The sequence below is a fragment of the uncultured Bradyrhizobium sp. genome (assembly GCF_936943645.1).
In the GTDB taxonomy this organism is placed as follows: Bacteria; Pseudomonadota; Alphaproteobacteria; order Rhizobiales; family Xanthobacteraceae; genus Bradyrhizobium.
In genome coordinates this window covers 112429-159397 of sequence record NZ_CAKZJO010000082.1, presented here as the reverse complement: position 1 = coordinate 159397, position 46969 = coordinate 112429, and the positions used below count along the sequence as shown (strand labels likewise).

The 46969-nt window shown below is 63.9% G+C and carries 51 protein-coding genes (1 of these 51 cut by a window edge); 22 read left to right on the top strand and 29 right to left on the bottom strand.

Annotated elements, in window-relative coordinates; all coding sequences use genetic code 11:
- The first annotated feature begins 795 nt into the window (after positions 1-795).
- Genes Q0743_RS23290 through uraD form a run of 3 tightly spaced genes read left to right on the top strand, consistent with a single transcriptional unit; the run spans position 796 to position 3038 of the window.
- Positions 796-1209, top strand: a complete 414-nt coding sequence (locus Q0743_RS23290; RefSeq protein WP_298243817.1) for a DUF3830 family protein — start codon at positions 796-798, stop codon at positions 1207-1209.
- Positions 1210-2145: an allantoinase PuuE gene (puuE, locus tag Q0743_RS23285; RefSeq protein ID WP_298243816.1), complete on the top strand. Its 936-nt coding sequence runs from the start codon at positions 1210-1212 to the stop codon at positions 2143-2145. It abuts the gene before it with no gap.
- 5 nt (positions 2146-2150) lie between these two features.
- Positions 2151-3038 (top strand): 2-oxo-4-hydroxy-4-carboxy-5-ureidoimidazoline decarboxylase, encoded by an 888-nt coding sequence (uraD, locus tag Q0743_RS23280; RefSeq protein WP_298243815.1) that lies wholly within the window; start codon positions 2151-2153, stop codon positions 3036-3038.
- Here uraD and Q0743_RS23275 read toward each other — a convergent pair.
- Both Q0743_RS23275 and Q0743_RS23270 read right to left on the bottom strand, forming a co-directional pair.
- Positions 3035-5761 (bottom strand): molybdopterin cofactor-binding domain-containing protein, encoded by a 2727-nt coding sequence (locus Q0743_RS23275; RefSeq protein WP_298243814.1) that lies wholly within the window; start codon positions 5759-5761, stop codon positions 3035-3037. The two genes, uraD and Q0743_RS23275, sit on opposite strands and share 4 nt — an antisense overlap.
- Positions 5758-6582, bottom strand: a complete 825-nt coding sequence (locus Q0743_RS23270) for an FAD binding domain-containing protein (RefSeq protein WP_298243813.1) — start codon at positions 6580-6582, stop codon at positions 5758-5760. Before Q0743_RS23270 ends, Q0743_RS23275 begins: the two co-directional genes overlap by 4 nt.
- Positions 6583-6729: 147 nt before the next feature.
- Between Q0743_RS23270 and Q0743_RS23265 the strand changes: the two genes are divergently transcribed.
- The gene (locus Q0743_RS23265; RefSeq protein WP_298243812.1) at positions 6730-8079 is read left to right on the top strand and encodes an 8-oxoguanine deaminase; all 1350 of its coding nucleotides are present in this window, start codon (positions 6730-6732) and stop codon (positions 8077-8079) included.
- Between the two features lie 106 nt (positions 8080-8185).
- On the opposite strand, the gene Q0743_RS23260 is transcribed toward Q0743_RS23265, so the two are convergent.
- The 4 genes from Q0743_RS23260 to Q0743_RS23245 form a co-directional block, all read right to left on the bottom strand.
- Entirely contained in the window at positions 8186-9262 is a 1077-nt protein-coding gene (locus Q0743_RS23260; RefSeq protein ID WP_298243811.1) for a BMP family ABC transporter substrate-binding protein, read from the bottom strand.
- A 75-nt stretch (positions 9263-9337) separates the two neighbouring features.
- Complete coding sequence (locus tag Q0743_RS23255) at positions 9338-10255, bottom strand: ABC transporter permease (protein ID WP_298243810.1); 918 nt, start codon at positions 10253-10255, stop codon at positions 9338-9340.
- The gene (locus tag Q0743_RS23250) at positions 10242-11333 is read right to left on the bottom strand and encodes an ABC transporter permease (protein WP_298243809.1); all 1092 of its coding nucleotides are present in this window, start codon (positions 11331-11333) and stop codon (positions 10242-10244) included. Before Q0743_RS23250 ends, Q0743_RS23255 begins: the two co-directional genes overlap by 14 nt.
- Positions 11317-12888, bottom strand: a complete 1572-nt coding sequence (locus Q0743_RS23245) for an ABC transporter ATP-binding protein (RefSeq protein ID WP_298243808.1) — start codon at positions 12886-12888, stop codon at positions 11317-11319. Before Q0743_RS23245 ends, Q0743_RS23250 begins: the two co-directional genes overlap by 17 nt.
- 378 nt (positions 12889-13266) lie before the next feature.
- Here Q0743_RS23245 and Q0743_RS23240 point away from each other — a divergent pair, with 378 nt between their 5' ends.
- On the top strand, positions 13267-14640 hold the full coding sequence (locus Q0743_RS23240) for a hypothetical protein (protein WP_298243807.1): 1374 nt from the start codon (positions 13267-13269) through the stop codon (positions 14638-14640).
- A 44-nt stretch (positions 14641-14684) separates the two neighbouring features.
- Here Q0743_RS23240 and Q0743_RS23235 read toward each other — a convergent pair whose 3' ends face one another.
- Complete coding sequence (locus Q0743_RS23235; RefSeq protein WP_298243806.1) at positions 14685-14906, bottom strand: hypothetical protein; 222 nt, start codon at positions 14904-14906, stop codon at positions 14685-14687.
- Between the two features lie 348 nt (positions 14907-15254).
- Here Q0743_RS23235 and Q0743_RS23230 point away from each other — a divergent pair, with 348 nt between their 5' ends.
- Complete coding sequence (locus Q0743_RS23230) at positions 15255-15437, top strand: hypothetical protein (RefSeq protein ID WP_298243805.1); 183 nt, start codon at positions 15255-15257, stop codon at positions 15435-15437.
- A gap of 18 nt (positions 15438-15455) precedes the next feature.
- On the opposite strand, the gene Q0743_RS23225 is transcribed toward Q0743_RS23230, so the two are convergent.
- The 3 genes from Q0743_RS23225 to Q0743_RS23215 all read right to left on the bottom strand — a co-directional run bounded on the left by Q0743_RS23225 (position 15456) and on the right by Q0743_RS23215 (position 18149).
- On the bottom strand, positions 15456-16847 hold the full coding sequence (locus Q0743_RS23225) for a VWA domain-containing protein (protein ID WP_298243804.1): 1392 nt from the start codon (positions 16845-16847) through the stop codon (positions 15456-15458).
- Positions 16848-16852: 5 nt separating this feature from the next.
- On the bottom strand, positions 16853-17800 hold the full coding sequence (locus Q0743_RS23220; protein ID WP_298243803.1) for a MoxR family ATPase: 948 nt from the start codon (positions 17798-17800) through the stop codon (positions 16853-16855).
- Positions 17801-17948: 148 nt separating this feature from the next.
- Positions 17949-18149, bottom strand: coding sequence for a hypothetical protein (locus tag Q0743_RS23215; RefSeq protein WP_100175419.1), 201 nt, complete (start codon positions 18147-18149; stop codon positions 17949-17951).
- Between the two features lie 225 nt (positions 18150-18374).
- Between Q0743_RS23215 and Q0743_RS23210 the strand changes: the two genes are divergently transcribed.
- A complete protein-coding gene (locus tag Q0743_RS23210; protein WP_298243802.1) occupies positions 18375-19349 on the top strand; it encodes a quinone oxidoreductase in 975 nt (324 codons plus the stop codon).
- A gap of 39 nt (positions 19350-19388) precedes the next feature.
- Here the strand turns inward: Q0743_RS23210 and Q0743_RS23205 are convergent, their stop codons facing one another.
- Entirely contained in the window at positions 19389-19664 is a 276-nt protein-coding gene (locus tag Q0743_RS23205; RefSeq protein ID WP_298243801.1) for a hypothetical protein, read from the bottom strand.
- Between the two features lie 98 nt (positions 19665-19762).
- Positions 19763-20371, bottom strand: coding sequence for a S24 family peptidase (locus tag Q0743_RS23200; RefSeq protein ID WP_018644790.1), 609 nt, complete (start codon positions 20369-20371; stop codon positions 19763-19765).
- A 166-nt stretch (positions 20372-20537) separates the two neighbouring features.
- Here Q0743_RS23200 and Q0743_RS23195 point away from each other — a divergent pair, with 166 nt between their 5' ends.
- Both Q0743_RS23195 and Q0743_RS23190 read left to right on the top strand, forming a co-directional pair.
- On the top strand, positions 20538-21068 hold the full coding sequence (locus Q0743_RS23195) for a GcrA family cell cycle regulator (RefSeq protein WP_298243800.1): 531 nt from the start codon (positions 20538-20540) through the stop codon (positions 21066-21068).
- Positions 21069-21114: 46 nt separating this feature from the next.
- Complete coding sequence (locus Q0743_RS23190) at positions 21115-21690, top strand: hypothetical protein (RefSeq protein WP_298243825.1); 576 nt, start codon at positions 21115-21117, stop codon at positions 21688-21690.
- A 46-nt stretch (positions 21691-21736) separates the two neighbouring features.
- Here the strand turns inward: Q0743_RS23190 and Q0743_RS23185 are convergent, their stop codons facing one another.
- Positions 21737-22093, bottom strand: a complete 357-nt coding sequence (locus Q0743_RS23185) for a hypothetical protein (RefSeq protein WP_198964163.1) — start codon at positions 22091-22093, stop codon at positions 21737-21739.
- 642 nt (positions 22094-22735) lie between these two features.
- Between Q0743_RS23185 and Q0743_RS23180 the strand changes: the two genes are divergently transcribed.
- Both Q0743_RS23180 and Q0743_RS23175 read left to right on the top strand, forming a co-directional pair.
- Positions 22736-22921: a hypothetical protein gene (locus Q0743_RS23180; RefSeq protein ID WP_298243799.1), complete on the top strand. Its 186-nt coding sequence runs from the start codon at positions 22736-22738 to the stop codon at positions 22919-22921.
- Between the two features lie 138 nt (positions 22922-23059).
- Positions 23060-23401, top strand: a complete 342-nt coding sequence (locus tag Q0743_RS23175) for a phasin (protein WP_097661927.1) — start codon at positions 23060-23062, stop codon at positions 23399-23401.
- 313 nt (positions 23402-23714) lie between these two features.
- Here the strand turns inward: Q0743_RS23175 and Q0743_RS23170 are convergent, their stop codons facing one another.
- The 4 genes from Q0743_RS23170 to Q0743_RS23155 all read right to left on the bottom strand — a co-directional run bounded on the left by Q0743_RS23170 (position 23715) and on the right by Q0743_RS23155 (position 27163).
- The gene (locus tag Q0743_RS23170; protein ID WP_298243798.1) at positions 23715-24032 is read right to left on the bottom strand and encodes a cytochrome c; all 318 of its coding nucleotides are present in this window, start codon (positions 24030-24032) and stop codon (positions 23715-23717) included.
- Positions 24033-24067: 35 nt separating this feature from the next.
- Positions 24068-24304 (bottom strand): hypothetical protein, encoded by a 237-nt coding sequence (locus tag Q0743_RS23165; RefSeq protein WP_298243797.1) that lies wholly within the window; start codon positions 24302-24304, stop codon positions 24068-24070.
- A gap of 76 nt (positions 24305-24380) precedes the next feature.
- Positions 24381-25211, bottom strand: coding sequence for an alpha/beta fold hydrolase (locus Q0743_RS23160; protein WP_298243796.1), 831 nt, complete (start codon positions 25209-25211; stop codon positions 24381-24383).
- A 155-nt stretch (positions 25212-25366) separates the two neighbouring features.
- Entirely contained in the window at positions 25367-27163 is a 1797-nt protein-coding gene (locus Q0743_RS23155) for a POTRA domain-containing protein (RefSeq protein ID WP_298243795.1), read from the bottom strand.
- Positions 27164-27294: 131 nt separating this feature from the next.
- Between Q0743_RS23155 and Q0743_RS23150 the strand changes: the two genes are divergently transcribed.
- Positions 27295-28533 carry a FecR family protein gene (locus Q0743_RS23150; protein ID WP_298243794.1) on the top strand — a complete coding sequence of 413 codons (1239 nt, stop codon included), beginning with the start codon at positions 27295-27297 and terminating at the stop codon, positions 28531-28533.
- Positions 28534-28594: 61 nt separating this feature from the next.
- Positions 28595-31339, top strand: a complete 2745-nt coding sequence (locus Q0743_RS23145) for an EAL domain-containing protein (protein WP_298243793.1) — start codon at positions 28595-28597, stop codon at positions 31337-31339.
- 17 nt (positions 31340-31356) lie between these two features.
- Here Q0743_RS23145 and Q0743_RS23140 read toward each other — a convergent pair whose 3' ends face one another.
- Complete coding sequence (locus Q0743_RS23140; RefSeq protein ID WP_298243792.1) at positions 31357-31617, bottom strand: hypothetical protein; 261 nt, start codon at positions 31615-31617, stop codon at positions 31357-31359.
- A gap of 258 nt (positions 31618-31875) precedes the next feature.
- Here Q0743_RS23140 and rocF point away from each other — a divergent pair, with 258 nt between their 5' ends.
- Complete coding sequence (gene rocF, locus Q0743_RS23135) at positions 31876-32853, top strand: arginase (protein ID WP_298243824.1); 978 nt, start codon at positions 31876-31878, stop codon at positions 32851-32853.
- A 178-nt stretch (positions 32854-33031) separates the two neighbouring features.
- Entirely contained in the window at positions 33032-33316 is a 285-nt protein-coding gene (locus Q0743_RS23130; RefSeq protein ID WP_298243791.1) for a hypothetical protein, read from the top strand.
- Positions 33317-33333: 17 nt separating this feature from the next.
- On the opposite strand, the gene Q0743_RS23125 is transcribed toward Q0743_RS23130, so the two are convergent.
- The 7 genes from Q0743_RS23125 to Q0743_RS23095 all read right to left on the bottom strand — a co-directional run bounded on the left by Q0743_RS23125 (position 33334) and on the right by Q0743_RS23095 (position 39087).
- Positions 33334-34548: a mandelate racemase/muconate lactonizing enzyme family protein gene (locus Q0743_RS23125; RefSeq protein WP_298243790.1), complete on the bottom strand. Its 1215-nt coding sequence runs from the start codon at positions 34546-34548 to the stop codon at positions 33334-33336.
- 507 nt (positions 34549-35055) lie between these two features.
- Positions 35056-36342 (bottom strand): NRAMP family divalent metal transporter, encoded by a 1287-nt coding sequence (locus tag Q0743_RS23120; protein ID WP_298243789.1) that lies wholly within the window; start codon positions 36340-36342, stop codon positions 35056-35058.
- A 239-nt stretch (positions 36343-36581) separates the two neighbouring features.
- Complete coding sequence (locus tag Q0743_RS23115; RefSeq protein ID WP_298243788.1) at positions 36582-36767, bottom strand: hypothetical protein; 186 nt, start codon at positions 36765-36767, stop codon at positions 36582-36584.
- Positions 36768-37001: 234 nt separating this feature from the next.
- The gene (locus Q0743_RS23110) at positions 37002-37628 is read right to left on the bottom strand and encodes a hypothetical protein (protein ID WP_298243787.1); all 627 of its coding nucleotides are present in this window, start codon (positions 37626-37628) and stop codon (positions 37002-37004) included.
- Positions 37629-37651: 23 nt separating this feature from the next.
- Entirely contained in the window at positions 37652-37972 is a 321-nt protein-coding gene (locus tag Q0743_RS23105; protein WP_298243786.1) for a hypothetical protein, read from the bottom strand.
- A gap of 366 nt (positions 37973-38338) precedes the next feature.
- The gene (locus Q0743_RS23100) at positions 38339-38665 is read right to left on the bottom strand and encodes a nuclear transport factor 2 family protein (protein WP_298243785.1); all 327 of its coding nucleotides are present in this window, start codon (positions 38663-38665) and stop codon (positions 38339-38341) included.
- A 227-nt stretch (positions 38666-38892) separates the two neighbouring features.
- Entirely contained in the window at positions 38893-39087 is a 195-nt protein-coding gene (locus Q0743_RS23095; RefSeq protein ID WP_298243784.1) for a hypothetical protein, read from the bottom strand.
- Positions 39088-39217: 130 nt separating this feature from the next.
- Between Q0743_RS23095 and Q0743_RS23090 the strand changes: the two genes are divergently transcribed.
- Positions 39218-39445 carry a hypothetical protein gene (locus tag Q0743_RS23090; RefSeq protein WP_298243823.1) on the top strand — a complete coding sequence of 76 codons (228 nt, stop codon included), beginning with the start codon at positions 39218-39220 and terminating at the stop codon, positions 39443-39445.
- Between the two features lie 233 nt (positions 39446-39678).
- On the opposite strand, the gene Q0743_RS23085 is transcribed toward Q0743_RS23090, so the two are convergent.
- Positions 39679-40449, bottom strand: coding sequence for an EAL domain-containing protein (locus Q0743_RS23085; RefSeq protein WP_298243783.1), 771 nt, complete (start codon positions 40447-40449; stop codon positions 39679-39681).
- Positions 40450-40778: 329 nt separating this feature from the next.
- Here Q0743_RS23085 and Q0743_RS23080 point away from each other — a divergent pair, with 329 nt between their 5' ends.
- Together Q0743_RS23080 and Q0743_RS23075 are read left to right on the top strand one after the other, a co-directional pair.
- Entirely contained in the window at positions 40779-41027 is a 249-nt protein-coding gene (locus Q0743_RS23080; RefSeq protein WP_298243782.1) for a hypothetical protein, read from the top strand.
- Between the two features lie 137 nt (positions 41028-41164).
- The gene (locus Q0743_RS23075; protein ID WP_298243781.1) at positions 41165-41431 is read left to right on the top strand and encodes a hypothetical protein; all 267 of its coding nucleotides are present in this window, start codon (positions 41165-41167) and stop codon (positions 41429-41431) included.
- Here Q0743_RS23075 and Q0743_RS23070 read toward each other — a convergent pair.
- Together Q0743_RS23070 and Q0743_RS23065 are read right to left on the bottom strand one after the other, a co-directional pair.
- Positions 41425-41652 (bottom strand): hypothetical protein, encoded by a 228-nt coding sequence (locus tag Q0743_RS23070; protein ID WP_298243780.1) that lies wholly within the window; start codon positions 41650-41652, stop codon positions 41425-41427. The genes Q0743_RS23075 and Q0743_RS23070 overlap by 7 nt on opposite strands.
- Positions 41649-41849, bottom strand: coding sequence for a hypothetical protein (locus Q0743_RS23065; RefSeq protein WP_298243779.1), 201 nt, complete (start codon positions 41847-41849; stop codon positions 41649-41651). Before Q0743_RS23065 ends, Q0743_RS23070 begins: the two co-directional genes overlap by 4 nt.
- Positions 41850-42588: 739 nt before the next feature.
- On the opposite strand from Q0743_RS23065, the gene Q0743_RS23060 reads away from it, so the two are divergent.
- The 4 genes from Q0743_RS23060 (at position 42589) to Q0743_RS23045 (ending at position 46202) form a co-directional block, all read left to right on the top strand.
- Positions 42589-43314 carry a DUF4261 domain-containing protein gene (locus Q0743_RS23060; RefSeq protein ID WP_298243778.1) on the top strand — a complete coding sequence of 242 codons (726 nt, stop codon included), beginning with the start codon at positions 42589-42591 and terminating at the stop codon, positions 43312-43314.
- A 240-nt stretch (positions 43315-43554) separates the two neighbouring features.
- The gene (locus Q0743_RS23055; RefSeq protein WP_367184935.1) at positions 43555-44223 is read left to right on the top strand and encodes a DUF1629 domain-containing protein; all 669 of its coding nucleotides are present in this window, start codon (positions 43555-43557) and stop codon (positions 44221-44223) included.
- 265 nt (positions 44224-44488) lie between these two features.
- Entirely contained in the window at positions 44489-44998 is a 510-nt protein-coding gene (locus Q0743_RS23050) for an AHH domain-containing protein (RefSeq protein ID WP_298243777.1), read from the top strand.
- Positions 44955-46202: a hypothetical protein gene (locus Q0743_RS23045; protein WP_298243776.1), complete on the top strand. Its 1248-nt coding sequence runs from the start codon at positions 44955-44957 to the stop codon at positions 46200-46202. The genes Q0743_RS23050 and Q0743_RS23045 overlap by 44 nt, the downstream gene beginning before the upstream one ends.
- Positions 46203-46319: 117 nt before the next feature.
- On the opposite strand, the gene Q0743_RS23040 is transcribed toward Q0743_RS23045, so the two are convergent.
- On the bottom strand, positions 46320-46969 hold the end of the coding sequence (locus tag Q0743_RS23040; protein ID WP_298243775.1) for an FAD-dependent monooxygenase. 883 nt of this gene lie beyond the right edge of the window; only the last 650 of its 1533 coding nucleotides appear in the window; the start codon falls outside the window, past its right edge; the stop codon is at positions 46320-46322.

Below are 46969 nucleotides of genomic sequence, written 5' to 3'. Positions count from 1 at the left end.
GCACCAGCCTTGAGCCCGTCTGATCGCAGGTCTACTTCCCTCCCAGTTGCTCTTGTCTTGAGAGGGTGGCATGACCAAGCAAAGCTCGGGCGAATTGAGCCGCGAGGCTGAGAAGCCATGTCTGCAGTTACACACGCGCTGTCATCGCCCGGCCAGTGCGCAATTGCGCTCCAGGACCGGGCGATCCAGTATTCCAGAGGCCGTCGTGATCGAACCGATAAGCCGCGGCGTGCTGGATGCCTCGCCTTCGCAGGGAATGACAGTCTGCGAGCTGAGCTGCGGGCCACAATCTCGATCTCGTAGGGTGGGCAAAGCGCAGCGTGCCCACGCCTTTGTTGCTTTATCGATGGAGATCGTGGGCACGGCGCGAGTGCGCCTTTGCCAACCCTACTGCACCGCCGCTCGGATGTGCAGAGGAGCATCGCAATGATCATGTGGAGAGAGCGAGCGCCTCGCTCGCCTCTCGTGCCCCGGACGCGGCGCAACGTCACTTCGACGGTGCGCTGCAGAGCCGGGGCCCATGTCGCCGCGCGCCTGCCGCTTCTGGGTTCCGGCTCTGCACCGCAACGCCGGCGCGTTGCGGCTTGTCCGGGACACAGCTGGTCAAACATTCGGCAATCATGCCCGCTGGCCCGATGGACTTGCTTCCTTCAATCCGCTTCAATGGATCACTCGGGCTTCACGCGGAGCTTGACCAGCCGCGGCGGATGCCTCGGCGCCCCCTTGCGCGAAACGGTCGGGAGTGCTCTTTGCTTGAGAGCTTTCCGGGGCGAAGCTCCGATCCAGAGAAATGAGATGAGCAAGCTCGTTATCCGCGCCGGCGAATTCACCTTCGATGCCCGCTTCGAGGAGCAGCTGGCGCCGAAGACCGTCGCCGCCTTCCGCAAGGCGCTGCCGTTCGAGAGCCACATCATCCACGTGCGCTGGAGTGGCGAGGGTGTGTGGATGCCGCTCGGCGACCTCGACTTCGGTGTCGGCTACGAGAACCACACCAGCTATCCCGCGCCCGGCCAGATCATCCTTTATCCCGGCGGCATCAGCGAGACCGAGATCCTGCTGGCCTATGGCAGCGTGCATTTCGCCAGCAAGATGGGCCAGCTCGCCGGCAACCATTTCATCACGCTGACCTCCGGTCTCGAGAATCTCGCCCCCCTCGGCAAGAGCGTGTTGTGGAAGGGCGCCCTGCCGATCCGTTTCGAGGAAGTCTGAGTGACCGAACCACGCTATCCGCGCGATCTCCGCGGCTACGGCCGCAACCCGCCGCATCCGCAGTGGCCCGGCAACGCGCGCGTCGCGGTGCAATTCGTCGTCAATTTCGAGGAAGGCGGCGAGAACAACATCCTGCATGGCGACCGCGCCTCGGAAGCGTTCCTGTCCGACGTGCTCGGCGCGCAGCCCTGGCCCGGCCAGCGCCACGCCAATATCGAATCCATGTTCGAATATGGCTCGCGCGCCGGCTTCTGGCGGCTGTGGCGGATGTTCGCCGCGCGCAACTGGCCGACCACCGTGTTCGGCGTCGCCACCGCCCTGAAGCGCAACCCTGAAATCGTCGCGGCGATGAAGGAAGCGGGCTGGGACATCGCCAGCCACAGCCTGAAATGGATCGAGCACAAGGACATGACGGAAGCGCAGGAGCGCGCCGAGATTGCGCAAGCGATCCGCGTCCATACCGAGGCGACCGGCTCGCGCCCGCTCGGCTGGTACACCGGCCGCTCCTCGATCAACACCAACCGTCTGCTGATGGAGGAGGGCGGCTTCCTCTATCTCTGCGACTCCTATGCCGACGATCTCCCCTACTGGATAAAGAGCGCGGGCGGCAAGCAGCTCGTCATTCCCTATACGCTCGACGCCAACGACATGCGTTTCATCAACCCGCAAGGTTTTGCCGAAGGCGAGCAGTTCTTTACCTACCTCAAGGACGCCTTCGACGTGCTCTATGCCGAAGGCGAGACCGCACCGAAGATGATGTCGGTGGGACTGCACTGCCGCCTCGCCGGGCGGCCCGGCCGCGCCGCGGGCCTGATCCGCTTCCTCGACTATATCGGCAAGCATGAGCGTGTCTGGGTGCCGACCCGATTGCAGATCGCGCAGCACTGGCACGACAAGCACGCGCATCTGGCCTCCGACGCGTTCGAGATCGGGTGAGGGCGATGCCGAAGATCTCGCTCGCCGAGCTCAACGCCGCAAGCAAGGCGGATTTCGTCGCCGTGCTCGCCAATGTCGTGGAATATTCGCCGTGGATCGCCGAGCAGCTCGCCGACAAGCGGCCGTTCGGTGGCATCAACCAGCTGCACGCCGCGTTGATGGCCGCGATCCAGAGCGCCGAGCCCGATGTTCAGCTGGCGCTGATCCGGGCGCATCCCGATCTCGCCAGCAAGACCCAGCGCGCGACGGGGCTGACGGCGGACTCGACCGACGAGCAGAACAGCGCCGGCCTCGACCGGCTGTCGGAGGCCGAATACGCGGCGTTCGAGCGCGTCAACAACGCTTATCGCGACAAGTTCGGCTTCCCCTACATCGTCTGCGTGCGCCGCCACACCCGGGATTCCGTGCTGCGCGATTTCGAGATCCGGTTGCGCAACATGCTCAAGACCGAAACGCGGCGCGCGATCGAGGAGATCGGCCGCATCTCCGCGCTGCGGCTCGATCAGCTCGTCGTGGCCGAGGACAGGCTGAAGGTGCACGGCCGGCTGTCGACCCACGTGCTGGACAATCACATCGGCAAGCCCGCGGCCGGCATTGCGGTCGAACTGATCGAGCTGGCAAATCTCGGCGAGAGCCGGGTGATCACGCGTGCGGTGATCAATGCGGACGGCCGTACCGACGAACCGCTGATCGGTGGCCGGCCGCTGCCGATCGGCCGTTACGAGCTCAGGTTCAGCGTCGGGCAATATTATGCCGAGCGCAGCGTGCCGATGGCCGATCCGCCGTTCCTCGACGAAGTGCCCCTGCGCTTCGGCATCAGCGCGCCGGAAGATCACTATCACGTGCCGCTGCTGATCACGCCGTGGAGCTACTCGACCTATCGCGGCAGCTAACCACCGAACTTGTCGAGCAGCGCCGGAAACAGCCGGTCCGGCTTGAACGGCGGCGCGGTGAAGCGGATGCCGGTGGCATTCGCGATGGCGTTGCCGAGCGCGGCGGCGACCGGATTGTACGGGCTCTCACTCATGGACTTCGCGCCCAGCGGCCCGATCGTGTCGGACGTCTCGGCGAAGAAGACGTCGGTGCGCGGAACGTCGGCGAATGAAGGCAGGTGGTAGTCGCGGAATTTCGGGTTGGTGACGCGCCCCTCGGCGTCGATCACCATCTCCTCGTAGAGCGCAGCGCCAAGCGCCTGCGCGACGCCGCCTTCGACCTGACCGCGGCATTGCATGGGATTGGCGACGACGCCAGCGTCTGCGGCATGCACGCTCCTGAGAATCCTGAGCTCGCCGGTGGCCTTGTTGACGGCGACGCGAAAGCCCTGGACGTTGAAGCCGACCGAACGCGGTGTGCCGTCGGAATTGCCGTGGCCTGCGAATGGCTGTCCGCGTTCGCGCCCGAGCTTCGCGAGCTCCGCAAAAGGCATGCGCCGAACACCGCAGACGACGGCATTGTCCTCGAGCGCGCAGGCCTTGACGTCGCACAGCCATGCATCGGCGGCCGCCGCCTTCAGCGCGGCGGCAAGCTGCACGGCCGCCGCTTGGGTCGCCTTGCCGGCCACGAACATGCCCGCGCTGCCATAGGCGCCGGTGTCGTGGCCGCCATGGGCCGTATCGGACTGGCGCAAATGGATCTTGTCGACCGTGGTCGCCAGTGTCGTGGCGGCGATCTGCCGGTGCACGGTGCTGGTGCCGTTGCCGAACTCGGCGGTGCCGACGGTGAGCTCGAAGCAGCCGTCGTCGCCGAGCGCGATCGTGGCATCGGCGAGGTGGCCGGCCGGCGGCGCCGTGTCGATCATGGTCAGCGCGACGCCGTCGCCGATCAACCAGTCCTGCGACAGCTCCGCTTGCGGACCATCGGCCTGCATCGCGCGCTCGACGAGGTCGAGGCATTGGTCGAGCCCGTAGGAGCCGTAGAGCACGTCGTGAAATTCGGACGGCGGCGGCGACAGCATGGGATCGCCGGGCCGGACGATGTTGCGCCGGCGCATCTCGTACGGGCTGATGCCGAGCTGCCCCGCCAGCTCGTCGATCGCGGCCTCGATCGCAATCTGCGATTGGGGCAGGCCGTAGCCGCGAAATGCGCCGGCCGGCACCGTGTTGGTGTAGACGGCGTGGCCGTCCACCCGCTTGTTCGGACAATTGTAGACGGCGATGGATTCGGACAGCGAATGAAACATCACGGGGCCGGCATGATTGCCGTAGGCGCCGGTGTTGGAGAGCAGGTCGAGCTGCAGCGCGGTGAGCTTGCCGTCGGCATCGGCGCCGGCCCTGATGTGGACCCGCATCGGGTGCCGCGTCGAGGTCGCGATGAACTGCTCCTCGCGCGTCAGCTCCAGCTTCACCGGACGTCCGGTCTTGAGCGCGGCGAGCGCCAGGATGTCCTCGACGAACATCTCCTGCTTGCCGCCGAAGCCGCCGCCGACGCGCTCGCAGAACACGCGGACCTTGTCCAAGGGAAGCTGGAAGATGTCGGACAGCGCGCGCCGGGTCAGGAACGGCACCTGCGTCGAGGTACGCACATTGAGAACGCCCGCCTCATCGAGCCAGGCGAGGCCGCCATGCGTCTCCAGCGCCGCATGCTGCACGCGATGGCTGTGGAAGGTCGCTTCATAAGTGACCGCAGATGTCGCGAGCGCCGCCGCGACATCGCCGAACTCACCATGCGTCTCCGCCGCGAGGTTGCGCTGGGGATCTGCGATGCGGTTCGCGGTGGTGCGATCGGGATGAAGGATGGGGGCGCCCGGCACCATCGCCTGCTCCGGATCGATGAGTGCCGGCAGAATCTCGTAATCCACCTTGATCCGTCGGCAGGCCTCCTCCGCGGCGGCTTCGCTCTCGGCGACGACGGCGGCGACCTTCTGGCCGACGAAGCGGACGACGTCGTCGAGAACGCGGGTGTCCTCGGGGTCCATCCAGTCCATCTCGTGCCGCGCAGTCGACATCAGGACAGATGGCGCGTCCTCATGCGTCAGGACGGCATGCACGCCGGGCACCTTCAACGCTTCCGACGTGTCGATCGCCACGATCCTGGCGTGGGCATGGGGCGAGCGCGCCAGCTTGACGTGAAGCAGGCCTTCGATTGCGGTGTCGAACGTGTAGCGCGCCTTGCCGCGGACGATGTCGGGGCCTGCCGGCGCCGGCAGGCTGCGGCCGAAGGCGGTGCCGGGCTCGACGCTCGCCTCGACATTGGTCTTGCCGAGCAGCGCATCCTCGATGGCGCGGTAGCCGGTGCAGCGGCAGATATTGCCCTTCAACGCGGCCCCGAGATCGGTGCGCTGCGCCTGGTTCAGGGAGGCGCAGGTCAGGATCATGCCGGCGGTGCAGAAGCCGCATTGAAAGCCTTGCGCATCGAGGAAGGCCTGCTGCATCGGATGCGCGCCGTGCTCGCCGCCAAGACCTTCGATCGTGGTCACGGTTCGCCCCTCGGCACGGAAGGCCGGGATCAGGCAGCTGTGCACCGGCTCGCCGTCGAGCAGCACGGTGCAAGCGCCGCAATCGCCGGCGTCGCAGCCCTTCTTCACGCCGAAATGGCCGAGCTCGCGCAGGAAAGTGCGCAGGCACTGGCCGGCGCGCGGCTGTTGCGCAAACGACTTGCCGTTGATTTCGAAGCTCACGGCATTGCCCCCTGGAGCTCGCCGCGAATCTCCTCGGCAAGCCGCAGCGTCATGTGCTTGCGCCAGAGCGGCTTGCCATGGATGTCGGTATGGTACAGATCGTCAGTGATCTGCTGCGCGATCGCATCGCCCAGCGCATTGGTGTCCGGGGCCTTGCGGAAGGACAATCGGATCGGCCGCACCGTGGATGCCGTCACCGTCAGCCTCAGCGTGCTATCAGCATCCAGGCTGCCGATCAGCAACGCCGCCGAGCGGCCGACCGGCGCCAGCGAGATCTGGCGAAAGGCCGTGCGGCGCTTCAGCGCAGCGATCGGGATGTCGATCTGCCGGATCAAATCGCCCGGCGTCAGGCGATTGCGCTGGTTGCCGGTGACGAACTCGATGACGGGAATCCGCTGCTCGCCGCCGCCGGCCTTCCAGATGGTGCAGACGCCGTCGAGCGCCGCGGTGAGCGAGATCATCGGTCCCGCCGGCAGCGACATGCAGAGATTGCCGCCGACCGTCGCGGTCTTCCATATCTTGAACGACGCAAGGAACGCCCGACAGCACTGGCCGATCAGCGGCGCGGCCAGCCAATCGGGCGGGCAGGAGAAGCCATCGAGCTGTGCGACGGTGCAGGTGGCGGCGATCGAAAGATGGCTGTCGGTGATCGTCAGCGCCGGCCATTTCAGGTCAGTCAGATCGATCAGCCGCTTCAGATGGGCCTGCGGCTCCGAGAACAGCCATGTGCCGCCCGCGAGCCAGGCGTCGCCGGCCGCCCAGGCCGGCAGTTGCGCCCGCGTTTGCGGACGGGCCACGGTCGTGATTGTGTTCAAATCCATGGCCGCGCCAGAGCTTCCGCCGGTGAATCGTGATGATGAGTCTTGCAAGCCCGGAGCCAAGTCGCAACAAACAAGTCGTGGTGCGAAGGCAATCGGGCCGTTACCTGGCTTGCCTGTCGCCAGCGGATATGAGGGAGAAACGGGATCATGGCCGATACAAAGCCGATCTGGATCAGGGATCCGCTGGCCATCCTCGCCGACGGGGCCGCGCGCGGGATCGTGGTGAAAGACGGTCGGATCGTCGAGCTCGTGCCGGCCGGCGGCACGCCTGCAACGGCTGACGTCGCTGTGTTCGACGCGAGCGAGCACGTCGTGCTGCCGGGCCTGATCAACACCCATCATCACTTCTACCAGACACTGACGCGGGCGCTGCCGGCGGCGATGGATCGCGAGCTGTTTCCCTGGCTCAAGGCGCTCTATCCGGTGTGGGCGCGGTTGACGCCAGAGGCGCTCGAGCTCGGCGTCACCGTGGCGATGTCCGAACTGCTGCTGTCGGGCTGCACGACGACGACGGATCATCATTACGTCTTCCCGGCAGGGCTCGAGGACGCCGTGGATATCGAGGTCGGCGTCGCGAAGCGGCTCGGCGTGCGCGTGCTGCTGACGCGCGGTTCGATGAATTTGTCGCAGCGCGATGGCGGGCTGCCGCCAGACAGCGTCGTGCAGGATGAAGACACCATCCTCGCCGACAGCGTGCGTGTGGTCGCGAAACATCATCAGCGCGGCGCGGATGCGATGGTGCAGATTGCGCTTGCGCCGTGCTCGCCGTTCTCGGTGACGACCTCGCTGATGCGCGCCACCGCCGATCTCGCCGACAAGCTCGACGTGCGCCTGCACACCCATCTCGCCGAGACCGAAGACGAGAACGAGTTCTGCGAGCAGATGTATGGCTGCCGTCCGCTCGACTATCTCGAACAGTGCGGTTGGCTCAACGCGCGAACCTGGCTCGCCCACGGCATCTTCTTCAATGCCGACGAGATCAAGCGGCTCGGCAAGGCCAGGACGACCATCAGTCATTGCGCGTGCAGCAACCAGATCCTGGCGTCGGGCTGCTGTCCGGTCTGCGAGATGGAGGAGGCTGGCGTCGGCATCGGGCTCGGGGTCGACGGCTCGGCCTCAAATGACAGCTCGAACCTGATGCAGGAGGTCCGCGCCGCCTTCCTGCTGCAACGGGCCCGCTATGGCGTAAGCAGGGTCAGCCACAAGGACGCGCTGCGCTGGGCCACCCAGGGCTCGGCGGCCTGCGTCGGCAGGCCGGAACTGGGCGAGATCGCCGTCGGCAAGGCGGCTGACCTTGCGCTGTTCAAGCTCAACGAGCTGCGCTTCTCCGGCCATGGCGATCCCCTGGCCACGCTGGTGCTGTGCGGGGCGCATCGGGCCGACCGTGTGATGGTAGCGGGACGATGGGGGGTGATCGACGGCGCGATCCCGGGCCTCGATGTCGCCGATCTCATCCGCAGGCACAGTTCCGCGGCGCGGGCGATGCAGGCGGGATAGGGGAAGAATTGAAAGAGGGGGCGACCACAAGTGCCGGGTGCTTTTGGCCACCCCCTCCGAACCTCCTCCGGGAGGAGCAGGTGAATTGGGTAAAGCAAGAAGCGTGCTACTTGCCCGGCAGCTTGTCGTCGATGCCCTTCACGTAGAAATTCATGCCGAGGATCTGCCCGTCGTCGAGGTGATCGCCGTCCTTGCACTCGACCGGCTTGCCGTCCTGCCCAATGATCGGGCATTTGAACGGATGCAGCTTGCCCGCAATGATCGCGGCCTGGGCATCCTCTGCCATTTTTTTCACGTCGTCCGGCATGTTGGTGTAGGGCGCCATGGCGAACATGTGGCTGTCGAGGCCGCCCCAGCTGTCCTCGGACTTCCAGGTTCCCGCAAGCTCGGCCTTGACGCGTTCGATGTAGTAGGGACCCCAGGTGTCGAGGATCGAGGTCAGCTGGGTCTTGGGCCCGAACTTGATCATCTCGGAATCCTGGCCGAAGGCGAGCTTGCCGCGTTCGCTGGCGATCTGCATCGCGGCGGGCGAATCCGTGTGCTGCATGATGATATCCGCGCCCTGGTCGATCAGCGCCTTGGCGGCGTCGGCCTCCTTGCCCGGATCGAACCAGGTGTTGGCCCAGATGATCTTGACCTTGATGTTCGGGTTGATGCTCTGAGCCGCCAGCATCGTCGCGTTGATGCCGGAGACGACCTCCGGAATCGGGAATGAGCCGATATAGCCCAGCACCCCGGTCTTCGACATTTTGGCCGCGATCAGACCCTGGATGTAGCGGCCCTGCCACCATTTGGCCGAGTAGGTCGACATGTTCGGGTTACGCTTGTAGCCGGTGGCGTGCTCGAAATGCACGTTCGGATACTTTTTGGCGACCTTCAGCGTCGGGTCCATGTAGCCGAACGATGTCGTGAAGATCAGCTTGTTACCGGCACGGACCAGCTGTTCGATCGAGCGCTCGGCGTCGGGGCCTTCGGGCACGTTCTCCAGATAGGTGGTCTCGATCTTGTCGCCCAGCTCCTTCACCAGCGCCAGGCGCCCCTGATCGTGCTGGTAGGTCCAGCCGAGGTCGCCGATCGGGCCGAGATAGATGAAGCCGACCTTGAGTTTGTCGGCGGCGGAGGCCGCGCTGACGCTTCCCGCAAGCAAGAGCCCGGCGGCCAGCGCAAGAAGTGATTTCCTCATCATCGATCTCCAAACATCAGGGGAAAGCCACGATCCGGACGCGCGCGCCCCATCGCGCGCGTCACAGAAATGAATTCAGCGGTCAGGTACGAACACGGTGCCGAGCGCGGCCGGCGCGGTCGAGCCGCCACTGCGCGCGCGGGAGAGCAGAACCAGAACGATGACGGTCGCAAGATAGGGCAGTGCCGACATGAATTGCGAGGGAATGCCGATGCCCCAGCCCTGCGCGTGCAATTGCAGGATCGTCACCGCGCCGAACAGATAGGCGCCGACCACGAGCCGGCCCGGCCGCCAGGACGAGAACACCACCAGCGCCAGCGCGATCCAGCCCCGGCCTGCGGTCATGCCGGGGATGAAGAACGGGGTGTAGGCGAGCGGCAGATAGGCGCCGGCAAGCCCGGCGCAGGCGCCGCCGAACATCACGGCGAAGGTGCGAATGCGCAACACGGGATAGCCGAGCGCATGCGCGGAGGCGTGATTGTCGCCGCAGGCGCGCAGGATCAGTCCGGCGCGTGTGCGGTAGAGGAACCACCAGACGCCGATGACGAGTGCAATGGAAACGTAGACGAAGCCGTCCTCGCCGAACAGAACACGGCCGACCAGCGGGATGTCGGTGACGCCGGGAATGGAGAGATGAGCGGCAGGCGTGATGCGCTCGCCGACGAAGCCGGCGCCGATCAGTCCGGACAGCCCGACGCCGAGAATGGTCAGCGCGAGGCCGGTGGCGACCTGGTTGACGGCAAGCCCGAGCGCCATCAACGCGAAGATCAGCGCCATCAACACGCCCGCGGCGATGCCGAACAGCGCACCGATGAAGACCGATCCGGTGAGCCACGCGCCGGCGAAGCCGCAGGCCGCGCCGACGATCATCATGCCCTCGACACCAAGATTGAGCACGCCGGATCGCTCGGTGACGAGCTCGCCGGTTGCTGCGATCAGCAGCGGCGTCGACGCGGCGAGCACTGAAAGGATGATGGCCTCAACCAGCTCCACGTGTCACCTGTCGGTTGGGGAAGACCAGCTTGAAGCGATAGAGGATCAGGGAATCGCAGGCGAGCACGTAGAACAGCAGGATGCCTTGAAAGACCTTGGTGACATCCAGCGGAATCTTCATCGCGATCTGCGCTTGCTCGCCGCCGATGAAGGTCAGCGCAAGGAACAGGCCCGCGACCAATATTCCGAGCGGGTTCAATCGGCCGAGGAAGGCAACGATGATTGCCGTAAAACCATAGCCCGGGGAGATGCCGGGCTGGAGATGACCGATCGGACCCGCGACCTCGATGATGCCGGCGAGACCCGCGAGCGCGCCTGATATTGCGAAGGTCAGGATGACCAGCCGATCAGCGTTGAAGCCGCCGAACCGCGCGGCACGAGGCGCTGCGCCGACGACGCGGATCTCAAAACCCTTGATGGTGCGACCGAGCAGGATTGCGGCGGCCGCCACCACGAGAAGCGCGATGATCGAGCCGAGATGCAGCCGGCCGCCCTCGATCAGCAGCGGGACCGTCGCGACGGGATCGAACTCGGCCGTGGTCGGGAAGTTGAAGCCGTGCGGGTCGCGCCAGGGGCCGCGCACGAGATAGTCGAGGAAGAGGTCGGCAACATAGACCAGCATCAGGCTGGTCAGGATCTCGCTGGCGCCGAACCTCACCTTGCAGATCGCCGGGATCAGCGCATAGAGCGCACCCGCAGCGGCCGCGAGGACGAGCATGGCGGGCAATACCCAGGCTCCGGCGTCGGTGCCTTGCGTCCTCACCGCGATCCAGCTTCCGGCGACCGCGCCGATCAGGAATTGTCCTTCGGCGCCGATATTCCAGGCATTGGCGAGATAGCACAGCGACAGTCCGATCGCGATCATCACCAGCGGCGTCGCCTTCACCGCGATCTCCTGGAGCGAATAGCCGTCGGTCAACGGCGCGATGAAATAGGCATGCAGGGCGAGCAGCGGATTCTTGCCGAGGATCGCAAACAGGACGACCATGGTCGCGATCGTGAGGCCGACAGCGATCAGCGGCGAGACCAGCGCGATCGTGCTGGACCGCTCGGCGCGCTTCTCAAGCACCAGCTGCATACGCGGCCTCCTGCGGCTCCAGACTGCTGCCGCCCATGAGAAGACCGAGCTTTTCGCGCGTCGCTTCGCTGGCTGCAAGCGGCGCCGATAGCCTTCCGTGGAACATCACGGCGACACGGTCGGCGATCTCCGCGAGCTCGTCGAGGTCCTGGCTGGTCACGAGCACGGCGGCGCCCGCGGCCGCGAGATCGAGCAGCGCCTGGCGAATGACGGCGGCGGCGCCGGCATCGACGCCCCAGGTCGGCTGACTGACCACCAGCACCGCGGGATTGCGCAAAATCTCGCGCCCGACGATGAACTTCTGCAGATTGCCGCCGGAGAGCGATGCGGCCTCCGGATCGCGCTTGGCCTTGCGGACGTCGAACGTCTCGGTCGCGAGGTCGACGGTCTTCAGTGCGGCGGCACTATTGATGAAGCCGCGATGGACCATCCCGCTCGCGGCATGGCCGGTCAGCAGCGCGTTCTCGGAGAGCTTCATACGCGGCGCGGTGCCATGGCCGAGCCGCTCTTCGGGGACGAACGCCGTGCCCAGCCTGCGTCGCTGCGTGATCGAAAGTCGGCCGGCGGGGATGCCTTCGATCACCACGGTGTCCGGGTGCTTCGACAACCGCTCGCCGGAGAGTGCGGCGAACAATTCGTCCTGGCCGTTGCCGGCGACGCCGGCGATACCGAGGATCTCGCCACCCCTCAGCTCGAACGAGATGTGATCGAGCCGTACGCCGTGCGCCTCGCCTGGTGCAAGCGACAGGTCGTTGACGACGAGCCGCGGCACGGTGGTCTTCCGGCTGGAGGCCGCGTTTACCTCCCTGATCTCACCGCCGACCATCATGCGCGCGAGCGAGGCTGCGGTCTCGCGCCGGGGATTGCAGGTCTCGACCTTCCTGCCACCGCGCAGGATCGTGGCGGTGTCGCAGAGACGCTTCACCTCGTCGAGCTTGTGGCTGATGTAGAGGATGGCGCGGCCTTCGGCCTTGAGGCGCTTCAGCACGATGAAGAGCTGGTCGGCTTCCTGCGGCGTCAGGACGGCGGTGGGCTCGTCCAGGATCAGGAATTTCGGGTCCTGCATCAAGGCGCGGACGATCTCGATGCGCTGGCGTTCGCCGACCGACAATTGCCAGACCTCGCGCCGGGGATCGAGCGGAAGGCCGTAGGTCTTCGACACCTGTGCAAGCCGCGCCGATATGTCCTTGAAGGACTCCTTGCCGTCGAGACCGAGCGCGACGTTCTCGGCGACGGTGAGATTGTCGAACAGCGAGAAGTGCTGGAACACCATGCCGATGCCGTGCTTGCGCGCATCCGAGGGGCCGGACAGCACGATACGTTCGCCCTGCCATCGGATCTCGCCGGCGCTCGGCTGGATCAGACCGTAGATCGCCTTGACCAGCGTCGATTTGCCGGCGCCGTTCTCGCCGAGCACGGCATGGATCTCGCCGGGCCGGATATCGATGTCGATGGAATCGTTGGCGAGGAAATCGCCATAACGCTTGGTCAGCCCGATCGTCCGCAGCAGCGGGGACTCGCCGGAACTCGGGCCGTCAGGTGTCGAATCCAACATTCGTTGATGCGCTTGCATGTGTGGAGGGCCTCGATAGTGGGCTAGTTTGGACCCCGGCGTAAGGTGTGAAAATGCGTCATCCCGTGCCCAACGCTCCGGCAGGCGGGCGGTGCCTGTGGCCGGGTGGCCCCGCCCCGCGTCCGGGCGCTCTGCAGGGGCCCTCGTCGGATCGAGCCTTTTGTAGATTCGTGCCGGTTCAAGTCAAATCGGGTGCCGACCGGCTGCGCCGGTGTCGCCGCCGCCCCTTTCGTCCGCTGCCGCAGGGGGCAGCCGTTACCCCGACGATGCTCCGCCGGACGCCGGCGCGTCATCTGAAGGAAATACGAATCAGCCATGCTCTGGATGGTGGCCGCACCATCGGAGTGATCCTGGCCGCATATGAATAGCGATATCTCGTTGCCTTCAGAACGCGAAAACCGATTCTACCAGGGCGCGACCGCCTCGCTCGTCGCCAACGCCCTTCAGGCGGTGAATTTTCTCGGAGATCGTTTCCTGAGAAAATTGCCTCATTCGTTGTCGGCCATCGAGGACCTCTACCGGCACGCGATGGACAGCGCGTTTTCCGCGACGGAAACCTTCCTCGTCACGGGGGCACCCCACGCATCCGCCTATTATCCCCGTGACTTCGCCTGGTTCTATCCTGATATCCTCGACCCCGAGACCATCATGGATGCGCAGGACGCGGTGCGGCGGGCTCGGCTGCTCGACAAGAGCGTGCGCTTGTTGCTGGAGGCGGTTCGCGCCGGCGTCGTCACGACGACCATCGTCCCGGCGGGGCGTGGGCGGTATCTCGGCGTGAATTATTTCTCTCCTCCGTCGGATACGCTGCTCGGCATTCTGGCCGGCCTGCAGCAAATGATCTCGGCCGATCAGCGGGCGCCATCCTATCTGGCGATGTCGCAATGCGCGCATGCCGGCCGTCTGTTGCTGGCCGAATATGGCGATGACCTGAGGCGGGCGGTTCTGAAGCTCGCAAGCGAGCTCGAGCCGTTCGACCACGACGGCGCCAGGTACCTATTGTGTGACGCACGCGGGCCACGCTCCGCCGCAACGGACACCCGCGCCGAGCGCCGTCGGTTCGTGACCAATGCCTGCGTCTACACGACGTTCACGTGGAGCATGCAGCTCGGCGTCGTCGGCGAGAACGAGCTGAAGCGGCTGCTCGGTCGCGACCTCGCGCAGTACAAGAAGGACCTGCTTCACCTGTTCGGCGGGGACGGATACATCAGGCATTCCCTGGATGGTCCGAAGGGGCCGCCGGCCTCTGTGGTCGCGCTCGATTTCGTCAGCGTGCATCGCGGCTTCTGGGATCTGAACGATGCGAGCGAGCGGGCACTGTTCGCGGTCACGGCGGATCTGATCATCGCGGAGCCGCGCTTTCGTATCCCCAGCACGTTCCACTTCCTGGTGTCCGCGGATAATCCACGCAACAAGATGATCCACAAGATTGCGGCGCCCGCCTATCAGGGACGTTCCTCCTGGCCGACATTCAACGTCGAATTCGCCGATCGCATGCTGGACTATGATGAATTCTCGGCGAGCGATACCTACCGTTCCTGCGCCCAGGGAATATTGAAGGATATTCGGACCGCGACCGAGCTGCATGGCGGATATCCAGAGCTGATCTCCGAGCAGGGCCTGAAATATCGCACCTGGGCCTATCAGGGCGCGGTGGCTCACTCCTGGTTTCCGCGCTTCCTGTCGGTTTGGCGGAGGGCATATGGATCGCCGCTCCTGAAGTGGGATGACTGACCTCCACGCTGAAAATGCCGGCGGAGATGATCAGCGCGAGCGCGTCACGCCACGAGGTCGAGCAGCCGGCACGATCCGCGCACCAGCACCTTGCGCCCGGCTGGCGTCATCACAGGCACGCCGTCATTGAGGGCGACGAGGCCGAGTGCGACGAGGCCATCGATGAGATAGGGCTTCGAGGGACGACCGTTCGACGGCGGGTTGCGAAGTGTGCGCAACGCTTCCCACTGGTCCGGGCTAAGTTCGAAATCGAGATCGTTGCTCATGTTGCCTCAAGCGATGGTGCCGTTGGCGCCTCTGTTAGCGACGCCGCGTGAAGACCGTGCGACGACAATGAGTCGGGAATTCGGTGAGCTGCTTAGAACGTCTCTTCACAAATTGCCGCACTTCGTTGCGACACGAGAAATAGATCGCTCAATCACGAAATTCGTCCACGTGCCTTGATCACTAATTGATGATCCGTAGTTGATGCTGCGCTGCAAGCTACCGCAGTGCACGGGAAGCATCGCTGTCCCATTATGCGACGGGACGGGCGCGAAATCATGAAGCCGGAAATCCGGGATTCTGATAGTTTGATTCGCGGGGAATGACTTCACGCGGCAGGAGTGGAGTGCATGAACAGGCTGGTTGAAATTCGCAGTCAGGAATCCCTATGCCGAGAGCGTGCGGCGCTCGATTTCGATCGCCGGATCTTCTGGCTCGCGCAGGCCGAAGAATGGGAGCAGCGCGCGCTCGACGAAATCGCCTATCACTTCCGAGAGTGCAACGGAGGGCAAGCGGAGCTTGCGCGAAACTGACGTAGCCGCGAGCGAGGCCTACTGATAAGTCGCCACAATGTCGGACACAGCGCGCTCGAGCTGCTGCGCGGTGGCGCATTGGCGCACGACGGTACAGAACGTCGCATAGCGCGGCATCTCGGAATCGCCAAAGCCCCAGGCGAGCCGCCCTTCCGGATTGAGCCAGACAAGCCGCTTGGAACGCTCGGAGATGCGGCGCAGGATATCGGCGCGCGGGTCGAGATTGTTGCTGCGGGCGTCGCCGAGCACGATCACCGTGGTCTGCGGCGTCAGCGTGCTCATGAAGTCCTTCTCGAAATCGACCAGCGAGGAGCCGTAGTCGGACGAACCGAAGCCAACCTTGGACATGATCTCGGCCATCGCTTCTTCCGGCGAGTTCTTCTCCAGAACTTCGCTGACCTCGATCAGGTGCGAGGAGAAGGCGAAGGAGCGGACGTCATCGACCACCTCGTGCAACGAGTGGATCAGCAGCAGGAAGAAATCCGAGACCTGGGCGACCGAACCTGAGACGTCGCAGATCGCGACGATCTTCGGCCGATTGCGATGCTTGCGCTTCCATGCGGTCAGGAAGGGCACGCCGCCCCAGGCGGCGTTGCGGCGGAGCGTGCGGCGCACGTCGAGATGGCCGCGGCGCTGACGCTTGCGCGGCTTGGAATAGCGCTCGCGCAGGCGGCGCGCGATCTGGCGGATCAGCGCGCGCATCTCGGCGACCTGACGCCGTTCGATGCGGGCGAGTGGCGCGTTGCGCAAAATCTCGTTGCGGAGGTTCTCGGCCTCCTCGCGGGCGTAGAGCGCAAGTCCCTGCGAGACGGTGTCGCGCACCGCCTCGCGCAAGGCGTCGAGCGCGGCGCGCAGCCGCTCGGCCAGCGCCGGATTGGTCGCAGTGAGTTCGTCGAGATCGTCGCGCAGCCGCTGCAGGCCCATGGCATCGAGGATGCGGCTCGAGAAGATGCCGCGCTGGGTGGAGTAGCGGATATCGGACAGGGAGGCCGCGCCGGAGGCGCTGGCGATGGCGGCTGCGATCGCGTTGCGATCCTGCGACAGCAGCATCTGCGCGAGAGGGCCGAGGCTTTCGGGCGGCTGGGCTTGGCCCGGTTCGCCGGCCGAGCCGGATGAAGACGACGGATCCGGTTGTTGGTCCGCGTCCTGCGCAGCGTCGTCGTTGCCCGCGGCTTCAGGCTGGTCCTGCCGCGGCTCTGGCTGGCTGAAGAACAGATCGAAGCAATCGCCAAGCGCCAGCTTCTCGTCCTGCGACTTGGCGAGCGTCAGGAGCAGCGCGTCGCGCAGGACGGTGCGGTCGGAGATGCCGACTTTCGCGACCGCGCGCATCGCATCGATGCTTTCGGCAGGCGAAACGTGGACGCCGACGCCCCGCGCCGCCCGAAAGAAGCGATGGAGGTTCTCGCGCATCGGCGTCAACCGAAGACGTTGGACCGGGCCGCCTTGGCAATGAAGGTCGTGACCTGCGGCGATGCGGCCTCGATGTCGGCTTCGTATTTCAGGAGCACGTTGAGCGTGTCCTTGACGATATCGGTGTCCAGCTCGCTCGCCTGGAGCAGCACCAGCACGCGCGCCCAGTCGATGGTCTCGCTGACCGAGGGCAGCTTCTTCAGATCCAGCGAGCGGATTTCGTGGATGAAGCCGACCATCTGCCGGCGCAGCGCCTGCGAGATGCCGGGCACGCGGCTTTCGACGATGCGCTCCTCGAGCCGTTGCTCGGGGAAGCCGATATGCAGATGCAGGCAGCGCCGCTTCAGGGCATCGCCCAGGTCGCGCTCGCTGTTGGAGGTGAGGATCACCGTCGGCGGCGTGATCGCCGAGACGGTGCCGAGCTCGGGGATCGTGACCTGGAAGTCGGACAGGATTTCCAGCAGAAGCGATTCGAATTCCGCGTCCGACTTGTCGATCTCGTCGATCAGCAGCACGCAACCGCCCGGCTGCTCCAGCGCCTGCAACAGGGGGCGGGGCTCGACGAATTCCTTGGAGAAGAACACGTCGCCGAAATCATGCAGCTGGTCGAGCGCGACATGCAGCGTCTGCGCGCCGCCCAGGACTTCGCCGAGCTTGTCTTTGAGAATTTGGGTGTAAAGCAGCTGCTTGGCGTACTTCCACTCGTACAGCGCCTTGGCCTCGTCGAGGCCTTCATAGCACTGCAGGCGGATCATCTTCATGCCGCGCCAGGCCGCGATTGCCTTGGCAAGCTCGGTCTTGCCGACGCCCGCGGGACCCTCGACCAGGATCGGCTTCTCGATCTGCTGCGACAAATAAACGGCGGTCGCGATCTGTCGGCTCGCGATGTAGCCCTGCGCGGCGAGGCCGCTCTCCACTGCCTCGATCGACGTCGAGGCCTTCTGATCAGCCACGAAAGGGCGCTCCCAAAGGTCTTACTTTAAGGCTTGTTCTGCCTGCGTTCCCCGCAAAGAACAAGCCTCGTTTGGGAGGCATCAGATCCGCGTGAACGGCGTTTTTTCCGCTGAGCGCAAATAGTTGAGCGCCTCGCCGTTCGCGGGGTCAGTGCCGCAGCAGCTCCGGCTTGCGGATGGTCTGCCGGAGCTCGGCGCCGCAATCGGCGCATTCATAGACGAAATCAATTCTGGCGAGGCTCCAGTGCGGCTCGACCTCGCGCACATACATCGGCAAAAACCCCATGCACGTCGGGCAATTCACGGGCGCGATTTCGACATCCTGATGATGCTGTACGTAAGCTGGCATCTCGGCTCTCCTTCGCAGGCGACCACCAAACCCCGCGCAGAAGCTACTGCCGGTCGCTCCAAGCGCGTCATCAACTCTTTCGAACGGAGCTGGAACGACGGACGTTTGTCGCTCGCTGTGACATTCTTGTTACGTGTCTGTACTGTAACGGGCGGACAGAATGCCTATTTCTGCAGCCAATCCGGCTTTTTCGGACCCGCACCCAACAAAAAGGGAGTAACGCCCATGACGCATGCCATTCGTTTTCACCAGACCGGCGGTCCGGAAGTCCTGGTCTGGGAGGAAGTCAGTGTCGGCAAGCCCGGACCGGGCGAGGCGCGCATTCGCCACACCGCCGTCGGTCTCAACTTCGTCGACATCTATAACCGCTCTGGCCTTTATCCCGCACAATTGCCGAGTGGACTTGGCAGCGAGGCGGCCGGTGTCGTCGAGGAAGTCGGCTCTGGCGTTACCGATCTGAAGCCGGGCGATCGCGTCGCTTATGGCGCCTCGCCGCTCGGTGCCTATTCCGAGGCGCGGCTGATTCCCGCCGACCGCCTGCTGAAGCTGCCCGACGGCGTCGACGACAAGACCGCGGCTGCGATGATGCTGAAGGGCCTGACGACGCAATATCTGATCCGGCAGACCTATCGCGTGAAGGCCGGCGACACCATCCTGCTCCACGCCGCTGCCGGCGGCGTCGGACTCATCCTCAGCCAGTGGGCCAAGCATCTCGGCGCGACCGTCATCGGCACGGTCAGCAGCGACGAGAAGGCCAAGCTCGCCAAGGCGCATGGCTGCGACCATGTCATCATCTACACGCGCGAGGATTTCGTGAAGCGCGTCGACGAGATCACCGGCGGCAAGAAGGTGCCGGTGGTTTACGACTCCGTCGGCAAGGACACGTTCCTGAAATCGCTGGATTGCCTCGCGCCGCTCGGCGTCGCCGCGTTGTTCGGTCAGTCCTCCGGCGCGGTCGAACCGCTCAATCTCGGCCTTTTGGCCCAGAAGGGCTCGCTCTACGTCACTCGGCCGACGCTGTTCACCTACGCCGCCAAGCGGGAGAACCTCGTTGCGATGGCAGGCGAGCTGTTCGACGTCGTCAAATCCGGTGCGGTCAAGATCGAGGTGCACCAGACCTATCCGTTGAAGGATGCCGCCAAGGCGCATGCCGATCTCGCCGCGCGCAAGACGACGGGATCGACCGTACTCACGGTTTAACCTCCGAGCAGGCGGTGACGCAGGCTTCCCGAGCCTGCGTCACGTCCGTTCGTGCTTGCGCAGGTCGTGGGCGTGATCAAGGCGGATTGCCTGGAGGTCGACCTCTTCGGGCGGGATCTGGGGCAGGGCGGCCTCGCCCAGGATGGCCTCGGTGACGTCCTCGACCGTATTCTCCGCGATCTCGTGGATGAACGAGATATTCTGGTACTCGCCCGAGGCGACGCGGGAGACGACCTCGCGTCTGGTGATCTCAGGATCGACCACGGCCTCGCGGCCGCGCCGTCCGTAGTCGATCATCACGACGAAATACTGCATGAAACGATCCTGCCGCGCTCCTGTTGTCGGGGGCGCAGCAGAGTATTTCCGAAAAACGGCATCAAGTCAAGAGCAATTTCCGAAAAACGGAAATCGACCTATTTGCCCTTCTTGCGCGGACGTGCCGATTTGGCACGCAGCCGCTCGAGCTGGCCCTTGGGCATCGACAGGCAGATCTCACCGACCCAGTCCAGCTTGACGCCGACGATCGGCTTGGCATTGAAGCTGGTGAGATTGACGACCGACGGGCTCTTGCCCCGTTCGATGGTCTTCAGATAACGCTCGCCGGTCTTGAGCCGGACCACGGCCTCCTCGCCGTAGAAGCTCGACAGCGGATGACGCTGGTCCTTGTAGACCACGATCACGTCGCCGCTTTCGTATTTGGGCAGCATCGAATCGCCTACGATCTCGAATGCGACGGTCTCCTCCATGATCGGGAAGGGCAGCGCGATGTCGCCGAGCCCCTCCGGCGGAACCTGCTCGTAATCCGGCTCGATCACGGCACCGGCGCCGACGCGGCCCATGATCGGTGCCAGATTGAGCTCGAGATATTCCATGATCGGAATGATCTCCGACGCCTTCACCAGACGCTCGCCGCCGAGGATCTCCGAGACCGCGCCGGGCCGCACGCCCATGGCCGCCGCGAGGCCGCCCTTGCTCTTGCCCGTCTTTTCCAGGCCCCGCTCGATCATTGCAACGTCCAACATGGTGATTCCCTCGCTTGCGCACCGATCTGCCTCTTGTAATCCGAAATTCGGAATTGATGCAATTATGAATATCAGAATTATTGCTTGACTTGTGCTTCGGAATACCGGAAAGTGCATCCCGCCATCCGGTCATGGGATCGGCTGAGGCGCATCACAGGACAGCATCATGGAACCGGGCCATTGGCCGTCGGAGCATTCCGACGCGCTGCGCGACTATTTTCGCAAGAGCATGTCTTATGCAGAGATCGCAGGACAGATTAACGCAAGGTTTGGAACGGCTTACACGCGCAATGCGGTGATCGGCCGCGCCAAGCGGCTCGGGCTCGTCATATCGGAATGGATCACGAGCCCGTCGCTCGCGCCCTATTTGCCGGGCGAGGCTCCGGTTTCGCCGCGCCGGGCGGTGCTGCCGAACCTGAATTTGCCACCCAAATCCGCAATGAAGCCGGCGGCGCAGGTGAAGCTCCGCTGCGTCGGCGTTCAGCCGCGCCTGCTCCAACTGGTCGAGCTCGAGCCGGCCGACTGCCGCTATCCCTATGGCGGCGACAAGGACGGGGAGGAGATCGCCTTCTGCGGTCACCCCTGCCGGCCGGGCTCCAGCTATTGCGCACCCCATGCGCGCCTGACACGGCGCTCCGGTGCTGGGTCCGCCCGCGTCCCGGGTCCTGTCGTGCTGAGGCTGGTTTCTGCGGCCTGATCTCGTGCAACCCGTCCAATCGTCAATTTCGCAAAGGAGCATCCGCTTGGCACGCGTTCGACGCAACAAGTCCTACAAAATGGCGAAGATCTACGACAGGCGGTCACGTGAGCTGCCGTTTAATGCCGACGTGACGGAGGTCGAGGTCGACAATCCGCTGGCGCTGGATTCCAGAGAGAAGATCCTGGCGATCCGGTCGATCCGTGGCGACCCTCTCGGCCGGCTGCACGCACACCATCAGATCGACGAAGCCCAATATCTCGGCGGACGCGCCTTCCAGAACGATTGGGAAAGGGCGGAGCGGGGGCCTCAGGCGATGGACCCGACAAGGGAATATGTCGATGGCGCGCGCACGCGCGAGCCGGTCACCGAGAGCCAGCGCCAGGCGGTGCTGCGGCTGAACCGGGTCGAGCGTGAACTTGGCACCGACGGCGCCGCCCTGGTGCACGACGTGCTGATACTGGGCCTGACCATGGATCAGATCGGCCTGCGTCGCGCTGTTCGGACGCAGCGCTGGAACGATTATTTTGCGCGGCGCTTTCGCGAATGTCTGGACCGGCTGGCGCTGGTCTACGGCTTTGCGACGGCAACGGGCGCGCAGCGGGCGGAACGGCGCGGATGAAGACGGCACGCCGGCGGCCATCGCCGCCGGCGTGCCAGCCGGTTGCTCAGGGATGCGGCACGATCTGGTAAGGCGTCGTGTAGGGCTCGACGCGCAGCGAGGCGTTGGCCAGAAGCCCGATCTTGGCGGTCGGGGCCTGCTGCAATTCGCCATTCGGGCCGCGATGCACGTTGTATTGCCACACCGTGAGATCGCCCTTCTGCGCCAGCGCGTGCGCGACCGCGCTCGCATCGTTGCCGCCGAGCCCCTGGAGTTCTTCCGCCGACAATCCGACGACGATTTCGTCCTTGACGGTGATGATCTTGAACAGGTTCATCTTGGTCTCCTGCGCCCATGCGCCTTGTATCGAGAGGGTGAAGAGCGCGACCGCGGCGCCCTTGATGAGATCGCAGCGAGAAAGCATGCCGTCGTCCTTTAGTGCTGACGCGCGCCCGAATCGAAGAGTTTTCAGCCATGGCGCCCGTTGTCTGCGTGGCCGTGTCGCAACGGCTTGGTCGCTCGCTCATGGACAACGGTTCATGGGCGGAAACGTTTTCGGATTGGCCGGGGCCGCGGCCGCGCCGGAATCAGGAGGCTGGAGAGACCGGTTCCGGGATCGATGCATTTCGGCGCCGATACAACCGCTGAAGCTTGACGCAACAATTGCGTGTATGCGCCGGCGAAACGCCAATTCGTCGCCAACGTCCGTTCGTATCGGAAATAAGCAGAAACGTTGTGCTAATTGACAGCGGTCCCGGCCCTGTGCGTGATGATGACGCGTCTTGACGCAGGCGGGTGACGGCGGGCGATATTCCTGTTATCCGGAATTGCCGTGGTGCGATGCGGACGAAGCATCGCTCAATCAACGGTTGGACTTGCCGGACCAGTTGTTGCTTGGCATAATTGCAACCACACGGTTGAGCCCGTCGCTTGGATATTCGTTCAGCGTACCGGCCGGCCGGGGCCACCCGGCCGAGAGTTCGCCGCGGACCCTGGTTGTGGCGTCTTGTTGGGGCGTTCGGTTCTGGAGTGGATCACGAAGGCCGATGCTTGTCATAGGTGCGAGATGAAGAACGTCAATTTCGCGGCTGAACTGCACCTCAGACTCGGCGCGCCCGCGAGCGGCACGGTCGAAAGTCTGCGCCTGCTCCGCGCGTTCCTGAAGCTCGCGCCTCGACAGCGTTTCGAGGTCATCAAGCTGGTCGAAGACCTCGCCACCGAAGAAGCTCTTCCCGAGCACCCCTTGTCCTGATCCGGCCGTCCGGCCTCACGTCCTTTCTTCCGATTTCCTGCCGGAGCCGGTCCGCCGGCGAGGTTTCCCCGATGCTGGCCGCTGGAAGGCGATCCAGCAAGTGTGGTATTCAGTCGGGAAAACGGGAGGAGTGCGACCATGATCGAACCGAAGCTCGAAGTTCCGGCCGAACTGCGCGACCTGGCCGAGAAGACGATTGACCAGGCCGAAAAGGCGTTCGGCATGTTTTTCGAAGCCGCGAGCAAGTCGATGTCGACCGTTCCGGGCGCGGGGACGGAGGTGTCGAAGCAGGCGCTGGTTTTCACCGAGCAGAATATGAAGTCGGCGTTCGAGCATGCGCGCAAGCTGGTTCACGCCACCGACCTTCAGGAAGCGATGCGAATCCAGTCCGATTTCCTGCGCAGCCAGTTCACCAGTGCCGGAGATCACATGCGGCAGATGACCGGCAGTCTCATGCAACCGGGCAAGGGTAAGTCCTGATTTGCGGCCGGCACACGGCGTCCTCGCAAGATTGAACCTGCGCGGCGTGGAGATCCGAACTTCGATGCTGGCGCAGATCCTTTGACTGACCACCGAATGAGGTCATTCGTCGTCCGTCATCTCTTTTGCTGATCCCTGTCGGTCCTCCGGCAGGGATTTGCATTTTTGGCAGGTGCCGTGCCCGGCGCGCGACTCACGCGCGATGAGACTTGGATGGACCGTCATCGCGCTCTGGGTTGTTGTTTGCGCATGTCCTCCCGGAAAACTGCCTCGCACTTTGCGCTAACGAGGCCCTTCGGGTCCGGATCATGCTTTAACGCAGCGTCGCGATGTAAGCCGCGATGTCGCCGGCTTCGGTCCGGCTCAAGGGGAAGTTCGGCATCTTCGGGTGCGGATCGAGCAGGAAGAAAGCGAGCCTCTCCGGACTGAAGTCCGGCTTGCGCGCCACGGAAGCGAAGGAGGGGACGTCGGCGCTCGCCTGGGTCTGGCCGTTCGCGACGACATGGCAGCTTGCGCACCAGCGCTTGGCGAGGTCGGCACCGTGATCGGCATCGGCCGCGAGCGCTGCCGAGGAGCCGACGCCGGAGGTTACGGCAAGCAGCAGGCCAATTCGTCTCAAATGCTGGCGCATAGGGTAACCTTCATGCATTCGTTGCGGCCGCATTTCTATCCGCAGCACGATCCCGGAAATTGCGAGAGATCAATACGAGCGATGATCGACCGCAGCAGCTTGCGGGCCGAACGATGAAGATGCCGTAAGAATGCCGGCATTCTCGCCGCGGGCAGGCCAAGACTTCCTTTATCAAGACTTCCTATATCAAGACTTCTTATATCAAGGCTTGTGGTGTCAAGACTCGTGGTGTCGAGACCCTTCGTATCAAGACTTTCGATATAGTTGGACACGTGTCTCTCCGAGGCCATAGGGCTTTGTAGCCTGCCGTCTCGGAGGCGCCTTGATCTGCCGCAAAGCGAATTTCGGCTAATAATCGCCCGGATTCATGATCATCGGGCTTTTCGTGTCGGCCGGCGCCAGCGCGCTGCTGGCGCTGTCGCGCAGGAAGCGGTCGAGCGTTTCCTGGATCTTCTCCTTGACCGAGTTGGGGCCGCGATCGCTCATTTCCGTGTGCTGGGCGCCGGTGTGGATGATGTCGATGCCGCGCGCCTTGGCCTCTTCCGGCGTCGGCAGCACGCCGGGATCGGTCACGAAATGCGGGTCCTTCGATCGGAACGACAGGATCTTCATGCCGTCGCTGAGCACGAAGGGGACTCGCAGATTGTCGAGCGTGATCACCTTCGACACCAGCTCCGGGTGCTGATGGGCGACATACATGGAGACATCGCCGCCGTTGGAGTGACCGACGAGGGTGATGTGGTCGTAATCGACGTTCTCCTGCTGTCTCCGCAGCTGGTCCAGCACGAACAGGATGTTGGCCTCGCAGCGGATGTAGACCTCGCGCCGGCCGACATATTGCTGGCCGACATGGGTCATCAGGGGCGGGTCGCTCGGCAGGTCTTGCTGGATGCTGGCAACCAGATAACCGCGCGCGGCGAGCACGTTGGCCAGGAAGGAATATTCGGTGGCCTTGACGGTGTTGCCGTTGCTGATGATGGCGAGCGGAAGTTTCCAGAGGCCGAGATTGGCCTTGGTCTCGTAATCACGCCGCACCGCCAACTCGACCGAAATCGGCCGCTGCCGCGAGGCGTCGAAAAGCGCCAAGGTCTCGTGGCGGATCGCGAGCCGGCTGACGAGGAAATACTCCCCGACGCCGAGGACGCAAAGAAACGCCAGGATTGCAAGCACCCGCTTCATGATTGGTCTCAAATCACGTTTGGCTGAACATGGTCATTGGGAACTCCCGGATCGAGCGACCGTGCGCAGGTTACGGGATTAAATTTAGGCAACTCTGTGAGCAAGGGCGCAAAAGGGCCGCATGTCGAAGCAACTTGCGCAAACGACCGGGGGGCCTAGAGGCAGCCCGACCTGCCGCGTTCGGGGCAGAGCCGGAACGCGCTCGACAATGTGAACAGGAAGCGGGGGCTGCGGCGCTCGTTGTCCGGCGCCCGGTAGCTCAGGGGAACGGCCACGCCGAGATCGGCCTGCAGATCGTCCGGCAGGAAGAAGCGCACGCCGGCTCCGGCCGACGTGAGCGACAGGCCGTCGCTCAGGCGATAGCCGTCGTTCCAGACGGCGCCGGCGTCGCCGAAGGCGTAGAGCTGATAGCCGGTCCAGTAGCGGAAATTGAGCTTCTGGTCGAAACGCAGTTCGAGCGAGCCGGCAAGGCCGTTATCGCCGCTGATCTCGGCTGCGCCATAGCCGCGGCCGAAGGCCAGGCCGCCGAGATAGAACTGCTGCGAGGTGAACAAGGGCCGCGACGCGGTCTGGCTCGCCGCAGCGAGCTTGAGCGACCAGGCATCGTTGATCGTCTGGTAACGCGTGAACCAGAGATTCAGCACCGAGAAGTTCGAGGAGGCGCCGTCGCGCGACAACAGATCGTCGTCGAAATGCGAAGCGCCGAAGACGTCGAGGCCCTGGCGATAGGTCAGCGTCGCGAAACTGGTGCCGCCGAAGGAATCCTGCAGGCGATAGTCGGCGGTCAGGCTCGCCGTCCTGATGTGGTCGTTGTACCAGGGGCCGTAAAGGTCGTGCTCGGATACATTGCTGAAGGTCGTGGCCGCAGTCAGCGTGAGCGTGGAGGATTGCGATTGCAGCGGAACGGCGCTGGCACGCAGTTCGAAGGCCTCGGTCGTCGTGATGTCGCTGTCGAGGCGGCGGAGATCGCCCGGCCTGACCGCGCTGTAGAGCACGGAGGCGCCGAGGCGCACACCATCGACGCCGACGGGCGTGTCATAGGACAGGCGCGCAAAGCCGAGCTGGCGAGGATCGTTGGCAATGGTCGACAGGTTGACCGCCAGCGTGTCTCCAGGGGCGAGGTAGGAGTTGAACGCGCCGGTGGCGTAGGTCTGCCACGGTCCGACCGAGGATGATCCGAGATTGTCCAGGCCGAACGAGGAGAACACGTGCCATGTCTTCAGGGAGAGGATGAGACGGAAGCGGCCGGAGGTGCCGCCGATTTCCTCCAGAGCACTATCGGTGATCCGAACGCCCGGCCTGCCGTTGATGAGGAAGAGCTGGCGTTCCAGCGTCGGAAGGCGCGACGGTTGCTCCGCCAGAACCGGCCCCAGCATCGGCCTGACACCGAACTGTTCGGCGCCGTCGCCTTTCAGCTCGACCTGCACGATGGCGCCTTCGATCACCTGGATCCGGACCTGGCCGTCGGCAATGTCCTGCGGCGGCACGATCGCCCGGCTCAGGTGGAAACCGCCGGCGCGGTAGAGATCGCTGATCGAACCGGCGATCCCGGCGAGATCCGCCTGCGAGACCTTCTTGCCGAGATAGGGTTGATAGACCGCGGCAATGCGATCGCGGGAGATGGCGTGGGCGCCGCTGACGTTGACGCCGCGCAGCACGAATTGCGGCTTGGTATCGCCACCGGTGTTGGGCTGGCCGACCGTCGGCAGCCTGACCGGCGGCCGGCTCAGCGTTTCCCGCTCGGTTTGGTTTTCAAAGTATTTCTCGGGCTGGCGCGGATCGAACCCGGGCTGGTTGGCCTGTTGGGCGAGCGCCTCGGAAACTCCGATGAAAATCGGTAGCAACGCCGTCAGCGCGGTAATGAGATGCCTCTTCCCAGCGTGCGCAGCGGAGCCTTCCCCGTAGTTCCACGGAGGAATTGCCATGCGGCGGTAAGGCTTCGTTAGGCGCATGATTTTTCATAGATTTTTATGGTCAATGATTGGTTAATCCGGCCGCTCCGCTGGTCGCTTCCCGCTAATTCTATCTTGAGTGATTTCGGATACCCCTCAGGCTTGGCTGTCACGCGGACTGAGGGATCGTCATGTTCGGCAAGATTGGAATGCGGTGCGCCTTGTTGGCCGCGCTGATCCTGGGAACGGCCTCCGGCGCATCTGCCGCCGATGACGGGGCCTGGTCGGTCAGCAAGTCGTCGGGCGAGGTCTGGCTTGCAACGAACGGCGCGCAGCAGGTGTCGTTGAGCCAGGAAGGGACGCTGAAGCCAGGCGATACCATTCGTACCGGGCGCAATGGACGTGTCCTGCTCGTCCGCGGCGAGGAAACGATTCTGATCTCTCCCAACTCCGTGGTCGGCTTGCCGGCCGAGAAGAAGGAGGGTCTGTCGACCACGATCATCCAGCAGGCGGGATCGATCCTGCTCGAGGTCGAGAAGCGCAACGTCAAGCATTTCGAGGTCGAGACGCCCTATCTCGCCGCCGTCGTGAAGGGAACGCAGTTCAGCGTCACGGTGGGGGCAGGCAGCACCAAGGTCGGCGTGCTGCGCGGCCAGGTCGAGGTCTCCGACTTCAGGACGGGGCAGATTGCCCAGGTCATGAAGGGGCAGGCGGCCACGGCGTTCGAGCACGGCAAGCCCGGTCTCAGCCTGAGCGGCGCCGGGTCGTTCAATGCGATCGAGCAGGGCAAGCCGCGGGCGTCGAGCATCGAGCGCATTCCCGTGCCGAAATCGGGATTGACCGCGCCGCGCAATGCGGCGAACGGCCATGCGATCCACGCGCTCGGCCCGATCGACAAGGGGAGCAAGGTGGCCGGCGCGCTGAAGCAGGCGCATCAGGCGGCAGGACGTCATGCTCCGAACACCGGCGTCGTGCGCATCTCGAGCTCGCTCGGCGAGGTCAAGCTGAACGTCCATAAGGTCACGCGCGGACTCGCCCATGGCGGGGTGGCTCCCGGCCAGGTGCGCAACGCGAACGCCAACATCCGTACCGAGACGGTCTGGAGCGACAGCAATGCGAGCACGACAGCATCCAACAGCACCGTCCAGACCGCGGTGACGACAAGCGGTGTTGCAACGGCTGGCAGCAGCAGTTCGTCGAGCGCGGCCATCGCGGCAGCGACAGCCGGTTCGTCGAGCGACAGCTCCGGCGGCAACAACGGAAACGCTGGCGGCAATGGCAATTCCGGTAACAACGGCAACGGCAACAACGGCAACGGCAACGGCAACAGTGGTGCCACCGGCAACGGCAAGGGCAACAACGGTAACGGCAATGGCAATGGCGGCGGCAACGGCAGCAACGGCCATGGTCACGCCTACGGCCGACGCTGAGGCGGTTTCCTGAGGGGACGAGGGGGCGCGCCCAACGTAGCGGGCGCGCGGGAGGATCGGAGTGAGACGCCATCGGCCGCATATCCTAGTCGTGATCGCGCTTGCGATCGTGCTGTCCACGGGATGGCATGGTGCGCTTCGCAACGCGCTCACCGATCTGCGGTTCGCCTGGCAATCGCGTGAGGCCAGCGGCGAAATCGTCGTGGTGGCCATCGACGCGCCGTCCATCGAGCAGATCGGAGTGTGGCCCTGGCCGCGCCGACTGCACGCGGAGCTGTTGCACGGCCTTGCGGCGGCGGGAGCGGGCGACATCGCCTTCGACATCGATTTCAGCACGCCGTCGGATACCGCTTCCGACGAGGCCTTCGTCAAGGCCCTTCGCGAGGTCGGCGGCTCGACCATCCTGCCGTCCTTCAAGCAGCCGATGCCGAATGGTGGCGCGGCCCACATCAATCGCCCCTTGAAGCCGTTCAGCAACCAGTCCTGGCCGGCCGTCGTGAACGTCGCCGTCGAATCCGACGGGCTCGTTCGCCGCTATCCGTTCGGCGAGAAGCTCGGCGACGCCGTGATGCCGTCGATGGCCGTCGTGCTGGCCGGGAAGGACGCCAATCGACGGCCACCTTTCCTGATCGATTTCAGCATTCGTGCGGCCTCCATTCCTGTTGTCTCCTATGTCGACGCGCTGCGCGGCAATGCCGTGGCGCTCGAAAGGCTGAGAGACAAGAAGATCATCGTCGGCGCCACCGCGCTCGAGCTTGGCGACCGCTTCAGCGTTCCCAACGGCAAGATCGTTTCGGGGCCGGTGCTCCAGGCGCTGGCTGCGGAATCGATCCTTCAGGGACGGACGCTGCGCTGGACCTCCGACATTGGCATGATCCTGGGCCTGGGCGTGATCTGCCTCTTGATGATGTATTCGTGGCGTCGCCTCGCACCGGGAATTCGCGTCGTAGTCCTCGTCGGCGCCGGCGTGGCTATCGAGCTCGCCGCAGCGCTGGTGCAGGCAAGATGGTCGCTCGTCATCGACACATCGCTGCTGCACATTGCCATTGTCGCCTATCTGACCGCGATTGCGCTGGACGAGATCGATTTTCGTGGTCTGCTCGGACGCATCGCCGAGAGCCGCTTTCACCGGATCGCGATGTCGCTCGGCGACGGTCTTGTCTGTACCGACGAGAATCACCGCATCACGGTCTGGAATCCCGGCGCCAGTGCGATCTTCGGCTACACGCCGGCCGAGATGATCGGCCGGCCGTTCGAGACGCTGTGCGCGGTGCCTGCGGCGGAGGGCGGCGCGACCCCCTCCATGCACGACGCCGCGCGCCAGGCGTTGCTCGTTCCAGGCGGGGCGGTCGTCGTCGAGTTCGAGGGCCGGCGCAAGAATGGCGAAACCTTCCCGGTCGAGGCGAGCTTTTCGGGCTGGCAGGGAACGGATGGCTTTCAATACGGCGCGATCCTGCGCGACATCTCGGTCCGCAAGCGCGAAGCCGAACGCATCAAATATCTTGCCGAACACGACGCGCTGACCGGTCTTGCCAATCGCAACACGCTGCATGCCAGGCTGGTGGGCATGATTGCGGACGCAGAGCGACAGCCTCGCGAGGTCGCATTGCTCGTGATCGGGCTCGACGGCTTCCAGCAGATCAACGACATGCTTGGGCATGCAGCCGGCGACCTCGTGCTGCGGGCCGTCGCCGAGCGTCTCCGGATCGAAGTCGATGGCAAGGCGGTCGTTGCCCGGCTCAGCGGCGACGAATTCGCCATCGCGCTCGACTGTGCAGAGGCCGGCGAACCGATCGCGGCGTTCGCCGAGCGGATCGTGCAGGCGTTCGAAGCGCCGCTTGCGACGGGTGCGCGGCAGCACCGCGTCAGGATCAGCATCGGAGTTGCAGTCTATCCCGAAGGCGGACACAACGCCGACGAGCTCCTGAGCAACGGCCATCTGGCGCTGAGCCGTGCCAAGGCGACGCGGCGGGGCAGCCATGTGCTCTTCGAGGCCGCGATAAGGCAGGAGCTGGAGAACCGGCTGACGCTGGAGAGCGAGCTGGCGCTGGCGGCGGATCGGGGCGAGTTCGAGCTGTTCTACCAGCCCCAGGTCCGCCTGATCGACGGCAGCCTGGTCGGGGCCGAAGCGCTGATCCGTTGGCGACATCCCGTGCGCGGCTATGTCTCCCCGGGAGAGTTCATGCCGGTGGTCAACAGCTCGGCTCTGTCCGAGCGGATCGCGAACTGGGTGATGGAGACCGCCTGCCGTCAGGCGCGCGCGTGGGAGCTGTCCGGCAGCAACGTGCGGGTCGCGATCAATCTCTCGCCCTCGCAGCTTCAATCCGGCGACCTCGCGCAGTCAGTCGCGGCGCTGCTCGAAGCGACGGGACTGACCGCATCTCTTCTCGAAATCGAAGTCACGGAAGATATCCTGCTGCAGGACGAAAGCCGCGTGCTCGCCATCTTCAAGCGGATTCAGGAGCTCGGCGTCCGGGTCCTGTTCGATGATTTCGGTACCGGTTATGCGAGCCTGAGCTATCTCAAGAAGTTTCCGCTCGACGGGCTCAAGATCGACCGGTCGTTCGTGTCCGGTCTGCTCTCCAATTCCGACGATGCTGCCATCGTCGGCTCGACCATTGGCCTCAGCAAGCAGCTCGGCCTCACCGTCGTGGCAGAGGGCATCGAGGACCGCGCCACCGCCGACTTCCTGGTCAGCATGGGGTGCGAGGAAGGGCAGGGATATTTCTTCGGCCGTCCGATGCCGGCGCAGGTCTTTGAAACGCAGTTCCTGGGGGCCGAGCTCGGGGCTGTCAGCGCTGCCTGAGGAATGTCACGTCGCTTCTAGCGCCGCCGCGCGACCGATACGCCAAGAAGGAACGCGACGAAGAGGCTCGCAAGCGGCGCTTCGCGCGTGATCGCTGCGACCGTGGCGAGAGCTCCGCCGGGTTTCCGCGACTCCTCGACTGCGGAGGTCAGACGGTCGACCGCTGCGTGCAGACCACCGGCGACTTCACCGATCGTGCGAGAGACGTCCGCGGCCGTATCCATGGCACGTTCGGCCATTCCGGGTTGGGAAGTGGATTGCGGTATCTCCGTGCTCAAGCGCGCGACCTCCAAGGCAGGTGATTGAGGCCGGCACCTTTGGCTATCCGCGCGAGCGCTCGTTTTGAACAGCGGGTCTGACGACCTTTGGCTATCCGCGACAGGCGCCGTCATTAACGGCGGGTGCCGGCCTTGAATGGGCAATTCAGCGCGCGGGGTTTTGTTCCGGACGATGTGTCCGCGTTGGCTTCCCCTGGGAAACGCCGGATGCGAATCTCTGTTAGGTTGGTGGCAGCCTTGCTGATTCAGGAGACAGCCGTGACCGATCGGACCATGACGGATCGAGCCCGGCGCATCGCCCTGCTCGGCGCGCCCATCGACATGGGGGCATCGCAGCGCGGCACCTTGATGGGCCCCGCGGCGCTGCGGACCGCAGGCCTTGCGACACTGCTTGAAAATCTCGATCTCGAGGTCGTCGACTACGGTGATCTTTCCGCAAGCGAGGTCCGTGACCTCACGGACAGGCCGCCGGAAAGAGCCAATCACTACCGTGAGATCCAACGCTGGACGCGGATCCTGAGCCAACGAGGCCATGAGATCGCGGCAACCGGGGCGCTGCCGATCTTCCTCGGCGGCGATCACACATTGTCCATGGGATCGGTCAATGCCATGGCACGTCATTGGCAGGAGCGAGGACGGGAGCTGTTCGTGCTCTGGCTCGATGCCCATGCCGACTACAACACTCCGGAGACGACGATCACCGCGAACATGCACGGCATGTCGGCGGCGTTCCTGTGCGGCGAACCCGGCCTCGACGGCCTGCTCGGCGACGATCCGCGCGCCTCGATCGATCCGGACAGACTCGATCTGTTCGGCGCGCGTTCGATCGACAAGCTGGAAAAGGAGCTGATGCGCGCACGCCGGATCAGGGTCGTCGACATGCGAGAGATCGACGAGTTCGGCGTCGCCGTGTTGACCCGGCGCGTCATCGAGCGGGTCAAGGCGCGCAACGGCGTGCTGCATGTCAGCTTCGACGTCGATTTCCTCGACCCATGCGTGGCGCCGGGCGTCGGCACCACGGTGCCGGGTGGCGCGACCTATCGCGAGGCGCATTTGATCATGGAGCTGTTGCACGATTCCGGCGTGGTCGGATCGGTCGACATCGTCGAGCTCAATCCGTTTCTGGACGAACGTGGCCGGACGGCGCGTACCGCCGTCGAGCTGATCGGCAGCCTGTTTGGCCAGCAGATCACCGACCGGCCGACGCCGAGCAACGCGATCGCTCCGGGCGAGTAGATCTCGGGGACGGCACTCAGCGCGCTACAAGGGCAATGGTTGAAGTGCGTGCTGGCCTTGGTGCGGGCGCTTTTGCTGCAGGCGCGCCCAGTTTGGCCCGGAACTTGCTGGACGGATGCAGGGAACCGGGAGGGGCGCCTTTGAATTAACCTGCACCAGGACAACAGCGGATCCTTCGATGACAAGTAGCCGTTTCGCAATGTCTCTCTCTACCGCACTTCGCCATCCCGGCGTGATTGCGCTCATCGTGGCTGGCGTGACGATTGCGGCAATGCTGATCGTCGACCACGGCCCGTGGAATCGTGCCAAGACCCAGCCTGCGCATGTTGCGATGTTTGCGACCACGGGCGAAGCGGCGCATGCCGCTGGCGCCAAGGTGCTGCCGACCACCCCAAAATCGCCAATCGAGCCGGCACGGCCGGGGCCCAAGACGTCCCCGACCGTCAATCCCGTGACGCCGTAATCCGTCAGCTATTCTCGTCAGCTCTTTCGACCATAATTCAGAAGTCCCCCGCTCGTCTTCGGCGGATGGGCGCGCAAGGCGTCTTCGTTCGGTTCGGTGCCCCAGCCGGGCCGGTCCGGTACGATCAGATGGCCGTTCTCGATCTCAGGCTCGTGGGTGAAGAGCTCGCGGTCCCAGGCGAGACGATCGATGTCGATTTCCATGATGCGCAGGTTCGGAACGGCGGCGCAGAAATGCGCATTCGTCATCGAGCAGAGATGCCCATAGAAATTGTGCGGGGCGACGTTGACCTCGAAAGCTTCCGCGGCGGCTGCGATCTTCATCGATTGCCAGACACCGTTCCAGGGCGTGTCGATGATCGCAACGTCCATGGCCTGCGCCTGGAAATAGGGCAGGAATTCGCGCAACGAGAGCAGCGTTTCGCAGGAGGAAATCGGATGCGGGCTCTGCCTGCGGATATAACCGAGGGCTTCCGGATTGAAGCTGTCGATCTCGACCCAGAACATGTCGATGTCGGCGATGGTGCGCAGGATCTTCAAGTAGCCTTCGGTCTTGGCGTTGAAGTTGCAGTCCAGCAGAATGTCGACGTCAGGGCCGGCACCGTCGCGGATCGCTTCCAGGTGCATGTGCAGGTCGCGCAGGATTTTGCGATCGACGTTGATCTCGGGCGCGAAGGGCGAGCCGAAGCCGGGGCGCCAGCCGGTCGGCTTGCCGCCGTCATAGGAAAAGATGTTGGTCTTGAGCGCGGTGAACTTCTTCTCGCGCACCTCGCGGCCCATCGCCTTGACGCCGTCGAGGTTTTCGATCGGCGGCTTGTACCAGGACGGATGATTGATGCGCCATGTGGCGCAATGCGACCAATAGACCCTGATGCGGTCGCGGAGCTTGCCGCCGAGCAGCTCGTAACAAGGTACGCCAAGGCACTTCGCCTTGGCATCGAGCAGCGCGTTCTCGATCGCACCCAACGCTTGCGCCACCACGCCGCCGGCTGCGGGGCGCGTCGCCGCGAACAACTCGGCATGGATGCGCTCGTGCTGGAAGACGTTCTGCCCGATGACGCGGACAGAGAGGCGCTGGATGGCGGCCCCGACACCGGGCGAGCCAAACCCCTCGTCAAACTCGCTCCAGCCAACGATGCCGTCCTCGGTCGTCAGCTTGACGAAATGGTAGTTTCTCCAGCCGGCATCGCAGGCGAGGATTTCGAGGCTTGTCGCTTTTGATGAGGCTGTCATGTCGCTCCCCTGCCGCCCGAAGCGGATTTCGTTTTCTTGTGGCCCGGTCGCAGACCAGGGCCCGGCCGCAATTGTTAGGCGAGCTGTGCCGCGCCGTGAAGCCCGACGTCATGCGGCGAGCGGAAGCATTGCGGCCGGTTTGCGGAAAAACCCCGTAGAATCCGGTGGGGATAGCCTTGATCTTCCCGGAATCGTCGCTGAATCGAACCAGAGTCTGACGTTTTGGCCACAATCGGAGGCGACGTTCCCGGCCATGAAATTCCTGGGCGTGATTACGATTCTGGCGCTGCTCACCATGAGCGGGGCCGCCATTTCCGATCAGCTTTTGACGGCCGGGCAGCACGTCGCGCAAGGGGCGGAATAGCGCGGCGGACGAGGGCGCTTCTTGTCTTTGGGGGGACAGATGCTTTCGATAGATCAGTTCTTGCGGTTCATCAGCGTGCCGGCCGTGTTCGCGGCCTTCATCATCGCCTCGCAGATCTCGGCGGCGCTGTCGCCGGTTTAGCGTCAGCCGATCAGCGACGAACCGAACATGGCGAGGACGGCCAGCGCCATCAGCGCGGTGCCGCCCCAGCCCAGCCAGATCAGCCAGGTCCGGCCGCGGAAGCGGCCCATGATCGCGCGGTTCGAGACGATCAGCATCATCATCGCCATGATCGGGACCGCGACGATGCCGTTGAGCACCGCGCTCCACACCAGCATGTGGATGGAGTCGATCCCGGTGAAGCCGAGGCCGAAGCCGATGATCGTCGCCGCGGCGATGATGGTGTAGAAGCCGGCCGCCTCGTCGGGCTTGGCCTCCAGCGTGGCCCGCCAGCCGAAGATCTCCGCAACGCCATAGGCCGCCGAGCCCGCCAGCACCGGGATCGCCAGCAGTCCCGTGCCGATGATGCCGAGCGCGAACAGCGCGAAGGTGAAGTCGCCGGCAAGCGGCCGCAGCGCTTCGGCCGCCTCGGTCGCCGAATTGATCCTGGTGACGCCGTTCGCATGCAACACGGAAGCGGTCGTGAGGATGATGAAGAAGGCGATGCCGTTGGAGAGCAGCATGCCCGAGAAGGTGTCGGTCTTGATGCGGTCGAGTTCATGGGTGCCGCCGCGCTTGAGCTCGCGCAGCGGCCTGTCGCGCTTGCCCTGGTTCATCTCCTCGACTTCCTGCGAGGCCTGCCAGAAGAACAGATACGGGCTGATCGTGGTGCCGAGCATGGCCACCACCATCATCAGATAGTCGGCGCTGAAATTGGCCTTGGGCCACACCGCGGCGAGCAGCGCCGTGCTCCAGGGGATCTTCACGGTGAAGGCGGTCGCGACATAGGCGAACAGCGCCAGGGTGAGGAATTTCAGCACCGGCGAATAGCGGCGATAGGGCAGGAAGACCTGCAGCAGCGTGGAGCCCGCTGCGAAGATCAGCGCATGCTCGTGGTTGAGCCCGCCGATGACGAGCGAGAGCGCCTCGGCCATCGCGGCGATGTCGGCGGCGATATTGAAGGTATTGGCGGCCACCAGCAGGGCGACGAGGCCGAGCACCGCCCAGCGTGGTGCGACCTTCATGACATTGGCGGCGAGCCCCTTGCCGGTGACGCGGCCGATCTGCGCGCTGACGAGCTGGATCGCGATCATGAAGGGCGTCGTGAGGAAGACGGTCCACAACAGCCCGTAACCGAATTGCGCGCCGGCCTGCGAATAGGTGGCGATGCCCGACGGATCGTCGTCGGCGGCTCCGGTGATCAGGCCCGGCCCCAGTCTTTGCAACAGCGTCGGCGCGGACTTCGTCGGGGTGAGGGCGCTCTCGCTCATGGAATGGGAGACCTCGATGGGGAAGGGTTCTCCTAGCAAAATGCAAATCGGGGAACAAAAGTTCCTCAATCTGCGCCGCGCTCATGATTTCTGAAAAGGCTAATTCGGCTTGACTGCCGGGCAAAACAAGTGTAGATTGCCGTCCTCGCAAGATCTCCCGCATTTCAATGACGGTCCGCAAGGCGCTGCCTCGCCGGCCGGGTCTCGAATGCTGCCCGATGAAGACTTGCGCTGCTTCGCTACTTGATGCTGACGAACATGCCCCAGGCCGCGGCCAGCGCCGCGCCGGTGAAGAGGACCACCGGATTGTCGCAGAACGCGCCGCCATAGCTGCACACGTCCGCTCCGAACTGGCCGAGCTCATGACGGCTCGCCGAATAAAACAGTCCCGACAGCACCAGCAATGCAGCGGCGACGTAGTACATAGGCGGTCTCTCCGAAGCTTTCCCGATTGCGCCCGCGCATGGGGCATGTCCCAGCATGGCGCGAAGAGATTGCGTTTCGCCGAATCCGCTTTGCTGCATTTAAGATAAAGTTTGACCTGTCGGGCAAAACACCGGCAGGATGCCATCATGAGCGCGTGGCGGCGCCGTGATGATCGCCAGCCTTCGACAGGAAAAAAGGCCCCGCACCGCGGGGCCTTTTCGTATTGGAGAACGCTATCGCCGCGTGCCGGCGCCGTAGAGCTCGCGCTCGCGGCCGATGTCCTCCGGCGACAGCGGGGGGCTGGCGGCATCGAAGTCGTTCCATCCGGCCTTCTGCCAGGCCGTGCTGCGCTCCTGCAGGTTCACCGCCCGCTCGTTGAGCAACGCATCGAGGCGGGCGCGATCTTGGTCGGGCACGCGCGCGGTCACCAGCGTGCCGCCGCGGCGAACACCTTCGGCATAGCGCGAGGCGTCTTCCCTGGAGACACCGGCTTCCGTCAGGGCGCCGACGATTCCGCCGGTGGCAGCGCCGGCCGCGGCACCGACGGCGGTCGAGGCAAGCCAGCCCGCCGCGACGACCGGTCCGAGGCCGGGAATGGCGAGCAGGCCGAGGCCCGCGAGCAGACCTGCCGCGCCGCCGATGCCCGCGCCGATGCCGGCACCTGTGCCGGCGCCTTCGGCACGATCGTCGACGCCGTCGCGATCACGGTCGACCTTGCCGGAGCGCGAGCCGTACCAATTGTCGGAATTGTTGGCGACGAGGCTGATGTCCGAATGCGGCACGCCGGCGCCTTCGAGCCGGGTCACGGCGCGCTCGGCATCGGTGTAATTGTCATAAAGGCGGGAGATGGTGACGGTCATTGTTCGGTCTCCTGATTGGTTGGTTACTTGGCGGGATTGACGTTGCCCTGGAAGTCCAGGCTGACGTCGGTCTTGGTGCCGGCCTTGTCGGCCTTGCCGCGCCAGACGCCCTGGTCGTCCTTCTTCAAGCCGGAGACGTTGGAATATCCCGCCTCTTCGATCTTCGATTTCGCCTGGCCTTCGGTGAAGCTGTTGCGCCCCGCGACCGGCTTGTTGGAGTTGTTGTGATCCGAGCTGTTGACGGCGTTGTTGCCCGGCCCGCTTTGCGCAGGCTGCGACTGCGCGTCGGCCTGCACCGCGCCGAGCAGCAACAGGGTGGTGGCAAGTAGAGTGAGACGTCGCATTTTTTGTCCTCCGGCAGTGAATGTGCCGGCGACAACAGGTGAGAGTCGAATTGGTTGCTTTCGTTTACATGCCGCGTGCAGCGGCTTCGCTTGCGCCGCCACCCGGTGGCGACGCTGATCGAAGCCACCTTGCTCAGCGCCACACCTCGTGATCGCAGTCGGTGCACCGATAGATCGGCACCATGCGGTCGTTCTTCAGGTCGAGCACGGATGTGGTGTAGCGCGAAGGCATGTTGCACTTCGGGCATGGTGGCCCTGGCTGCGGGGGCCGGGGTGATGGCTCAGCTTCCCTGGGTTCGGACACGACTCACCTCTTTGATAAGGCGAGTTCCTAAGTACCGAAGTGCACAAAGGTTCCGGCGGGAGCTAATTTTGCGGACCGCAGACGTGGCAGGCAATCTTGCCGAGGGCATCGAAGGTCAGGTTTGCGCTGACGACCACGCCGCGCGCGAGATACGAGACCAGCACCGTGTCTCCCGACGGCAGCAGGTTGTCGAGACCGGAGGCGGGATAGTGCGCGAACCGGTCGAGCCAATAGGCGCGCAGGCCTTCCCGGCCCGAACTCGTCTTCAGTCCGCCGCAGCCGCACTGAATCACGGCGCCGTCCGCATACATTTCGAGAACAGTGTCGATGTCGCCGGCGCGGTAGGCATCGAGCCAATCGACCGCAGCGGCCATCGGGTCAAAGGACATGGTTCACCCTGCCTGCCGTTATGTCGGCGAGGTGTTTAGGGGCGGGGCCATGAATGCAAGGTGAAGGCGATCGCGGAACAGCGCATGTGCGCAGGAGAAAGCGGCAATCTGCGCAGGGAACTCGATTGCTTCGCGCCGGGATCTCACCCTCGAGCGACAAGGCATGGAGTCCAAGCGCGGATTACGTGGCTATGAGCACACCGCGCCACTGCAAAAGCGGCAGCCGTTCACTTCGTCGATTGCGCGTCGGCTCGCACCGTGGCGGGCTGCCAGGGCGCAGGCAGGATGACGCGGATCGGGCGAGCTTCGCTGGCAGCTTCCGCGGCTGGCCGGGCCTGATCCTTCGCAGGTTCGGCCAGCGCCACCGACACCAGAGCAATCAGCATCGCCAGCGACGTCGTCACGAGTCTCACATCAAGCATCTTGGCCTCCTGTTTGGCGCATCAACGCTGACGGCGGCTTTTGGTTCTCACCTCGACCGGGAACAAGTGGCAATTTTGAAGGTTTGAAGAAGCACAGAACCGGATGACCGGGCTGCTGGAGGAGGACACGATGAAGATCAAGACCATCATTGCCGCTGCCGTGTTGACGTCGTTCGCGGCGCCTGCATTCGCGCAGTCGTTCTACGTGGTGCAGGACGTCAAGACCAAGAAGTGCACCATCACGGAGGCGAAGCCGACGACCACGGAAACCACCGTCGTCAGCGGCGACACCGTCTACAAGACCCGGTCTGAAGCCGAGACCGGCATGAAGACCGTCAAGGTCTGCACGACCAACTGAGGAGAGAAACCATGCCCGTACTTCTGATCTGGGCCGTTCCGGCCGTGCTCATTCTCGGTGGTGGTGTCTATCTGATCGGCCACATGCACTGAGACGAAAACTTGCGTCTGCCTGGCGATGCGAGCTTTCGAGCGAAGCTCGGCGAGCGGCAAGAGAAAGCCCGCGTGGAGCGATCCGCGCGGGCTTTTGGCTGATGAACGCTCTCGTTCGGGGCAGTCGAAAACCGGCTCATCTCACCCGGCGAGCGACACGGCCGTCGGCTCGAGCCCACGCACCGTCGGCAGCGACATGAAGCCGGGCCTTGCGAAATGATAGCCCTGAAACAGCGAAATCCCCGCGGCGCGCAGGGTGGTGAGCTCGGCCTCGTTCTCGACGCCCTCGGCCAGCACCGTGATATCGAGCGCGCGCGCCATTCCGGCAAGGCCGGCGACGATGACCTGCTTGGGATGGCTGAGATGGATGTCGCGCAGCAGCTCCATGTCGATCTTGATCAGGTTCGGCTGCAGCCGGGCCAACAGGCCGAGGCCGGCATAGCCCGCGCCGAAATCGTCCAGCGCCGTCCAGAAGCCGAGCGCCTTGTAGGACTGCACGATGTTCTCGACATGCGCGGGGTCGCTCATCCGCTCGTTCTCGGTGAACTCGAACATCAGATTGGCCGCGGGGAAATTGGCGCGTCGCGCGGCTTGCAGCGATTTCTGGATGCAGGCGCGCGGCTCGTAGACGGCATTCGGCATGAAGTTGATCGAGAGCCGTGCGTGCGGATCCGTAAACAGCCTGCCTGCGGTTTCGATCGCCATGACGCGGGCGGCCTGGTCGAAGCGGTAGAGCTGCTCGTCGGTGAGCTGGCTCAGCACGCTGTGCGCGCTCTCGCCGCCCGGGCCACGCACCAGCGCTTCATAGCCCCAGATCCGCTGCGCGGCGACGTCGACGATCGGCTGAAACGCCATCTTGAATTCGAACGGCAGCTCCGTTCCGTCAGCGCATCCTGCGCACTTCACGACCATCCCGAATACTCCCGCAAGTCCTGCAATGGCGTGGACGTTACGCAGCACCCGTTAAGGAACCGAGAAGCGTGCAGCGATGTTCAATTGTGTACACAAGCAGGCGGGACCTGATGCCAGGGCGCGACGAAACACGGTTGAAACAGTGCTGAAACCCGATTGCCCTGAACTCCTTCGCTCCGGGCCTCGACCAACGGAGCGAAAAGGAGATCATCATGATCCAGATCGGTTCGAAGGAAGAAGTCGCGTTCCTGCTGGCGCTGTTCGGCACCCACACCCAGCCGGTGAAGCGGCCGAAGCCGAAATCGCAGCAAAGGTGAAAGGCCGATTCCATGCCCGGCTTGGCCGAATGCCAGAGCCTGCTCAGGCTCCTGATCGCCAGGGGCGATCCCAAGGCCATCCCGCTCGCCAAGGGCGCCATCGATCAATATCTCAACACCGCGCCGGTCAGCGCCCGCGGGCGCGGCCTGCGCGTGCTCCAGCGCGACGCGCTCGACCAGCATGATGTCGCGGTCGGCGTGCAACGCTCCTTCGCCGAAACGGTGGATGCCTATATCGAGCACAAGCTCGCGGAGGAATGAGGGCGCGTGCGAGGCTGGCGCAGCCTCGCTCTTGCCGAAACAGGCCGCTTCCGGGAAGCCGTGGCCCGGCAGAATTTTTTCGCCTTTGGAAACCTTTGTCCCGCCCCGGGCCTAATAGGGCAGAGGAACATGAAAACATGCCGCGGTATTACTTCGACTTGACCGACGAGCGGGGTACGGCGCTCGACGAGGAAGGCCTGGATCTGTCCAGCATGCGGGCGGTCCAGGCCGAGGCCGCCAAATCGGTCGGCGACATGGCGCGGGATGCCATCATCTCCGCGCCGGCAGCGGGGAGGCAGAGAATGGAAATCGCCGTTCGCGACGCCAGCGGGCCCGTCATGCAGGTGACGCTGTCCTTCGCGATCGAGACCTTCAGGCCGCCCGGGTCATCGGGCGATCACTGACGCGTCAAGGGCGGCAAGGTTTGCGTCGCCGGCGGCGGAAACGATTGCCCGGACTCCCGCACCGCGATCTTGCGGCCGAGCTGCCAGACCTCGACCTTGCCGAGCCGGGTGAACTGCCGGGCGAAGGTGAGGGCGGATTCGTCGGATGCGGCCTCGAAGGCCTCGGCCGAACGGAAGACGCCGTCTTCGCCGACGAGATAAGCGCGATATTGTTGCGTCATGTCGGCGCCCTCAGGCCGGGCGAGCGCAGCCAGGCGTCGATCTGCATCGCCATTTCGTCCTGCCGCGCCCGGCGCAACAGCATCTCGCGGCGGCGACCCGGCGCGAGCGTGCGCGCCTCGTCGCGGCAGCGCGCGGCTTCCTCGCTGAGTCTTTCGGTGAGTGTCGTGATCTGTTTGAAACGACGCCGCTTCAGCATGGCGCTGCTCCCTCGTTCGAGTGGGGCGGGAGCGCAACTGGCGTTCTCATCACCGATCTCTGCCACGGGCCTTGCGGTGATGCACGAAGCCTACGCCTGCGGCGGCGGAGAGTCTGTATCTTTTGATATGGCGGTACATTAAATCTTCACCGGGAAGCTTGAGCCTTTTGAGCCACTTACTCATCTGATGCGAGCGTTGCTTAAGTGCACTTTTGAACAAAGCGTTCGTCTGTAGGAGTTGGTGGCTGAGAGAGGAAGCGTGCTCCCGCTCGCTGAGCGAAGGGAGCATGGGGATGCGACTGTCGGCCATCGCCTACCGACCATCAGCAGTCCGAAATCATGCGAGAGAATGTGCGCAAAGTCTCGCGCGCTGCTGGCACAGCCGACGCCCGATACGTCTTGGGAACGCAAGACGATGGAGCCGCCGCCGAAGGAGCGCGAGTCGGACGCGGATGCCGGGAGACGAGCCGCGGCGCGGGTTCGCGTGCGATACACGAAAGTCGCGTCGCAGATGATCGAACTAGATGTCTCCGCTCGGGGTCGAAGCCGCCGTTCGGCGAAGCATCAGTTCGAAGACAAAAAGCGCCTATTGACTGTGTTCTTCTTTTGTTCTACGCAGGTGGCGTTTCAACCTGTGGGCGAATGGCCAAGTTGAATTCGTTCACGATTTTTTGCGGGGCAGTCGATGAGTAGCTCGCTTCTCGCCGTCGTCTTATTGGACGATCCGGTGACGCCGGACATGTCAGCGGTCGCCAAAATACTTCACGACCGACACCCGGAATTGGCAACGAAGGCGGAGGACGACGGAGGTGCACACAAGGCTCCGGCAAACTCACCGCTCATTCGCTGCGGCACAGAGCTCGTTGCCGTCATGCCGATGCCGGCGCCCATTCCGCACGACCAGGGGCTCTGGGCGCGCGCTGCCACGAATTGGCCGGAGAGCAAGGCGGTGGCCGCCCGGCATCGCGGTCACGTGATCGTCTCGATGCTCGGAAAGAGCGAGCAGCCGCTGGTCGCGGCGCGCATCACGACGGCGGTCATCGGCGCGTTGATTGCGACGATGCCGGAAGCTTGCGGCGTGGTGTGGGCAGGCCGGGTCGCGCGGGCCGCCGACCTCTGGCTCGAGACGTCCAGCTATTCGTTCGCACCATATCCCGACTACCCCTTCAGGCTGTGGGTCGACATTCTGCCGTTCCGGTCAGGCGCCAAGATCGGCGCGGTCACGATGGGGCTGGCGGCCTTCGTCGACCGTGAGATCGAGTTCGTGACCGGCAAGCTCACGCTTCCGGAATTGTTCGACAAGGTGGCCGGCCTTTCCGTGTATCTGATCGAACACGGCAGCGTGGTGAAGGACGGCGACACCATCGGGGCAAGTGCGAGCGAGCGCATTCAGGTGCGTCACAGGAACTCCGATGTGTTTGGCGGACTGCCGGTGTTTTACTGCGTTGATGAGTTCAAGCACTGATGTTGACAAGCTCATGCTTGCCGTTGAATCCCGCGAGATCGATAGTTTGACACGTCGGGCAAAACACTGCCAGAGTGGCATCATCGGCAAGATTTGAAAAATGCCCGCAGTGCGCCGCGGGCTTTTTTTGTGACACGTTCAGGGCATGCGCCCATGATCGTCATCAAGTCCAAACGCTCTTTCGATTGAACAACCTCAGATGTTCATTCCGTCGAAGCCTCGAACAGCTGGTATATTCAGATGAGTAATGGACAGCCGAAGCGAAGCAAACGCTCCTCCTTGCGGGAGCGTAAGTTCTACCAGATGGATTTTTATCGAACAGGCGATGCTATTAGATGTCAAATCACTGACAATAGCCATGTTCGTCTGGGTTTGGGGCACTTGTCGAATTTTACCGGGCCGACGCCGCGTATCACACTTGATCGGAAAAGTCGTCGGCCTCGAGACTGTGAGGGCTGGTACGGGTTGTGGCTGATCTCTGACCGGGCGAAAAGCGTGTTCGAAGCCGTCGACCCCGAGGCGTTTTCTTTCCTTGCCTGCGACGTTGATGTTCAGAACGGAGTCTGGGATGGACCTCGGTACTGGTTCTGCGACGTTCGGCGTTTTCTCGACGCAGTGGACGAGGAACGATCAAAGCTGGAGATCGGGATTTCTGACGATCCGGCCGCCCGGGACTTCGGTCAGAAGTGCTACGATTTTTTTGGGGATGTCGAACTCGTTTTCAAGGAAGAACTGGTCGGTGATGCGCATGTATTTCGAATGGCGCACGCTGAGCTGCGTATCATATGCGACCAAGTTCTGAAGGACGCTTGGAAATCGGCGGGACTCAGGGGTGTGCTGTTCGAAGACGCGTCCTATCTCCCGATGCTAACACTCCCAAGGCGACGTAAGGCTTCTCCCTCCCGATGATCACTCGGCCGAGCCACGGAAGACTTTCGAGTTGGATTCGCGGCCAAGGCAGTCAAACGCATCCTAACTAAAATTCTCACGGCCCGGTGTCGCTTGTCGCGCCCGGGCGGCGGCACGGACCTTAGCTCGGCAATATCGCCCTTTGCCGAGCATAACCTAAGCGTGTCCCGGGCGACCCTCATCAGGACTTGCACTCGCTTCTAGTCAGCCTCTTAGCCGCGCCGAACATCCGCGCGCGCGGCGGCTGCATCTGTGCGTGCGGCAGTTGGACCGCATCAGAGCCAGGTCTGTCGAAGCTCAATCCTATTCATTTCACCCAGAAGCTATCGAGCGTCGTGGCAGAATGTCAATTTTAGCCTATCACCGTATGATCCCGCAATTGCTCAGAGGTCATCCTGCATTTGATGGCATCGATCAGCAGAAACTGGGGATCGACTCCATCGCCAACGGCATCTATCTGCCAGTGGGGCGCCGATTGGCTGCGGCTATGGGCTTATCGCCGCATGCCGGTGGGCACCCGGACATTTACTTCGGCACTATAAAATGCGTTCTCGATCGAATCGCAAAAATTCCCCAAGCGGACGTGCGTGAGGCGAAGATACGGACTCTATTGGACGCAATGCGCATCGGTTTCGGCAATGGTGAGCTCCATACAAATTTGCCAGATGGAAAAACACTGGAAGAGTTCAAATCGACTCTCGAAAAGGTCATCAAGCGCAATGAGGCCTATGTTGAGCATCCATCCGGATGCACGAAAAGGAATTCGGGATACTGAACAAGAGGGATTGGAGGCGGGTCACGAACATCTGCTGCTGTGGTCAACAATACGGGACGATGCGCGACGAGAGAAACTGCTGCATGACGCGATTGAGAGTAATCCAAACGTCAAGATCACGTCAGAAAACAAGAATCTGCGCGGAACGCAGTACTCCAAGTTTGCCCCCGTCGATGATGATTTCCTGGTCCCTCCGACGACGCCGGCCAACCCGCAAGACATTCCATTGCCGCCCCCCTTCTTTCCTCCGTTTCTCGGGTGGCTTAGCGAGCCAGAAGGGCTCGGACCGAGTGATCCGCGCTTCACGGGCGCGTTGCCGGCATTTCCAGCACCAGATCCCGGTGAACAGCGGCTCGGTCAGTTACCTCCGACAACAGCCACTCCAGCAGCTCCGTTTGTGCTCCAATCCGATCCGCACTCCGGAGTGATGTCTCCGTACTATGAGAATCCGTTGGCTGGAGGCGCATCTCCGGAGCGTGATATTCTCCCCTGGTTGGCCGGTGCGGCCGGGGTCGGCGTAGCGGCTGCCTTCACTCCCGCTTGGCTGCTTGGCATCATGGCCGTGTTGGCGCTCACGCGCGCTGCCACTGCGGGAGAAAGCAGTTCCGGCCCGGCGAGGGGCGCCGCCGCTCCCAGCGGAGGAGTGTTCTCGACAGGAGCCTCGCCGCTCGACACCATAGGCAACGGACTTAACGTCGACAACACAGCCGGGAACAGCGGCTCTTCGGCCTCATCGAGCTTTGGGCGGCAACTGGGCGGAGCTTCTTCGACCGATGCGGCGACCCGCGCGAGCACTTTTGCGGATCGCTTTGGCAATTGGGGCGGTACGAACGGATCTGTGCCCAACGAGACGGCAGACCCTTATAAGATGCCGGACGCTCCAGCACGCGGATCAGTCCCGCCCGAGAACGTTCGGCGCCTCACGCAGGTCAACGAGTCGAACGCGGGTAGTGTGTTCAGCGCGGGGAGTGCTCCGGTGCCATATCTGCCGTCCACGGAATTCAACGAGCGGTTTGGCAATTGGACCTTCCCGAGTGCTAGCAGCGGCCAACCGCAGCCGAGCAAGCCGGTCGGTGCGTTCGCGGACGAACCAAGCTACCTCATTCCGCCACCGATCTTCGGCGTAGATGGTCCAGGCAAGCCGAGCAATGAAGCCGAGGAGTGGTTCTCGCGCTGGGTGCGGCCGTTGCTTCCACCGCAATAAATCGTTTGATGCGTCGGGCAAAACACCGGTAAAACGACATTATTGAGAGATGTCCGGATCGAGCTCGCGGGATGCCGCGGGCGTTCTTCATTAGGACACGTTGCGAAGTCGTCTGCACTACCCAGCAGGCGGCCCGAACCACCGCATCAATGCCTTCTCGAGCCCTTGCTGGCTCTCGTCTCCGGCCCAAGCCACGTGCCCGTCGGGCCGCACCAGTACGGCGTCGGGCGCAGCGACCTGTCCGATCACCGGAAGCTCCCATGAACCGCCATAGGTGGCATCGACGACATCGACGCGCTCCGCCCATGGCGCGATGTCGATGCCGCTTCGCTGGCCGAAATCGAGCAGCACGCCCCGCGCGCCGTGCAGGAGCGTGAATAGCTTTCGCGTCTGTCCGTCGATCGTCACATCAAGATCCGGCATGCGTCGCCCGAGCAGCGCGTGGCCTTCGCCGAGATCGTAGGCGATGTCGAGCCCGCTCATCATCGCGCCGAAGCGCCGGCGCGGCTCGTCCATGGCGAGCAGCTCCGCGAGGGCGTCGCGCGCGGCCTTGCGGCCGTCGTCGCCGCGGCGGAGCAGGGCGATCTGCGCCATGGTGTGCTTCAGGACGCGCGCGGCCACGGGATGGCGCTCGGAATGGTAACTGTCGAGCAGGCTCTCCGGCGAGATGCCCTTGACCACGTGCGCCAGCTTCCAGCCGAGATTGACGGCGTCCTGTACACCGAGGTTAAGACCTTGTCCGCCGACGGAGTGGTGGATATGCGCGG

What these genes read in the sequence shown, in the direction of transcription:
- uraD (WP_298243815.1), top strand. Translation starts at nt 2,151, where the DNA reads ATGCCGAAGATCTCGCTCGCCGAGCTCAACGCCGCAAGCAAGGCGGAT.
- Q0743_RS23150 (WP_298243794.1), top strand. Translation starts at nt 27,295, where the DNA reads ATGTTCGGCAAGATTGGAATGCGGTGCGCCTTGTTGGCCGCGCTGATC.
- Q0743_RS23085 (WP_298243783.1), bottom strand. Translation starts at nt 40,449, where the DNA reads ATGGTCGTGAAGTGCGCAGGATGCGCTGACGGAACGGAGCTGCCGTTC.
- Q0743_RS23290 (WP_298243817.1), top strand. Translation starts at nt 796, where the DNA reads ATGAGCAAGCTCGTTATCCGCGCCGGCGAATTCACCTTCGATGCCCGC.
- Q0743_RS23210 (WP_298243802.1), top strand. Translation starts at nt 18,375, where the DNA reads ATGACGCATGCCATTCGTTTTCACCAGACCGGCGGTCCGGAAGTCCTG.
- Q0743_RS23250 (WP_298243809.1), bottom strand. Translation starts at nt 11,333, where the DNA reads ATGCAGCTGGTGCTTGAGAAGCGCGCCGAGCGGTCCAGCACGATCGCG.
- Q0743_RS23100 (WP_298243785.1), bottom strand. Translation starts at nt 38,665, where the DNA reads ATGTCCTTTGACCCGATGGCCGCTGCGGTCGATTGGCTCGATGCCTAC.
- Q0743_RS23160 (WP_298243796.1), bottom strand. Translation starts at nt 25,211, where the DNA reads ATGAAGCGGGTGCTTGCAATCCTGGCGTTTCTTTGCGTCCTCGGCGTC.
- Q0743_RS23070 (WP_298243780.1), bottom strand. Translation starts at nt 41,652, where the DNA reads ATGACGCAACAATATCGCGCTTATCTCGTCGGCGAAGACGGCGTCTTC.
- Q0743_RS23155 (WP_298243795.1), bottom strand. Translation starts at nt 27,163, where the DNA reads ATGCGCCTAACGAAGCCTTACCGCCGCATGGCAATTCCTCCGTGGAAC.
- Q0743_RS23200 (WP_018644790.1), bottom strand. Translation starts at nt 20,371, where the DNA reads ATGTTGGACGTTGCAATGATCGAGCGGGGCCTGGAAAAGACGGGCAAG.
- Q0743_RS23270 (WP_298243813.1), bottom strand. Translation starts at nt 6,582, where the DNA reads ATGGATTTGAACACAATCACGACCGTGGCCCGTCCGCAAACGCGGGCG.
- Q0743_RS23215 (WP_100175419.1), bottom strand. Translation starts at nt 18,149, where the DNA reads ATGCCAGCTTACGTACAGCATCATCAGGATGTCGAAATCGCGCCCGTG.
- Q0743_RS23240 (WP_298243807.1), top strand. Translation starts at nt 13,267, where the DNA reads ATGAATAGCGATATCTCGTTGCCTTCAGAACGCGAAAACCGATTCTAC.
- Q0743_RS23105 (WP_298243786.1), bottom strand. Translation starts at nt 37,972, where the DNA reads ATGCGACGTCTCACTCTACTTGCCACCACCCTGTTGCTGCTCGGCGCG.
- Q0743_RS23170 (WP_298243798.1), bottom strand. Translation starts at nt 24,032, where the DNA reads ATGCGCCAGCATTTGAGACGAATTGGCCTGCTGCTTGCCGTAACCTCC.
- Q0743_RS23230 (WP_298243805.1), top strand. Translation starts at nt 15,255, where the DNA reads ATGAACAGGCTGGTTGAAATTCGCAGTCAGGAATCCCTATGCCGAGAG.
- Q0743_RS23060 (WP_298243778.1), top strand. Translation starts at nt 42,589, where the DNA reads ATGTCAGCGGTCGCCAAAATACTTCACGACCGACACCCGGAATTGGCA.
- Q0743_RS23260 (WP_298243811.1), bottom strand. Translation starts at nt 9,262, where the DNA reads ATGAGGAAATCACTTCTTGCGCTGGCCGCCGGGCTCTTGCTTGCGGGA.
- Q0743_RS23080 (WP_298243782.1), top strand. Translation starts at nt 40,779, where the DNA reads ATGCCCGGCTTGGCCGAATGCCAGAGCCTGCTCAGGCTCCTGATCGCC.
- Q0743_RS23185 (WP_198964163.1), bottom strand. Translation starts at nt 22,093, where the DNA reads ATGCTTTCTCGCTGCGATCTCATCAAGGGCGCCGCGGTCGCGCTCTTC.
- Q0743_RS23245 (WP_298243808.1), bottom strand. Translation starts at nt 12,888, where the DNA reads ATGTTGGATTCGACACCTGACGGCCCGAGTTCCGGCGAGTCCCCGCTG.
- Q0743_RS23195 (WP_298243800.1), top strand. Translation starts at nt 20,538, where the DNA reads ATGGAACCGGGCCATTGGCCGTCGGAGCATTCCGACGCGCTGCGCGAC.
- Q0743_RS23180 (WP_298243799.1), top strand. Translation starts at nt 22,736, where the DNA reads ATGAAGAACGTCAATTTCGCGGCTGAACTGCACCTCAGACTCGGCGCG.
- Q0743_RS23090 (WP_298243823.1), top strand. Translation starts at nt 39,218, where the DNA reads ATGAAGATCAAGACCATCATTGCCGCTGCCGTGTTGACGTCGTTCGCG.
- Q0743_RS23265 (WP_298243812.1), top strand. Translation starts at nt 6,730, where the DNA reads ATGGCCGATACAAAGCCGATCTGGATCAGGGATCCGCTGGCCATCCTC.
- Q0743_RS23115 (WP_298243788.1), bottom strand. Translation starts at nt 36,767, where the DNA reads ATGTACTACGTCGCCGCTGCATTGCTGGTGCTGTCGGGACTGTTTTAT.
- Q0743_RS23075 (WP_298243781.1), top strand. Translation starts at nt 41,165, where the DNA reads ATGCCGCGGTATTACTTCGACTTGACCGACGAGCGGGGTACGGCGCTC.
- Q0743_RS23225 (WP_298243804.1), bottom strand. Translation starts at nt 16,847, where the DNA reads ATGCGCGAGAACCTCCATCGCTTCTTTCGGGCGGCGCGGGGCGTCGGC.
- Q0743_RS23065 (WP_298243779.1), bottom strand. Translation starts at nt 41,849, where the DNA reads ATGCTGAAGCGGCGTCGTTTCAAACAGATCACGACACTCACCGAAAGA.
- Q0743_RS23110 (WP_298243787.1), bottom strand. Translation starts at nt 37,628, where the DNA reads ATGACCGTCACCATCTCCCGCCTTTATGACAATTACACCGATGCCGAG.
- Q0743_RS23125 (WP_298243790.1), bottom strand. Translation starts at nt 34,548, where the DNA reads ATGACAGCCTCATCAAAAGCGACAAGCCTCGAAATCCTCGCCTGCGAT.
- Q0743_RS23055 (WP_367184935.1), top strand. Translation starts at nt 43,555, where the DNA reads ATGAGTAATGGACAGCCGAAGCGAAGCAAACGCTCCTCCTTGCGGGAG.
- Q0743_RS23095 (WP_298243784.1), bottom strand. Translation starts at nt 39,087, where the DNA reads ATGCTTGATGTGAGACTCGTGACGACGTCGCTGGCGATGCTGATTGCT.
- Q0743_RS23120 (WP_298243789.1), bottom strand. Translation starts at nt 36,342, where the DNA reads ATGAGCGAGAGCGCCCTCACCCCGACGAAGTCCGCGCCGACGCTGTTG.
- Q0743_RS23205 (WP_298243801.1), bottom strand. Translation starts at nt 19,664, where the DNA reads ATGCAGTATTTCGTCGTGATGATCGACTACGGACGGCGCGGCCGCGAG.
- Q0743_RS23235 (WP_298243806.1), bottom strand. Translation starts at nt 14,906, where the DNA reads ATGAGCAACGATCTCGATTTCGAACTTAGCCCGGACCAGTGGGAAGCG.
- Q0743_RS23175 (WP_097661927.1), top strand. Translation starts at nt 23,060, where the DNA reads ATGATCGAACCGAAGCTCGAAGTTCCGGCCGAACTGCGCGACCTGGCC.
- Q0743_RS23130 (WP_298243791.1), top strand. Translation starts at nt 33,032, where the DNA reads ATGACAAGTAGCCGTTTCGCAATGTCTCTCTCTACCGCACTTCGCCAT.